Source organism: Pseudomonas sp. MDV22-iso1, assembly GCF_058145095.1.
Genome location: NZ_JBYVMF010000032.1, coordinates 1 through 56,485 on the forward strand (window position 1 = coordinate 1; position 56,485 = coordinate 56,485).

General features: G+C 58.8%; 51 protein-coding genes (1 of these 51 cut by a window edge). 19 read left to right on the forward strand and 32 right to left on the reverse strand.

What is annotated here, in order from left to right:
- Positions 1–70: 70 nt before the first annotated feature.
- Positions 71–295 (reverse strand): YgdI/YgdR family lipoprotein, encoded by a 225-nt coding sequence (locus AC3ZVB_RS25765; protein WP_490148086.1) that lies wholly within the window; start codon positions 293–295, stop codon positions 71–73.
- A 196-nt stretch (positions 296–491) separates the two neighbouring features.
- Between AC3ZVB_RS25765 and AC3ZVB_RS25770 the strand changes: the two genes are divergently transcribed.
- The 4 genes from AC3ZVB_RS25770 (at position 492) to AC3ZVB_RS25785 (ending at position 7,105) form a co-directional block, all read left to right on the forward strand.
- Positions 492–2,144, forward strand: a complete 1,653-nt coding sequence (locus AC3ZVB_RS25770; protein WP_490148087.1) for a VRR-NUC domain-containing protein — start codon at positions 492–494, stop codon at positions 2,142–2,144.
- On the forward strand, positions 2,141–4,414 hold the full coding sequence (locus AC3ZVB_RS25775; protein ID WP_490148088.1) for an ATP-dependent DNA helicase: 2,274 nt from the start codon (positions 2,141–2,143) through the stop codon (positions 4,412–4,414). Before AC3ZVB_RS25770 ends, AC3ZVB_RS25775 begins: the two co-directional genes overlap by 4 nt.
- A 169-nt stretch (positions 4,415–4,583) precedes the next feature.
- Positions 4,584–6,506 (forward strand): hybrid sensor histidine kinase/response regulator, encoded by a 1,923-nt coding sequence (locus tag AC3ZVB_RS25780; protein ID WP_490148089.1) that lies wholly within the window; start codon positions 4,584–4,586, stop codon positions 6,504–6,506.
- A 62-nt stretch (positions 6,507–6,568) separates the two neighbouring features.
- On the forward strand, positions 6,569–7,105 hold the full coding sequence (locus tag AC3ZVB_RS25785; protein WP_162440047.1) for a hypothetical protein: 537 nt from the start codon (positions 6,569–6,571) through the stop codon (positions 7,103–7,105).
- A 183-nt stretch (positions 7,106–7,288) separates the two neighbouring features.
- Here AC3ZVB_RS25785 and AC3ZVB_RS25790 read toward each other — a convergent pair whose 3' ends face one another.
- Positions 7,289–7,765 carry a PA2171 family ribosome-binding persister protein gene (locus tag AC3ZVB_RS25790; protein ID WP_162440048.1) on the reverse strand — a complete coding sequence of 159 codons (477 nt, stop codon included), beginning with the start codon at positions 7,763–7,765 and terminating at the stop codon, positions 7,289–7,291.
- Between the two features lie 344 nt (positions 7,766–8,109).
- On the opposite strand from AC3ZVB_RS25790, the gene AC3ZVB_RS25795 reads away from it, so the two are divergent.
- Positions 8,110–9,333: a zinc-dependent alcohol dehydrogenase gene (locus tag AC3ZVB_RS25795; RefSeq protein WP_490148090.1), complete on the forward strand. Its 1,224-nt coding sequence runs from the start codon at positions 8,110–8,112 to the stop codon at positions 9,331–9,333.
- A gap of 89 nt (positions 9,334–9,422) precedes the next feature.
- Here the strand turns inward: AC3ZVB_RS25795 and AC3ZVB_RS25800 are convergent, their stop codons facing one another.
- The 6 genes from AC3ZVB_RS25800 to AC3ZVB_RS25825 form a co-directional block, all read right to left on the reverse strand.
- A complete protein-coding gene (locus AC3ZVB_RS25800; RefSeq protein ID WP_162440050.1) occupies positions 9,423–9,725 on the reverse strand; it encodes a hypothetical protein in 303 nt (100 codons plus the stop codon).
- 116 nt (positions 9,726–9,841) lie between these two features.
- Positions 9,842–11,185, reverse strand: a complete 1,344-nt coding sequence (locus tag AC3ZVB_RS25805) for a cation:proton antiporter (protein WP_490148091.1) — start codon at positions 11,183–11,185, stop codon at positions 9,842–9,844.
- Positions 11,186–11,231: 46 nt separating this feature from the next.
- Positions 11,232–11,843 carry a Yip1 family protein gene (locus AC3ZVB_RS25810; protein ID WP_490148092.1) on the reverse strand — a complete coding sequence of 204 codons (612 nt, stop codon included), beginning with the start codon at positions 11,841–11,843 and terminating at the stop codon, positions 11,232–11,234.
- 112 nt (positions 11,844–11,955) lie between these two features.
- Positions 11,956–12,813: an SDR family oxidoreductase gene (locus tag AC3ZVB_RS25815; protein ID WP_162440053.1), complete on the reverse strand. Its 858-nt coding sequence runs from the start codon at positions 12,811–12,813 to the stop codon at positions 11,956–11,958.
- 210 nt (positions 12,814–13,023) lie between these two features.
- Positions 13,024–13,500 carry a nuclear transport factor 2 family protein gene (locus AC3ZVB_RS25820; protein WP_490148093.1) on the reverse strand — a complete coding sequence of 159 codons (477 nt, stop codon included), beginning with the start codon at positions 13,498–13,500 and terminating at the stop codon, positions 13,024–13,026.
- Positions 13,501–13,554: 54 nt separating this feature from the next.
- Positions 13,555–14,118, reverse strand: a complete 564-nt coding sequence (locus AC3ZVB_RS25825) for a TetR/AcrR family transcriptional regulator (protein ID WP_490148094.1) — start codon at positions 14,116–14,118, stop codon at positions 13,555–13,557.
- 203 nt (positions 14,119–14,321) lie between these two features.
- Between AC3ZVB_RS25825 and pssA the strand changes: the two genes are divergently transcribed.
- Entirely contained in the window at positions 14,322–15,665 is a 1,344-nt protein-coding gene (gene pssA / locus AC3ZVB_RS25830) for a CDP-diacylglycerol--serine O-phosphatidyltransferase (RefSeq protein WP_490148095.1), read from the forward strand.
- Between the two features lie 80 nt (positions 15,666–15,745).
- On the opposite strand, the gene efeO (AC3ZVB_RS25835) is transcribed toward pssA, so the two are convergent.
- The 4 genes from efeO (AC3ZVB_RS25835) to efeU are packed head-to-tail and all read right to left on the reverse strand — an operon-like array spanning position 15,746 to position 19,958.
- Entirely contained in the window at positions 15,746–16,570 is an 825-nt protein-coding gene (gene efeO / locus AC3ZVB_RS25835) for an iron uptake system protein EfeO (protein ID WP_490148096.1), read from the reverse strand.
- 24 nt (positions 16,571–16,594) lie between these two features.
- Entirely contained in the window at positions 16,595–17,893 is a 1,299-nt protein-coding gene (efeB, locus tag AC3ZVB_RS25840) for an iron uptake transporter deferrochelatase/peroxidase subunit (RefSeq protein WP_490148097.1), read from the reverse strand.
- A gap of 17 nt (positions 17,894–17,910) precedes the next feature.
- Positions 17,911–19,110: an iron uptake system protein EfeO gene (efeO, locus tag AC3ZVB_RS25845; protein WP_490148098.1), complete on the reverse strand. Its 1,200-nt coding sequence runs from the start codon at positions 19,108–19,110 to the stop codon at positions 17,911–17,913.
- An 8-nt stretch (positions 19,111–19,118) separates the two neighbouring features.
- A complete protein-coding gene (gene efeU / locus AC3ZVB_RS25850; protein WP_490148099.1) occupies positions 19,119–19,958 on the reverse strand; it encodes an iron uptake transporter permease EfeU in 840 nt (279 codons plus the stop codon).
- A gap of 618 nt (positions 19,959–20,576) precedes the next feature.
- Here efeU and AC3ZVB_RS25855 point away from each other — a divergent pair.
- The 6 genes from AC3ZVB_RS25855 to AC3ZVB_RS25880 all read left to right on the forward strand — a co-directional run bounded on the left by AC3ZVB_RS25855 (position 20,577) and on the right by AC3ZVB_RS25880 (position 27,511).
- A complete protein-coding gene (locus tag AC3ZVB_RS25855) occupies positions 20,577–21,593 on the forward strand; it encodes an AraC family transcriptional regulator (RefSeq protein WP_490148100.1) in 1,017 nt (338 codons plus the stop codon).
- Positions 21,594–21,763: 170 nt separating this feature from the next.
- Positions 21,764–23,428 (forward strand): AMP-binding protein, encoded by a 1,665-nt coding sequence (locus AC3ZVB_RS25860; RefSeq protein ID WP_490148101.1) that lies wholly within the window; start codon positions 21,764–21,766, stop codon positions 23,426–23,428.
- A gap of 16 nt (positions 23,429–23,444) precedes the next feature.
- Complete coding sequence (locus tag AC3ZVB_RS25865) at positions 23,445–24,206, forward strand: SDR family NAD(P)-dependent oxidoreductase (protein WP_162440441.1); 762 nt, start codon at positions 23,445–23,447, stop codon at positions 24,204–24,206.
- Between the two features lie 12 nt (positions 24,207–24,218).
- A complete protein-coding gene (locus AC3ZVB_RS25870) occupies positions 24,219–25,412 on the forward strand; it encodes an acetyl-CoA C-acyltransferase (RefSeq protein ID WP_490148102.1) in 1,194 nt (397 codons plus the stop codon).
- 149 nt (positions 25,413–25,561) lie between these two features.
- A complete protein-coding gene (locus AC3ZVB_RS25875; RefSeq protein WP_490148103.1) occupies positions 25,562–26,689 on the forward strand; it encodes an acyl-CoA dehydrogenase in 1,128 nt (375 codons plus the stop codon).
- Positions 26,690–26,737: 48 nt separating this feature from the next.
- Positions 26,738–27,511 carry an enoyl-CoA hydratase gene (locus AC3ZVB_RS25880; RefSeq protein WP_490148104.1) on the forward strand — a complete coding sequence of 258 codons (774 nt, stop codon included), beginning with the start codon at positions 26,738–26,740 and terminating at the stop codon, positions 27,509–27,511.
- A gap of 111 nt (positions 27,512–27,622) precedes the next feature.
- Here AC3ZVB_RS25880 and AC3ZVB_RS25885 read toward each other — a convergent pair whose 3' ends face one another.
- The 4 genes from AC3ZVB_RS25885 to AC3ZVB_RS25900 all read right to left on the reverse strand — a co-directional run bounded on the left by AC3ZVB_RS25885 (position 27,623) and on the right by AC3ZVB_RS25900 (position 31,248).
- Positions 27,623–28,774 carry an acyl-CoA dehydrogenase family protein gene (locus AC3ZVB_RS25885; RefSeq protein WP_490148105.1) on the reverse strand — a complete coding sequence of 384 codons (1,152 nt, stop codon included), beginning with the start codon at positions 28,772–28,774 and terminating at the stop codon, positions 27,623–27,625.
- 3 nt (positions 28,775–28,777) lie between these two features.
- Positions 28,778–29,884, reverse strand: coding sequence for an enoyl-CoA hydratase/isomerase family protein (locus tag AC3ZVB_RS25890; protein ID WP_490148106.1), 1,107 nt, complete (start codon positions 29,882–29,884; stop codon positions 28,778–28,780).
- Positions 29,885–30,101: 217 nt separating this feature from the next.
- A complete protein-coding gene (locus tag AC3ZVB_RS25895) occupies positions 30,102–30,809 on the reverse strand; it encodes an HPP family protein (protein WP_490148107.1) in 708 nt (235 codons plus the stop codon).
- A gap of 148 nt (positions 30,810–30,957) precedes the next feature.
- A complete protein-coding gene (locus AC3ZVB_RS25900) occupies positions 30,958–31,248 on the reverse strand; it encodes a hypothetical protein (protein WP_490148108.1) in 291 nt (96 codons plus the stop codon).
- Between AC3ZVB_RS25900 and AC3ZVB_RS25905 the strand changes: the two genes are divergently transcribed.
- Positions 31,247–32,092, forward strand: a complete 846-nt coding sequence (locus AC3ZVB_RS25905; RefSeq protein ID WP_235992883.1) for a site-specific integrase — start codon at positions 31,247–31,249, stop codon at positions 32,090–32,092. The two genes, AC3ZVB_RS25900 and AC3ZVB_RS25905, sit on opposite strands and share 2 nt — an antisense overlap.
- Before the next feature lie 322 nt (positions 32,093–32,414).
- Here AC3ZVB_RS25905 and AC3ZVB_RS25910 read toward each other — a convergent pair whose 3' ends face one another.
- The 7 genes from AC3ZVB_RS25910 to AC3ZVB_RS25940 all read right to left on the reverse strand — a co-directional run bounded on the left by AC3ZVB_RS25910 (position 32,415) and on the right by AC3ZVB_RS25940 (position 40,025).
- Positions 32,415–32,969, reverse strand: coding sequence for a PqiC family protein (locus AC3ZVB_RS25910; protein WP_490148109.1), 555 nt, complete (start codon positions 32,967–32,969; stop codon positions 32,415–32,417).
- A gap of 17 nt (positions 32,970–32,986) precedes the next feature.
- Complete coding sequence (locus AC3ZVB_RS25915) at positions 32,987–34,642, reverse strand: PqiB family protein (protein WP_490148110.1); 1,656 nt, start codon at positions 34,640–34,642, stop codon at positions 32,987–32,989.
- Complete coding sequence (locus tag AC3ZVB_RS25920; RefSeq protein WP_162440450.1) at positions 34,623–35,270, reverse strand: paraquat-inducible protein A; 648 nt, start codon at positions 35,268–35,270, stop codon at positions 34,623–34,625. Before AC3ZVB_RS25920 ends, AC3ZVB_RS25915 begins: the two co-directional genes overlap by 20 nt.
- Positions 35,267–35,863, reverse strand: coding sequence for a paraquat-inducible protein A (locus tag AC3ZVB_RS25925; RefSeq protein ID WP_162440451.1), 597 nt, complete (start codon positions 35,861–35,863; stop codon positions 35,267–35,269). The genes AC3ZVB_RS25920 and AC3ZVB_RS25925 overlap by 4 nt, the downstream gene beginning before the upstream one ends.
- A 266-nt stretch (positions 35,864–36,129) precedes the next feature.
- Positions 36,130–37,431, reverse strand: a complete 1,302-nt coding sequence (locus AC3ZVB_RS25930) for an NAD(P)/FAD-dependent oxidoreductase (RefSeq protein WP_490148111.1) — start codon at positions 37,429–37,431, stop codon at positions 36,130–36,132.
- The gene (locus AC3ZVB_RS25935; protein WP_162440453.1) at positions 37,428–38,516 is read right to left on the reverse strand and encodes a polyamine ABC transporter substrate-binding protein; all 1,089 of its coding nucleotides are present in this window, start codon (positions 38,514–38,516) and stop codon (positions 37,428–37,430) included. Before AC3ZVB_RS25935 ends, AC3ZVB_RS25930 begins: the two co-directional genes overlap by 4 nt.
- A 150-nt stretch (positions 38,517–38,666) precedes the next feature.
- Complete coding sequence (locus tag AC3ZVB_RS25940; RefSeq protein ID WP_162440454.1) at positions 38,667–40,025, reverse strand: glutamine synthetase family protein; 1,359 nt, start codon at positions 40,023–40,025, stop codon at positions 38,667–38,669.
- A gap of 162 nt (positions 40,026–40,187) precedes the next feature.
- Here AC3ZVB_RS25940 and AC3ZVB_RS25945 point away from each other — a divergent pair, with 162 nt between their 5' ends.
- Entirely contained in the window at positions 40,188–41,108 is a 921-nt protein-coding gene (locus AC3ZVB_RS25945; protein ID WP_490148112.1) for a helix-turn-helix domain-containing protein, read from the forward strand.
- Between the two features lie 152 nt (positions 41,109–41,260).
- Here AC3ZVB_RS25945 and AC3ZVB_RS25950 read toward each other — a convergent pair whose 3' ends face one another.
- Complete coding sequence (locus AC3ZVB_RS25950) at positions 41,261–43,645, reverse strand: DUF3772 domain-containing protein (protein ID WP_490148113.1); 2,385 nt, start codon at positions 43,643–43,645, stop codon at positions 41,261–41,263.
- 149 nt (positions 43,646–43,794) lie between these two features.
- Between AC3ZVB_RS25950 and AC3ZVB_RS25955 the strand changes: the two genes are divergently transcribed.
- Positions 43,795–44,250, forward strand: a complete 456-nt coding sequence (locus AC3ZVB_RS25955) for a hypothetical protein (protein ID WP_490148114.1) — start codon at positions 43,795–43,797, stop codon at positions 44,248–44,250.
- Here AC3ZVB_RS25955 and AC3ZVB_RS25960 read toward each other — a convergent pair.
- From AC3ZVB_RS25960 to AC3ZVB_RS25975, 4 genes are all read right to left on the reverse strand, one after another.
- A complete protein-coding gene (locus tag AC3ZVB_RS25960; RefSeq protein ID WP_490148115.1) occupies positions 44,235–45,260 on the reverse strand; it encodes a DUF2955 domain-containing protein in 1,026 nt (341 codons plus the stop codon). The genes AC3ZVB_RS25955 and AC3ZVB_RS25960 overlap by 16 nt on opposite strands.
- A complete protein-coding gene (locus AC3ZVB_RS25965) occupies positions 45,250–46,374 on the reverse strand; it encodes an HlyD family secretion protein (RefSeq protein WP_490148116.1) in 1,125 nt (374 codons plus the stop codon). Before AC3ZVB_RS25965 ends, AC3ZVB_RS25960 begins: the two co-directional genes overlap by 11 nt.
- Complete coding sequence (locus AC3ZVB_RS25970; protein WP_490148117.1) at positions 46,367–47,908, reverse strand: efflux transporter outer membrane subunit; 1,542 nt, start codon at positions 47,906–47,908, stop codon at positions 46,367–46,369. The genes AC3ZVB_RS25965 and AC3ZVB_RS25970 overlap by 8 nt, the downstream gene beginning before the upstream one ends.
- A 63-nt stretch (positions 47,909–47,971) precedes the next feature.
- A complete protein-coding gene (locus AC3ZVB_RS25975) occupies positions 47,972–48,625 on the reverse strand; it encodes an MliC family protein (protein WP_490148126.1) in 654 nt (217 codons plus the stop codon).
- 327 nt (positions 48,626–48,952) lie between these two features.
- Between AC3ZVB_RS25975 and AC3ZVB_RS25980 the strand changes: the two genes are divergently transcribed.
- Positions 48,953–49,297, forward strand: a complete 345-nt coding sequence (locus AC3ZVB_RS25980) for a helix-turn-helix domain-containing protein (protein ID WP_490148118.1) — start codon at positions 48,953–48,955, stop codon at positions 49,295–49,297.
- Entirely contained in the window at positions 49,297–50,508 is a 1,212-nt protein-coding gene (locus AC3ZVB_RS25985) for a type II toxin-antitoxin system HipA family toxin (protein WP_194692221.1), read from the forward strand. Before AC3ZVB_RS25980 ends, AC3ZVB_RS25985 begins: the two co-directional genes overlap by 1 nt.
- A gap of 100 nt (positions 50,509–50,608) precedes the next feature.
- Here the strand turns inward: AC3ZVB_RS25985 and AC3ZVB_RS25990 are convergent, their stop codons facing one another.
- From AC3ZVB_RS25990 to arcA, 4 genes are all read right to left on the reverse strand, one after another.
- Positions 50,609–50,971 (reverse strand): DUF5064 family protein, encoded by a 363-nt coding sequence (locus AC3ZVB_RS25990; RefSeq protein ID WP_194692222.1) that lies wholly within the window; start codon positions 50,969–50,971, stop codon positions 50,609–50,611.
- Positions 50,972–50,983: 12 nt separating this feature from the next.
- Positions 50,984–51,913, reverse strand: a complete 930-nt coding sequence (gene arcC, locus AC3ZVB_RS25995) for a carbamate kinase (RefSeq protein WP_162438013.1) — start codon at positions 51,911–51,913, stop codon at positions 50,984–50,986.
- A gap of 136 nt (positions 51,914–52,049) precedes the next feature.
- On the reverse strand, positions 52,050–53,060 hold the full coding sequence (locus AC3ZVB_RS26000; protein ID WP_162438014.1) for an ornithine carbamoyltransferase: 1,011 nt from the start codon (positions 53,058–53,060) through the stop codon (positions 52,050–52,052).
- Positions 53,061–53,128: 68 nt separating this feature from the next.
- A complete protein-coding gene (gene arcA / locus AC3ZVB_RS26005; protein ID WP_490148119.1) occupies positions 53,129–54,385 on the reverse strand; it encodes an arginine deiminase in 1,257 nt (418 codons plus the stop codon).
- Between the two features lie 399 nt (positions 54,386–54,784).
- Between arcA and arcD the strand changes: the two genes are divergently transcribed.
- Together arcD and AC3ZVB_RS26015 are read left to right on the forward strand one after the other, a co-directional pair.
- Positions 54,785–56,212, forward strand: coding sequence for an arginine-ornithine antiporter (gene arcD / locus AC3ZVB_RS26010; protein WP_490148120.1), 1,428 nt, complete (start codon positions 54,785–54,787; stop codon positions 56,210–56,212).
- Positions 56,213–56,303: 91 nt separating this feature from the next.
- A protein-coding gene (locus AC3ZVB_RS26015; protein WP_162438017.1) for a DUF3302 domain-containing protein crosses the window boundary here: on the forward strand, positions 56,304–56,485 show its 5' portion. It continues 190 nt past the right edge of the window; only the first 182 of its 372 coding nucleotides appear in the window; its start codon is at positions 56,304–56,306; its stop codon lies off the right edge, out of view.

Genomic DNA, 56,485 nt, shown 5'->3' on the forward strand with positions numbered 1-56,485 from the left:
CTGAATGCGACCGCTTCGCCGTCGAACGCAGCCTTCGGCAGCTGCTACACAGAGCCCGCGCAGAGACTTATTAATCCTCCTCGCGAACCGTGGCCACTTCATCGGCTCGAACCTTCACTTTCGACCCGGAAATGTCTTCGAATTCGTAGAAGCCATCCTTGGTCTTGGTATTCGGCATGTCCTTGGTCAAATACTGGGTGCCGTTCTGCAGGGTGACGACCGTTGCCGTCGAGCAACCGGCGAGGGCCAGGAAGGCAGCTACTGCTAATGGCAAACCCAGGGTCTTGATGTTCATAACCACCTCTCATAATCGAAAAAAAACAGCCGAAAGACTGTGCCTGTAACGCGGTTGGTGCGATGGAACGACGAAAAGTTCGGCGGGCGCCCGAAAAATCGCTGCCGCCGCTTATCTTTTTCTAATTGCGTCGGAAGGGACGGAACTGGTATCTGTACGCATAACCAGTACTCCCTCGCCTTGGCCCTTATTTCCCGTGACTGCAAATCCGCTCGACGACCCGTTCTATTACCTCAACAACTTCAAGCAAGTGCTTGATTGGCTTGAGCATCGTTACGCCGATGTGTTGAGTGTAGAGGAGCAGCGCTTTATCCATGAATTTAACCAGTTGCCCCGGGAGTCCAGGGCACTGCTGGTCCGATTGGTGATGCGCAAAGGGGTGCACTTCAGGGCGAGCAAACTGCATTACGTCGAAATCGGCGACATCGGTTGCGCCGTCGTTCCCTTGGTGGCATTGGGCTGGATTGATGAGCAGTGCCCGCTGTCCATCGACGCGTTGTTCAACGTGCTGCTCAAGTCAGAAGTGCTCCAGTGCTTTGGTGTCGCCATTGATCAGCCGAAAGGAAAAAAGAGCGATTGGCTAACGGCGCTGACCGAACAATTTCCCGAAGCCAAAAGCTTCAACCACTGGTGCGCTGCCCTCAATGAGCGATTGTTCAGCCTGACCATCATGGGCCTGTGCGACCGTTTGCGCCTGATGTTTTTCGGCAATCTTTATCAAGACTGGTCCGAGTTCGTATTGGCGGACCTGGGCATCTTCACGTATGAAAAAGTCGACATTGGCGCCGACTCTCGAGGTTTACGCAGCCGCGACGACGTGGACGCCTGTTTCTTCCTCCACGACTGCCAGGTTCGGTTTGAATCGGGCGAAGACATCGCCGACATCGTTGAGCAGATCAACAGCCTGACGCTGCCCAATCCCTGGTTGCAACGACGTCGCGGCAAATTGATGTTCCAGATCGGTCAACACTGCGAGCGTGTGGCGCACTTTTCTACCGCCATTTCGCTCTATCGCGACTGTGCCTACCCCGGTGCACGCGTTCGGTTGATTCGTGTACTCGAGCGCTGTGCTGAATATCAGCTGGCATTGGAGCTCGCCACCCACGCCGAACACGCCCCCGAGAGTGCCGCCGAACGCCAGCATTTGCTGCGCGTGCTCCCCAGGTTGCGCCGCAAACTGGGCGGTCCCGCGATGAAGCGTGCCCCCGCCCGGCAAATGCTGCGTCTGGATCTTCAATTGCCCAGGATCGACCCGTCACTGTCGGTGGAGAGCCATGTTCTGGCGCACTTGGCGCAAACGTGCGCACCGGTTCATTACGTCGAAAACAGCCTGATCAATTCGCTGTTCGGCTTGCTGTGCTGGCCCGCGATTTTTGCGCCTTTGCCGGGATCGTTTTTCCACCCATTCCAGCGCGGCCCCGTTGACCTGCATGCGGAAGATTTCCACGCACGCCGCGCCGATCTGTTTCAGGCCTGCCTGGCGGAACTCGACAATGGGCGCTACATCCAGACCATCCGCGACCGTTACACCGCCAAATGGGGGGTGCAATCACCTTTCGTGTTTTGGGGCGCGTTAAGCGAGGAGCTTCTCGATCAGGCACTCGATTGCCTGCCGGCGGAGCACCTCAAACACTGGTTCAATCGCTTGTTAATGGATATCAAGGCCAATCGTGCCGGCATGCCTGACCTGATCCAGTTCTGGCCGCAGGACAAAACCTACCGCATGATCGAAGTCAAAGGTCCGGGGGATCGTCTGCAAGACAATCAACTGCGCTGGCTGGAGTTCTGTCACGAGCATCAGATGCCGATTGCCGTCTGTTATGTGCAATGGGCGGAGCAGAGCGCTTGAGCTACCGTGTCGCCGTGCGGGCGCTATGTGAGTTCACCGCCAAAGTGGGCGACCTTGACCTGCGATTCACCCCGTCGCCCACCGCGCTCGAAGGCATTGTCGGCCATCGCACGGTGGCCTCGCGCCGTAGTGAGGGCTATCAGAGCGAAGTGGCGCTTGAGGGCCAGTATCAAGCGCTGAGCGTCAAGGGCAGGGCGGATGGTTATGATCCTGCGCAAAACTGCCTGGAGGAAGTCAAAACCTATCGCGGCGACCTGACCCGGCAACCCGCCAACCACCGGCTATTGCATTGGGCCCAGGCGAAGGTTTATGGCTGGTTGATGTGCCAGAAACTCGACCTGGCGCAGATCAATCTGGCGCTGGTGTATTTCGACATCGTCAGCGAGAAGGAAACCTGCCTGGTCGAGCGTTTCGACGCCGCGACACTGCAACAGTTTTTCGAACACCAATGCCGGCTGTTTCTACTGTGGGCCGAGCAGGAAATGGTTCATCGCGAAGCGCGCAATCGGGGTGCGCAGAACGTCGCGTTTCCCCACATCGATTTCCGTCCGGGCCAACGGCACCTTGCCGAATCAGTGTTCAAGGCCGTCAGCACCGGCCAGTGTCTGATGGCCCAGGCGCCGACGGGTATCGGCAAGACAGTAGGCACGCTGTTCCCCATGCTCAAGGCGTTGGCACCGCAGCAACTGGACAAGATCTTCTTTCTGACGGCGAAAACCCCGGGTCGCAAACTGGCCCTGGACGCGGCGCAGGTGATTCTGGGGCGCGTCGACGCACCGCCGCTGCGCGTACTGGAAATGATCGCTCGCGACAAGGCATGTGAACACCCGGACAAAGCCTGTCACGGAGATTCCTGCCCGCTGGCGAAAGGTTTTTATGATCGTCTGCCAGCCGCTCGCCAGGCGGCCAGCGAACTGACGTTGTTGAACCAGGGCGCATTGCGTGAAGTCGCGCTGAACCACGATGTCTGCCCTTATTACCTGAGCCAGGAAATGGCGCGCTGGGCCGACGTTGTGGTTGCCGACTACAACTATTACTTCGATTTCAGTGCGCTGTTGTTCGGTCTGGCCCAAGCCAACAACTGGCGGGTTGCCGTACTGGTGGATGAAGCTCACAACCTGGTGGAACGCGGACGCCAGATGTACAGCGCCACACTGGATCAATCGATCTTGAACGGTGTGCGAAAAACCGCGCCTGAGCCGTTGAAGAAGTCCTTGCAGCGCGTCAACCGCGAATGGAACGCCCTGCATGATCAGCAACTCGGTGCGTACCAGGCGTATGACAGGGCTCCGGAAAAGATGCTCCAGGCCCTGTTCTCCTGCAGCGCGAGCATCGGCGATTACCTGAACGATCATCCGCAGGGCCTGGACAGCGCCCTGCAGAACTTCTATTTCGATATGCTGCAGTTTTGCCGGGTGGCGGAACTGTTCGATGAACAGTTTTTGTTCGATATCACCAAGCGCGATCTTGATCGCAAGCGCAACCTGTCCCGGCTGTGCCTGCGCAATGTGGTGCCTGCCGGGTTCATTCGCCCGCGGTTGACGGCCGCGCGCAGTACCGTTTTGTTCTCCGCCACCTTGAGCCCTCGTCATTATTACGCTGACTTGCTGGGGATGCCGACGAATACCGTATGGATCGATGTGGAATCGCCGTTTCACGCCGATCAACTGCAGGTTCATATCGTCAACCAGATTTCCACGCGTTTCGTGCACCGCCAGGCGTCTCTGGCGCCGATCGTTGAGTTGATAGCCCGGCAGTTCAATGAAAGTCCCGGCAACTACCTGGCGTTTTTCAGCAGCTTTGATTACCTGCAGCAAGTCGCTCAATTGCTGGCTGAAACGCATCCTCATATCACTGTGTGGTCGCAGTCCCGAGGCATGGGAGAAGGGCAGCGTCAGGATTTTCTCGATCAGTTCACCACTCACAGTCAGGGCGTCGGCTTTGCGGTGTTGGGCGGGGCGTTTGGCGAAGGGATCGACCTGCCCGGAGCGCGGCTGATCGGCGCGTTCATTGCCACGCTCGGGCTGGCGCAACTGAACCCGGTGAATGAACAACTGAAACACCGCATGTCCGCCATTTTTGGTGCCGGTTATGACTACACCTACCTGTATCCCGGCGTGCAGAAAGTCGTCCAGGCCGCAGGGCGCGTGATTCGTACCCAACAGGATCAAGGGGTCGTCATGCTGATCGATGATCGATTCGGCGACAGCAAGGTCAAGCAATTGCTTCCGCGATGGTGGTCGATCAGGCCGGGGATTGCTCACTCTTGAAAACCGCCACCTATGACACGCTAACGCCTGACCCTGTCTACAACGACCTGTACGCCTGCATCATCAAATACATGTATCGATGAGCCATTACGTCCGATTGTGTTTTTGTGTCTTCCCAAATTCCCGGTTTGTCTCATACTCCTGAAAACAGAATTGACGTGAGGGTTGAATGAGCGAGGATCGGAGAAAAGCTGGCGCCATCGCGGAAAAGCGTTTTCGCCTGTTGATCGATGCCGTTATCGACTACGCGATCTACATGCTTGATCCCGAGGGCATCATTACCAGCTGGAACGCCGGTGCCAAGCGTTTCAAGGGCTATGAAGAAGCCGAGATTCTCGGTGAACACTTCTCGCGTTTCTACACCGACGATGATCGCCGTGCCGGTTTGCCTGAGAGGGCGTTGGACACGGCCATCCGCGAAGGGCGTTTCGAGGGAGAGGGGTGGCGTGTTCGCAAGGACGGCTCACGTTTCTGGTGCCACGTGGTGATCGATCCGATTATCGATCCTTCGGGTGTTCTGCTTGGGTTCGCCAAGATCACCCGTGATCTCACTGATCGAAAAATGGCCGAGGAAGTCCTCAAGCAAAGCGAGCAACAGTTCCGGCTGCTGGTCCAAAGCGTCACCGACTACGCGATCTACATGCTCGACGCCAACGGTCGCCTGACCAATTGGAACCCGGGCGCGCAACGTATCAAGGGTTACTCACCCGAAGAAGTCGTTGGTCAGCATTTTTCCCTGTTCTACACCCCCGAAGACCGTGCCGCCGGCGAGCCACAACGGGCGCTGGAAACAGCAGTGCGCGAGGGGCGGTTCGAAAACAAAGCCTGGCGAGTACGCAAAGACGGTACGCGGTTTATGGCGCACGTGGTGGTCGACCCCATTTGGGGAGATACCGGCACGTTGCTGGGCTTTGCCAAAATTACCCGGGACATCACGGAGGCGACCCTTGCACAGCAGACGCTCGAGCAAACACGCGAAGCCTTGTTCCAGGCGCAGAAAATGCAGGCCATCGGTCAACTCAGTGGCGGCATCGCCCACGACTTCAATAACCTGCTGACAGTGATCCTCGGCAACCTGGAGATCATCCGCAAACGCTCGGGTAACGAACCTAAAATCACTCGCCTGGTGGACAACGCCACTCAAGGTGCCTTGCGCGGTGTAACGCTGACCCAACGCATGCTGGCCTTTGCCAGGCGCCAGGAACTGAAGACCGAGCCGGTGCAGATTCCAGCGTTGGTGCAGGGAATTATGGGGCTGATGCGCAGTGCTCTGGGGCCTTCGGTGAAGCTGGATACGCGTTTCCCGGATGAGCTGGAACCGGCGCTGGTCGACGTCAATCAGCTTGAACTGGCACTGCTTAATCTCATCACCAATGCTCGGGATGCAATGCCTGCCGGGGGCCGAATCGTCATCAGCGCCGAGATGGAAGATGTACGTGCGCAGTCCAGCCTGGCACTGGCGGCTGGACGCTACGTCTGTCTGAGTGTCAGTGACACCGGTGAAGGCATGGATGAAACGACGCTCGCTTCAGCGATGGACCCATTCTTCACCACCAAAGGCTTGGGTAAAGGGACTGGCTTGGGACTGTCGATGATCCATGGCTTTATCGAGCAGCTAGGGGGGCGATTCATTCTCAAGAGCGAGAAGGGTAAAGGCACGAGCGCGCAACTGTGGCTACCCGTCGCGTCGAGTGGCGTTGCCACTCAACCTGCAGTTGATGCAGAGCCGCCGGCTCCGGTGGCACGTCTGCGCGTCCTGGTGGTGGACGATGACAGCCTGGTCCTGACCAGTACGTGCCTGCTGCTTGAAGACCTCGGCCATCAGGTTACCGGTGCCGCGTCGGGTGCGAGGGCACTGGAGTTGATCAGCAGTGAGCCGGATTTCGACCTGGTCATCACCGACATGGCCATGCCCCATATGAGCGGTACCCAGTTGGCGCACTTTATCCAGATGAAAAAACCCGGCATGCCGATCATCCTTGCCACGGGCTATGCCGAACGCCTGGAGGGGGGCGCTTCCAGCCTTCCGCGCTTGTCCAAACCCTTCAATCAACTCAATCTGGTGGACATTATCGCGGCGACACTCAAGTGATATTGGGCTGAACTTGTCTGGAGGCGTTTCTTCTAACTGTTTTCCCTCCTGATGTGACGCCCGTGCCAAGAATACTCACTGAAGCCACGCCTGAAGAAGCCCTGACCGAACACAACGCCAAGATGTTTGGTTCTCCCAAAGAGCGCCTTGATTTCTACCGCCGGGAGATCCAGTACGAAACCAGCATCCTGGCCAACCGCACCGATGCCTACCTGGCGGCTCAATCGTTCCTGGTGATCGCCTTTGCGTCTTGCATGGCCAATTTGAATCCGGAATGGGGGAAGCTGTTCACACTGGTCGTTCCCCCCTTCCTGGCGCTGTTGGGGCTACTGAGTTCACTGAACGCCTGGCCAGGCATTCGTGCGGCGTACGACATCATTGATCACTGGCATTTCAAACAGAGTGAGTTGCTGCGCAGTGAACCGTTGATGGGGTTGGCATACGATGAATCGCCGTTGTTCAGCGAAATGGAATCGTCACACAAGGGGTACCGAAAATCGTTGCTGTTTTCGGTGCGGACTCCCTGGATCTTCGCGACATTCTGGGTACTGCTGGGGGCCTATGCCGTTTTCATTCAGGTGACGAATCCGGGTGGGTGAATAACCCGGATTTTATCAGGATGGTTTTTCGATGCGGTGTCGGTGTTAAATCCCGGGGGGCTTCGCCCCCAACGCAGGCTGCGCCAGCTGCTACAGGGGGCGCGATTTCACACTGACCTTGTAGCAGCTGCCGAAGACTGCGTCCGACTGAGAAGCAGGCGCTGGCCTGATACCTCAGGTCAATCAAGCCGCCAGGTTCCCCGCACTCATTTCCTTCTTGTACTGTGCCTTCAGCGCTTCCATCTGTGCGCCCAACTCTTCCAGCTCAGCTTTACCCAGCAACTTTTTCGCCTGAGGAAACATCTCGGTTTCTTCCTCTTCGATGTGATGCTCCAGCAGCTCCTTTACCACTTTCACCCGACCGGCAAATTCCGGTGTGGAGGGGTCGGTGACCTTGAGATCCGGCAGCACAAGCGAGTCGACGGTGCGGTGTTCTTCCTTGGCTTCGTAGTACATAATTTCCTGCTCTTTACCGCCGGCCTTTTTATAGGCGGGATACAGCACTTCCTCTTCCAGTCGGGTATGGATGGTGATTTCCATTTCCAGCTTGGCAATCAGCTCGGTGCGTTTTTTAACCCCACGTTCGGTGGACTCACTCAGTTGGGTCAGGATGCCTTTCACGCGTTCATGGTCGGCTTTCAACAGGTCGATGGCGTTCATGGTCGGTTCTCTCAAATAGTCACGGATTAGGCGCTTGCGGTTTCGATGCCGAAGGTCGCTCGTAGTCCCGGAGCATTTGTCGTGCCGGTTTTGATGAGTGGATAGATATCAATTAAAACAACAGGTTAATCACGCCTCCAAAGACCTGGAGTCATGCAGCCTGCATGAGTGGCAAACATTCTTCATGCAGTTCGCAGTGCAGGCAGAATCCACACAGATCGCCGGAGATTTACAGGCTGACCGCCGATCAGAATGAACCGCCACCTGACTGAACTCACGGCTTGCCGTCGCTCCCTTAATACAGACACCCGATGTCTTTAATAATGACCAGCGAGGATGCAGCCATGCGAGCAATGACTTATCACGGTGCCCATGATGTCAGGGTTGAAACCGTCTCCGATCCCACTATCGAAGCCGCTGACGACATCATCTTGCGGGTCACGGCGACGGCTATTTGCGGGTCTGACCTGCACTTGTACCGAGGCAAGATTCCCACGGTCGAGCATGGCGATATCTTTGGTCATGAGTTCATGGGCATCGTTGAAGAAACCGGGTCCGCCGTGACTGCCGTCCAGCGCGGTGATCGTGTAGTGATTCCCTTTGTGATCGCCTGTGGTGACTGTTTCTTTTGTCAGCAAGAGTTATTCGCCTGCTGCGAAACCACCAATGAAGGGCCTGGCGGCAGCCTGAATAAAAAAGTCATCCCGCCACCGGCAGCCTTGTTCGGTTTCAGTCGGCTGTATGGCGGCATTCCGGGCGGACAGGCCGAGCTTGTCCGCGTCCCCAAAGCCAACACCGGGCCTTTCAAGGTCCCGGGGTTGCTGGCCGACGAGAAAGTGCTGTTCCTCTCGGACATCTTGCCGACCGCGTGGCAGGCGGTTATCAACGCCAATATCGTGCAGGGTTCCAGTGTCGCGATTTTTGGCGCCGGGCCGGTGGGGTTGTTGAGTGCCGCGTGCGCGAGAATGCTCGGCGCCGAGCAGATCTTCATGGTTGATCACCACAACTATCGGCTGGCTTATGCGCAAAGTGCTTACGGGGTGATTCCGATCAATTTCGATGACGACGATGACCCGGCCGACACGATCATTCGTCAGACCGCGGGCAGCCGTGGCGTTGACGCGGTCATCGATGCGGTTGGATTCGAAGCCAAGGGCAGCACCACTGAAACGGTGCTTGCGACCTTGAAAATGGAAGGCGGGAGCGGCAAGGCGTTACGTCAATGCATTGCGGCAGTGCGCCGGGGAGGGGTGGTCAGTGTGCCGGGTGTCTATACCGGTTTCATCCACGGCTTCCTGTTTGGGGACGCCTTTGACAAAGGCCTCACGTTCAAAATGGGCCAGACGCACGTCCAGCGGTATTTACCGGAGTTGCTTGGGTACATCGAAACGGGGCGTTTGCAACCGGAAGCCATCGTCACCCACAGAATGTCCCTGGAGCAGGCGGCTGAGGGGTACAAGATTTTCGATAAAAAACAGGAGGAGTGCCGCAAGGTCATTCTGACGCCAGGTTCCAGCGATGTGCCATTGGCTCAGACATTTGAAACTGAAGCGGTACCCGTGATGTAGCAACTCCCCTTGTACGAGCAAAGCTTGGTCTGGGCGGCGTTCCAACGATGCCGCCCAGACGAACATTTCCTTCAGGTGTATTTGCCGATTTACACGCCTGGTCTCATACCATCATCGCGAGCAAGCTTTGCTCCTACAGGTCCCGGCTGCGGCATCTGTGGAAAATCTTCATTGAGCACCCGCAGATGCTCGATAGCTTCCGCGAATTTGACATCAGCCTTCCTGCGCATCGCCTGATAGCGGTCAAACTGCTCCCCATCCAGCTCACTGCCTTCAAGCAATGCGAAGGCACACTGATTCAATGTTTCAGCTTCTTCAAACATCTGACGATTACGTTGCAGGGCGAATTCGCGACAGGCTTTGAGTTCATCGCGAGTGGAATAGTGAATCATGACCGGCACCTTAAAGTCGGAGGAGGTTGAGTAATAGGCACCGGCAATGCAAAAGGATTTCAAAATTATGATCGCCAAATTTCGATCATCAACCCCTTCAAAGCGCGTGCGAAAAATCAGTTTTTTCGTTGCTTGCGCCGTTCATAACGCGCCAGGATCGGTTGGGTGCTGATGCCATGCACCAGAATGCTCAACGCCACCACCGACAGGGTGAGGTTGGCACAAAGCGTCGCCACCGATTGATCCAGCCCGTGGTTCAACGCATAAAACAGGTAGTACAGACTGCCGATGCCGCGAATGCCGAACCAGCCGATCAACAGTCGTTGCCGTCCTTCAAGCAATCCACCCCAGGGCATGGCTGCCACACTCAGTGGCCGGATCAGAAAGAATAACGCTGCACCGACAGGCAGCGCCCGCCAGTCCCAATGGGCGATGAGTACTACACCCAGCAACGTCACCAGAAACACTTCCATCGCCCGTTCGACCAGACCGCCAAAAGCAAGCATATCGCCCATCATGATCCCGGCTGCCACCTGGGAATCTTCAAGCTTGTCGGTGTCGCCGTGAACGGCATGCTGCGGGTCGACGTTCTGATGGCCGACAACTGGCTGTACAAGATGCTCGGCGGGTACCGGGGCGTCGCCCGTGGATTTGACCTCTGCCTGGCGCAGACCGAGCCCGGCTGCAAACACGGACAAGAAGCCGTAAGCATGAACCGACTCGGCCCCGACATACGCCAGGGCGATCAACGCGAGGGCCAGGTAATCGTTGGGCGACAGGGTGCTGTCTTCATTTTTTATCCGCAGTGAAAGGGTCACCAGACCAATCCCGCGCCCCATCCAATAACCAATCAACAAACCCGCAGGGACAGCCCAAAGCAGTCGGTAAAGCGCCCAGTCGCCCAACCAACCCGGGTTGTCATCGTGCAACAACAAGACCAGCCCCAGGATCACGAAAGGAAACGCAATCCCGTCATTGAGCCCCGCTTCGCCGGAGAGCCCGAACCGGACACTGTCGTCATCACGGGCATCGTTGACCGACACCAGCGCGGCGAGCACGGGGTCGGTCGGCGCCAGGATCGAGCCAATCAACACCGATACGCCCCACGGCAGCTCGAACCCGAAATGCAAAAGCAGGCTGACCCCCGCGATAGTCAGCACCATGACGGGCCCCGCCAGCCCAAAAGCAATCCGCCATTTCTTCGCTTTAAGCGGGGCGCGCAGTTTCAAACCGCAGACAAACAGCGAAAACAGCACAGCGACTTCGGTCAGATGCTCCATCCAGACGGAGGCGTCATCCAGGTCGAGTTTCAATAGACCGAACCCCGCGGGTCCGATGGCGATGCCCAGCACCAGGCACACGGCTGAAGTGGTCACGGGCATCCATCGCAGGTACGACGATGTCAGTGCCAGTGTCAGCAGTACCGCTCCCAGCACTGCCACCCATATGATGAAACTCATGTCTTGGTACTCGCCAAATGGGTGGCAACGGGGCAGCGCTTGATAATCAACCGACGGTCGCGCGCAGGTATTCAGGGGTCAGGACGTTGAACCAGACCAGGATCATTTCCACCAGAATCGTGACCAGCACCAGCAGTCCTACGCCCCAGACGCAGGCCGAGTTCAGCAGACCTTGTTCCTTGCGCTCGTGCATGAACGTGGGCAAACCGACAAACAGCAAAAATGTCGAATAGACCGCGGCGGCCCCCAGGACAAGGACCGCCAGCCAGCGGCTCGGATAAAGCCCGGCGAATCCGGCGAGGAAGAATGGGGTCGCGGTGTACGCGGCGAAACCGATGCACTGATTGATGGTAGGCCGTGACTCGAAGGTGCGGGACATCCACCGGATGAACAGCCCCATCACAGCCACACCCGCGAGAATGGTCAGGTAGAGCAGCACACACAGCTGCAATGCGCTGCTGGTACTGAGCTTGACCGTTTCATTTTCAGCCAGGCTCCAGCCGACGTAGGTCGTCCCGATAAACAGGCACACGGCGGGAATCAGGGCGAGCAACAGTAAGTGAGCCAGATAATGACGAGGGTGTGCTTCCTCTTCCCTGCGAATATCCGTCCACGCGAAGTTGGGTTGGGTGAAGAGTTTGATGATAGGTGCGGACATGACGACCTCCAGATAACGGAAGGCCCGCCACTGGGGCCTATCGTTTTGGAGGTCGGTTTTTTGTGAGGGGTTCATTTTTTTGCATGGTTTTCGACATCACCCCTCGCTGTCCTTACAGCATTGGCTTGCCTCCCGTCACGCCATACCGTTGTCCGGTGATGTAACTGGCTTCGTCCGACGCGAGCAGCACATAGATCGGCGCGACTTCCACCGGCTGCCCCGGCCGTCCGAGGGGTGTTTGCGAGCCGAAATTCTGCACTTCCTCATCAGGCATCGTGGAGACGATCAGTGGAGTCCAGATCGGCCCGGGCGCCACGCAGTTCACCCGGATGTTTTTCGGTCCGAGCATCTGCGCCAGGCCACCGGTGAAGTTGGCAATGGCGCCTTTTGTGGTGGCGTAAGCGAGCAGGGTGGGTTTGGGCATGTCCGAGTTGACGGAGCTGGTGTTGATGATGGAGCTACCAGGTTTCATGTGTTTCAGGGCAGCCTGGCAAATCCGGAAAATGGCGGTGATGTTGACGTCGAAGGTCATTACCCATTCTTCATCCGGGATGTCTTCGAAGTTTTCATGGGTCATCTGGAAGGCCGCGTTGTTGACCAGCACGTCGATACGCCCAAAGCGTTCGACGGTTTTATCGACCAGGGCCTGGCACTGGGCTTTTTGCGCCAGATCACCGGGCAATAACAAGCATTGCCGGCCAGCCTGTTCAACCCAGCGAGCCGTTTCCCGCGCGTCTTCATGCTCGTTGAGATAAGCAACGACGACATCAGCGCCTTCACGGGCAAACGCAATCGCCACGGCCCGGCCGATTCCGCTGTCAGCGCCGGTGATGAGGGCAATTTTGCCGTCGAGTCGACCAGACCCTTTGTAGCTTTGCTCGCCACAGTCCGGGTAGGGCTCCATCTTTTTTTGTGAACCCGGTACCGGTTGGCTCTGTTTGGCGAACGGTGGTTTTGGATAGTCGATCATCATGAATCTCCAGTCTCAAGGCGAAAGAATCAAAGGGTTGACCTTGGCCTTTTGCCTGGAGTTCGGTTGGATGTTCGACGTCATCGGTAAACGCGATTCCGTAGGAGCTGCCGCAGGCTGCGATCTTTTGATCTTGTCATTAAGGTCAAAAGATCGCAGCCTGCGGCAGCTCCTACAGGGGAGGGCATTGCCGGAGGATCGGGTTAGAAATCACAGCCCCAGGTCGCTAAGCCCTGGATGATCATCCGGCCGTCGCCCCAGTGGCCAGCGGAACTTGCGCTCGCTTTCCTTGATCGGAAGGTCGTTGATGCAGGCAAACCGATTAGCCATCAGGCCGTTCTCGTCAAATTCCCAGTTTTCATTGCCGTAGGAGCGAAACCAGTTACCCGAATCATCGTGCCATTCATAGGCATAACGCACTGCGATCCGGTTACCGGTGAACGCCCAGAGTTCCTTGATCAGACGGTAATCCAGTTCCTTGGCCCATTTGCGCGTGAGGAATGCCTTGGCTTCTTCACGGTTATGAGCAAACTCCGCGCGGTTTCGCCATTGGGTGTCCAGGGTATAGGCCAGCGAGACGCGCGCCGGATCACGGGAGTTCCAGCCATCCTCGGCCAGGCGTACTTTCTCGATGGCCGATTCCCGGGTGAAGGGTGGCAATGGCGGACGAACTTCAGGGTTTGACATATAACGTCTCCTCTCGAATTAACGTACAGGCGGTTGTTGCATTTGAATTAAGGGTTACAGGTCCAATAACTTGCGCGCCACGCACTGCGCGTTATCGGCAGCACTGTGATCGCCCATGACCAGCGCGACGGTGATGGCACCGTCGATCAGGATCAGCAGTTGCCTGGCCAGCGTCTGCGGGTCGTCAGCGCCAAATTCGGTGCAGAGCTCGCACACGTAATCGAGCAGCTTCTGTTTGTGCTCCTTGGCCAGCAGGCGCACCGGATCCTGCGGGTCGCCCGTTTCGCCACTGGTGTTGATGAAGGCACAACCGCGAAAGCCTTCGCTGGCAAACCACGCGTTGAGCACAGTAAACAGGTTGAGCAGGCGATCGGCCGGGGTATCAGCCTTACCGACCTCGCTGGTGTACCAGCGCATCCAGCGCAGGTCACGCCGTCGTAAAGCCGCGATGGTCAGCTCCTCCTTGTTGGCGAAGTAGCGGTAGATACTTTTTCTGGAGACGCCGGCGGTTTTCACCAGAAGATCCATCCCGGTGGCAGCGATACCACTTTTGTAGATCAATTTCTCGGTGACATCCAGAATGATGTCGCGCGTAGTGTTGTTAGTGATTTCGTTCATGTGATTACAGTAGAACGATCGTTCTCCTTTATCAAGCGGGATATGTGGTGCAGCGCACACAGTCATCGCGAGCAGGCTCGCTCTCACAGGGGGCACGCATCTCGACTCTGCTCGCGAAGGGGTCTTTACAGACGCTGACAAGACCCCAACCGATCCATGGTGTAAGCTCTCGGGTTCTTCGGATTCGACCTTTTGCGAGCCCTATGCCGTCGCTTTTCAAACGCCCCCTGCTGCCTAAACTGCGCAGTTTTCCGCTGACCGCCGATGCCGTCACCATCCTTTCCGGTGCAGCCGAATTTCGTCGCTGCCTGCTGGAAAAAATCGCCAGTGCAACCCAGCGCATCTATATCGTTGCGCTGTACCTGCAACAGGATGAAGCCGGTCAGGAAATCCTCGATGCCTTGCACGCAGCCAAACTGGCACGTCCTGAACTGGACGTCGTGGTGGTAGTTGACTGGCTGCGCGCCCAACGCGGCTTGATCGGTGCCGGCAAGCAGCCGGGCAATTCGGCCTGGTATCAGGACATGACCCGGACTCACGCCAGTGAAGTCCCGGTGTATGGCGTTCCGGTGCAGAGTCGCGAACTGTTTGGCGTGCTGCACTTGAAAGGCTTTGTGATCGATGATTGCGTGATCTACAGCGGCGCGAGCCTGAACAACGTCTATCTGCACAAGTTCGACAAGTACCGCTACGACCGTTACCACCTGCTGCACAACCGCGCTCTGGCCGATTCCATGCAGCACCTGATTCAGCATGGTCTTATCGCGTCCAAAGCCGTCAACCGACTCGATTTGCCCAACCTGCCGACCACCCGCAGTCTGCGCAACGATATCGGTGACCTGCGCAGCCGCCTCAAGCATGCGGCCTACGACACCACGGCGGGAACGATCGAGAAGGGCGGATTGTCGGTCAGCCCGTTGCTTGGCGTCGGCAAAAACAACCCGCTCAGCCGGGTGATCTGCGAGTTGATCGCCAGCGCTCAACATCAACTGACGATTTGCACGCCTTACTTCAACCTGCCGCTGGCCGTGACGCGTGAAATCAACCGGGCACTGGGGCGGGGTGTGAAAATCGACATCGTCGTCGGGGACAAGACTGCCAACGATTTCTACATTCCGCCCAGCGAGCCGTTCAGAGTGATTGCGGCGCTGCCGTACCTGTACGAAATCAGCCTGCGCAGGTTCGCCAAACGTCATCAGCGCACGATCGATAGCGGACAGTTGAACCTGCATCTGTGGAAGGAAGGCGACAATACCTACCACCTGAAAGGCATGTGGATCGATCAGCGTTACACCCTGCTGACGGGCAATAACCTGAACCCACGGGCGTTCCGACTGGATCTGGAAAACGCTTTGTTGATTGATGATCCGAAAGGTGAGCTTTTAGAACCGCGCCGCGAAGAGCTGGGGCAGATCTTTCAGCACACTACGCGTATCGAGCGTTATCAGGATCTGGAAACGCTTCTGGAGTATCCGGCAGCGGTGGCCAAGTTTCTCAAGCGCGTCAGCCGTGTGCGAATCGAACGATTGTTGTATCGGATTCTTTAGCGCGTTCGACCTTTGCGGAATACGCGTGGGCACTGTCGCGATTCATCTCGCGACAGTGCCCACGCGGTCAATGCAACCGCTTAATTCAGACCCAGCTTCCCACGCAGCATCGACAGATCTTCAGCCAGTGTATTCACCGGCCCGACCAGCGCCTTGCGGTCGTTTTCTTTCACTTTGTCGTAGGTTTCAAAACCACCGTCCCTGGTTTTGTACTTGGCCAGGATCTTGTCCACGGTTGCGAAGTTTTTGTCGACCTTGGCGATGAATGCGGCGTCCTGTTTGGCGATTTGCGGACGGAACAGGTCAACGATTTTCTTCGCGCCGTCGACGTTGCCCTGGAAGTCATACAGGTCGGTGTGGCTGTAGCGATCCTCCTCTCCGGAAATCTTGGTCGCCGCAACTTCTTCCAGCAGCGCCGCCGCACCACCCACCACCTTCTCAGGCGGGAAGGTCAGGCCGGCGACGCGGGTTTGCAGGTCCTTGACGTCCTTGTTCAGGCCGTCAGCCAGTTCAGTCAGTCCTTGGGTGCTGTTCTGCGAAAACAAGGAGTATTCGATACGGTGGAAGCCGGTGAAATCTTCGGCTTTCACGCCTTTTTCGTGGTCGTCGACACGGGAGTCAATGGACGCGTCCAGGTCGCTGAACAGCTCGGCAATCGGTTCGATCGACTCATAGAAAACCCGGGTCGGCGCATAGAGTTTTTTCGCCGTGTCCAGATCACCTTTTTTCACCGCGTCAGTGAATTGCTGAGTGTGGCTGGCCAGTTCGTCCAGTTGCTCGGTGACGTAGATTTTGTAATCCGACACCGGCCCCACCAGGTCCATCGGCGCCGTCGCCGCGAATGCTGAAAGCGGAGTGTTGAGCAAGCCAAGTGTCAGCAGTAAAGCGAGGGGCGACTTTTTCATGGGACGGTTCCGTGTGGAGGGTTGTTAGGCCGTAGCGGTAGGTTGTGTGGCTTTTAGCAAGGTGCGACCGATGTAGTCCTGGTCACCCGTGACGCCGGGCAGGGTGAAGAAGTACCCACCACCGACCGGTTTCAGGTATTCCTCCAGCGGCTCGCCGTTGAGTCGGGTCTGGACGGTAATGAAGCCTTTTTCGAGATCGGCCTGGTAGCAGATGAACAGCAGCCCCATGTCGAGCTGGCCGTTCTTGTTCACGCCGTTCGAGTAGTTGAACGGTCGGCGCAGGATCAGGTTGCCCGCCGTGGCGGTGGTGCGCGGGTTGGCCAGGCGAATGTGCGCGTCGAGCCTGGTCAGTTTGCCTCCCGGATCTTTGCTGTAGTCCGGCACTTGGGTTTCATGCTCGCCGCCCATGGGGGCGCCAGTGCTTTTGATTCGGCCGAGGATGCTTTCCTGTTCCTGCAGCGGGGTGCGATCCCAGCGCTCGACGAAGTTGCGGATGATGCGCACGGCTTGATAGCTGCCGTTCGCCGCCCAGGCGGGCTCGTCGCTGCCTGGCTGCACCCACACGAGGGTGTCCATGGCCCTGGCGTCGTTGGAGTCAGGGTTGGCTGAACCGTCGCGAAAGCCCAGGAAATTGCGCGCGCTCTGCGCCGGCACACCCGGTTTCGCAGGGGCTTGGGGCGGCACGCTGCCTTCCTGTTTCCAGCGCACCAACAACAAGTCCGGCAAGTTTTTCACGATGTCGCGCAGGGCATGGATGTTGGTGTCGGTGGTGTTGGAACAGAACTGCAGACTCAGGTCGCCGTGGCAGCAATCTGCCTCCAGCGCATCATTGGGAAAGCCGACCATGCGGATCAGCCGCTTGGGCTTGGCGCCTGTGAGGCCGAAGCGTTCGTCGAACAGCGACTCGCCGACCGATACGGTGATGGTCAGGTTGTCCGGGGCCACCACCGGGCCAAGAATCCCGGAGTCCACGGGCGGAAGTTTCGGGTCGATCTGCTCGACCGGGCCACCCTTTGTCAGGAACGCGATCCGCTCATTGAGTGTGCGAAATAACCGTTCAAGGTCTTCACGATCGCTGGCCAGGACGTCGAACGACACCAGCATTCCGCTGGCCGGGCGCGGGGTAACGATGCCGCTCTGGTGCTTGCCGTGGAACGGGTGGCGGTCCTCGGTCTTCTCGCTGCTGGGGGCTTCAGTGACTTGGGCGGGGCTGGCGGCCATGGCCGGGCAGGTCAACGCCGAGCCGGCCAGTGCCACACCGGCGGCGCCCATGCCCATCAGCACCCGGCGGCGCTGAAGGTTGAATTGCTCTGAATCGTTCATCGGTTTGAGTCTTCTGCTTACAGGCCGGAGAGGCCAAGGGCGGGATCGATTCCGTCGAGTGCATCGGCCAGGACCTTGGCCTTGTCGGCGATTTGTTTGCGCTGCTCGGCGCTCACGCTGTCGTAGCTCGCGTAGCCATCCTTGGTCTTCCAGCCGCTCAGGTCTGCGTCGAGTGCAGCGAGGGCGCTGTCGATCTTGGGCAGCAGGTCGGCGGCGGACTTGGTGAGTAGCGGTCGCAGCAGGTCGACGACCTTGTGCGTCACTTCCAGGTTGGCGGCAAAACCGTTCAGGTCAGTGTGGCTGTAGCGTTCTTCTTCACCGCTGCTGGCACGCACGTCGGCGAGGCTGTTGAGGGTGCGGATGACGATGCTCACCAGTTGTTCCGGCGGCAGTGATTGCGCAAGCAGCTGTTGTTTGAGCGTGGTCACGTCGGCGATCAAACGCTGAGCGACAGGCGCCAGGCCGTCGAGGTTGCGTTGTTGGAACAGCGCGTACTCGATGCGGTGGAAACCCGTGAACCCTGGATCCTGTTCGCGTTTTTCGAAGTAATCGGCACGGGCATTGATCGCGTTGTCCAGTTCTGCCAGTCGCTGGGATGCCGGTGCAAGGCGTTGATACGCGGCGCGGGCCGGCGCATACAAGGCTTGCGCCTGAGCCAGATCGCCGGTTTCGATGGCCTGTTCCAGCGCGGTGACGGCTTTGATCAGCGCCGTGCCCTGACTGCTCAGGTAAACCCGAAACTCCGACAATGGCCCGACGAAGGCGACCAGCGACGGTTTTGCCTTGGACGCGGCGTCGGAAGCCGCGGTGGGGGTGACGTGCAACGTGCCGCGAGGGTTGCTCAACAAACCGCAGGTGATCGCGTAATCGCCGGGCATGAGGTTGGCGTTGATCACCTGGCTCAGGCCCGGTGCGATGTTTTCCCGTTCTTCGACCACCAGCACACCGTCGAGGATTTCCCATTCCACCGCTCTATCCGAACGATTGACGATGCGGAAACTTGCGCGGCCGGCCGGAACCGTCAGGGCGTTCGGCTCGCAGCTGTGCGGGTGAATGGTGATCAGCACTTCGTTATGGTTGGTCTGGCGCTTGGCCGCCGCCATCTGCGAGGCGTAATAGAACAGACCACCGGCGGCGATCATCACCACGACGGAACCGGCCACCGCCCAGCGCAGCGCGCGGGGAGCAGAAACCGGGGGAGGGGCTTGGTTTGGCATGTGTGCCCTTACTGGCTGGAAACTGAATGGGGTTGCTTTGCAGGGGGCGATGCCGGCAGGAAAAACATCACCAGCGCCACCACCAGATACATCAGATAAGCCCCGAGGGTGCTGACGGTGGGTGCGTCCTGATAGCCGAACATGCCGGCCAGCACCGAGCCCAAGGGGCCGTCCATGGGCAGCGTGGCGCTGAAGTCGAACAGGATGGTTTGCAGGTGGTTCCACACGCCGGCCTCATGAAGCGCCTGTACCGAGTTGGCGAGAATGCCGGCAGCCACCACCAGGATGAACAGCCCGGTCCAGCGGAAAAATGCGCCGAGGTTCAGGCGCATGCTGCCGGTGTAGATCAGGAAGCCAACGATGATCGCCAGGATCAGGCCGAGCAGGGCACCGATCGGTGCTGCAGGGCCTTCGCTTTGCTGGAAGACGGCGAGCAGGAAGAACACGGTCTCGAGGCCTTCGCGGGCCACGGCGAAAAACACCATGGCGATCAGGGCGGTGACCTGATGTTTGGAACCGGTCAGTACCTGATCGAGGGAAGCATGCAGCGAATGCTTGATCGACCGTGCGACTTTGCGCATCCAGAACACCATGGAACTGAGGATGCCGACCGCGACCAGCCCGACCACGCCTTCGAACAGTTCCTGTTGTTTTTGCGGGAATTCGGCGCTGACCAGTTCCAGGCCGCCACCCACCAGCAGGGCCAGCGCGGCAGCCAGGAAGACGCCGATCCAGACGGCGGGCATCCATTGACCTCGTCCGGTCTGTTTGAGGTAGCTGGCGATGATGCCAACGATCAGTGCAGCTTCAATGCCTTCGCGCAGCATGATCAAAAATGGAACAAGCATTCAGCACCGGATCGAATTAGATAGGGTGCTAAGTTGTAACATAATGACACTCATTCGCATATGGTAAGCGTTGACATTAACCTGAACGCAGCCTGAACGACCTCGAGATAACGCCTCCTGCCTGTAGGAGCAAAGCTTGCTCGCGATGGCGGCTTCATAACCGATGAGTATTTCCCTGATGTACCCGATCAAACTGTGGGAGCTGGCCTGCCGGCGATGGCGACCTGGTCGGCGGTGAGATTTTTGCTGGTGTACATATCCATTCCTGCGGTCACGGCTTCTATTGGTTTCGCTTTTACAGCGAGTCACTTGGAAGAGCGCCAAGTAACCAAACGCTCTTGCCCCTTTCGTACGGTGCCTCGCCTGGGCTCGGCATACCCTCGCTCCGGTCCTGCTCCGTGGGCCCGCCGCGATCGGCCATCCATGGCCGTGCGCGGCTAACCCGGCATCCATGCCGGGTTGCCCACTGCGCAGAACCTGCGCTCGGCCTTCCCATGGGGCAAGAAGATCAAAATCAAAAGCAGATCAACAGCAGATCAAAAGCAGATCAACGGCGTTTCTCAGGCAGCTGCGCTAAGATGCGGCGACTCAAACCCACAATACGGTTCGCCTCACTCCATGTCGGAAAAAGACACCATTTCCATTCAACTGGTGCGCGAAGCGCTGTTGCAAAGTTGCGCCTCAGGCGCCGCGACCGATGAGGTGTTGAATAAGGTCGGTATCGATCCGGCGTTGCTGGAGACCACCAGCGCCCGGGTCCCGGCCACGTCTTATGCGCGGTTGTGGCGTTTGCTGGCCCGGCGTGGTGATGACGAGTTTTTCGGCATGGACCCGCGCAAGCTCAAATCCGGCAGTCTGGAGTTTTTGTGTCGCTGCGCCATGGTCCAGCCGAGTCTGGCGGCGGGGCTGACCTCCGGGCTGGGTTTCCTGTCGTTAATGCTGGAGCACTTGCCGGCGCAGTTGGTGCGTCAGCAAAGTCTGGCGGAAATTGTCTTGGTCGAGGACGAACAGGACCCGCGCCGAGCCTTCACTTATTTCACCTACTGGATGATCGTTCATGGGGTCGCCTGCTGGCTGGCCGGGCGACGCATTCCGATTCTGGCCATCGAGCTGCGTTGCCCTGAGCCGGACTTTTGCGATGACTATCAGGTGATGTTCTCCGAGAATCTGCGGTTCAACCGAGCACGCACCCGCATGATTTTCTCCGCCGAATGCCTGGATTTGCCGATCAAGCGCAGTCCTGAAGAACTCAAGCGTTTCCTTGCCCATGCGCCGGCCAATATCCTGGTGAAGTACCGTGATCCGCAAAGCCTGGCGAGCCGGATCAAGCATGATTTACGGCAATTGCCGGCGCAACACTGGCCAGAGACCGACCTGCTGGCGCAGCAGCTGTGCATGTCGGCGTCGACGTTGCGGCGGCGACTGGCAGAGGAAGGGCAGTCCTATCAAGGGCTCAAGGACAGTGTGCGAAAAGAATTGGCCATCGTCTGGCTGGCAGAGCCGAGCATCAGCTTCGCCGAGATCGCCGCGCGGCTGGGGTTTGCCGATGCCAGCTCGTTCTACAAGGCATTTCGCAAGTGGTCGGGGTCCAATCCCGGGCATTATCGGAGTTTGATTCTTAACGAGGCTGACTGATCCCGAAGTGATACGAAGGTCAGCCCCGAGACACCAGCCCTTGAGTCTTGGCCAAACCAGTCACGCAACTTGATAACTTTGACCATTGTCCCGCGCACCGCGCAGAGCGAAGATTTCCCTGTTGATTACGGTTCCCCCCCAACCTAATAACAATACGAGGGATTCTGGCAATGCGCGATTACTTGTCTGCCACTTCACAGTTCAATTATCAGGACATCGTTGACGCTGCACTCGCAGGCGACCTGACGGCCGTTAATGCCTGCGTCGAATGCTGCGACCGGCATGCGTTGCCGGGGCGCATTGCATTGTTCTGGGAGGGACGCGATGGGGCCAGCGCCACCTACACTTTCAGCGACCTGCAGGACAAAGCCGCGCGGTTCGCCAATTTCCTGCTGGCCCAAGGGGTGCAGAAGGGCGACAAGGTCGCCGGTCTGTTGCCGCGCAACATCGAATTGTTGATCACTGTGTTCGCCACCTGGCGCATCGGTGCAGTCTATCAGCCACTCTTCACCGCCTTCGGCCCCAAAGCCATCGAGCACCGGCTCGGCAGCTCTGGCGCAAAAGTCGTCGTCACCGACGCCATCAATCGCCCCAAACTCACTGAAGTCATCGACTGCCCGACAACCGTTACCGTCGGCGGCCCGAAAGGCCAGGGCATCGTGCGGGGCGATTTCAGTTTCTGGGCCGAACTGGCTAACTACTCCAACGACTGCGAACCGGTCATGCTGACTGGCGAAGACCCGTTCCTGCTGATGTTCACCTCGGGCACCACCGGTCCCTCGAAAGCGCTGTCCGTGCCGCTCAAGGCCATCGTTGCCTTCCAGAGTTACACCCGCGACGCGGTGGACCTGCGTCCCGAGGACGCGTTCTGGAACGTTGCCGATCCGGGTTGGGCCTATGGCATCTATTTCGGTGTCACCGGACCGATGTCGATGGGGCACCCGATCACCTTTTACGATGGCCCCTTCACCCTCGAAAGTACCTGCCGGGTGATCAATAAATACGGCATCACCAACCTCACCGGTTCTCCAACTGCCTACCGTTTGCTGATCGCAGGCGGCGACGAGTTCGCCCGTTCGATCAAGGGCAAGCTGCGCATCGTCAGCAGTGCCGGTGAGCCGCTGAATCCAGAAGTGATCCGCTGGTTTGCCGACAACCTCGGCGTGGTCATCCACGACCATTATGGCCAGACCGAACTGGGTATGGTTTTGTGCAATCACCATGGCCTGGAGCACCCGATCCACATGGGTGCGGCGGGTTTCACCTCTCCTGGTCACCGTATCGTGGTGCTGGACGAGGAGTACCAGGAACTGGACGTGGGGCAGCCGGGCATCCTGGCCATCGACCGCACCCAATCGCCGATGTGCTGGTTCGCCGGCTACGAAGGTGCACCCACCAAAGCCTTCGTCGGCAACTACTACCTGAGCGGCGATACCGTGGAGTGGAACCCGGACGGCAGCATCAGTTTTGTCGGGCGCAGTGACGATGTGATCACAACTTCTGGCTACCGGGTCGGTCCGTTCGACGTCGAAAGTGCGCTGATCGAGCACCCGGCGGTGGTCGAGGCGGCAGTGGTTGGCAAACCCGACCCTGAGCGCACCGAACTGGTCAAAGCCTTCGTTGTGTTGAGCTCGCAGTACCGCGCCGAACCTGCCCTCGCCGAAGAACTGCGCCAGCACGTGCGCAAGCGATTGGCAGCGCATTCCTATCCCCGGGAAATCGAATTTGTCAGCGAATTGCCGAAAACCCCTAGCGGCAAATTGCAGCGCTTTATCTTGCGCAACCAGGAAATCGCCAAGGCTCAAGAGGCCGCCGCGAAGAACGTTCAAGCTTGAATTCAAGGAAACAATGATGCAGATCGAAAACAAGGCTTTTCTCGTCACCGGCGGCGCCTCCGGACTGGGTGCGGCCACCGCTGAGATGCTGGTTGCGGCCGGCGCCAAAGTGATGCTGGTGGACATGAACGCCGAGGCTGTTGCAGCTCAGGCTCAACGACTGGGCGCGCAAAGCGTCGTCGCGGACATCAGCAACGAAGCCGCCGCCGAAGCTGCCGTGCAGGCGACCGTCAAGGCCTTTGGTGGCCTGAACGGTCTGGTTAACTGCGCCGGCATCGTGCGAGGCGAGAAAATCCTCGGCAAAACCGGCCCTCACGCGTTGGCCAGTTTCAGCCAGGTCATCAATGTGAACCTGATCGGCAGCTTCAACATGCTGCGTCTGGCGGCAGCTGCGATTGCCGAAACCGAGGCCAATGAAGACGGCGAGCGCGGGGTAATCATCAATACCGCCTCCGCTGCTGCTTACGACGGCCAGATCGGTCAGGCGGCGTACGCCGCGTCCAAAGGCGCCATCGTCAGTCTGACGTTGCCTGCGGCCCGCGAGCTGGCGCGTTTCGGCATTCGCGTGATGACCATCGCCCCCGGCATTTTCGAAACGCCGATGATGGCCGGTATGACCCCGGAAGTCCGGGCTTCTCTGGCGGCTGGCGTGCCCTTTCCGCCACGTTTGGGCAAACCGGACGAGTATGCTGCGCTGGTCAGGCATATCATTGAAAACAGCATGCTCAATGGCGAGGTGATCCGTCTCGACGGTGCCTTGCGCATGGCCGCCAAGTAAGGAGAATTTGTCATGACACTTGCCAACGATCCGATTGTTATTGTCAGCGCCGTTCGCACCCCGATGGGTGCTTTCCAGGGCGAACTGAAAAGCATGACGGCGCCGCAACTGGGTGCTGCTGCCATTCGCGCTGCCGTAGAGCGCGCGGGTATCAAGCCTGAATCCGTCGAAGAAGTGCTGTTCGGCTGCGTACTGTCCGCAGGCCTGGGCCAGGCACCTGCACGCCAGGCTGCGCTGGGCGCCGGGCTGGATAAGTCGACCCGCTGCACCACGCTGAACAAAATGTGTGGTTCGGGCATGGAAGCGACGATGCTGGCCCATGACATGCTCGTCGCCGGCAGCGTCGACGTGGTGGTCGCCGGTGGCATGGAAAGCATGTCCAACGCGCCGTACCTGCTGGACCGCGCACGTGCCGGCTACCGCATGGGCCACGGTCGTGTGCTCGATCATATGTTCCTTGACGGCCTCGAAGACGCCTATGACAAAGGCCGCTTGATGGGCACCTTCGCCGAGGATTGCGCCGAATCCAATGGTTTCACCCGTGAAGTCCAGGACGAATTCGCCATTGCCTCGACAACCCGCGCACAGCAGGCCATCAAGGATGGCACCTTCAAGGACGAGATCGTGCCGCTGACGGTGACCATCGGCAAAGAGCAGGTGCTGATCAGCAACGACGAACAACCCCCGAAAGCCAAACTGGACAAGGTCGCTTCGTTGAAGCCGGCATTCCGCGAAGGCGGGACCGTGACGGCGGCGAACTCCAGCTCGATTTCCGACGGTGCCGCAGCGCTCGTGCTGATGCGCCGTTCCGATGCCGAGAAACAAGGCTTGAAGCCTCTGGCAGTGATTCATGGTCACGCCGCGTTCGCCGACGCTCCGGGACTGTTTCCGGTGGCACCGGTGGGTGCGATCAAAAAGCTGATGAAGAAAACCGGCTGGTCCCTGGATGAAGTCGACCTTGTTGAGGTCAACGAGGCGTTCGCGGTGGTGAGTCTGGTGACCATGGCCCAACTGGAGATCCCTCACGAGAAGGTCAATGTGCACGGAGGCGCGTGTGCCTTGGGGCATCCGATTGGTGCGTCTGGCGCGCGGATCCTCGTGACCTTGCTCTCCGCCTTGCGCCAGAAGGGCCTGAAACGCGGTGTTGCAGCCATCTGCATCGGCGGCGGCGAGGCAACGGCTATTGCAGTTGAGTGCCTGTACTAAGGCTTGCTGATCACTCTGCGCGGTTTCTGTAGGCGCTGCTGCAAGCTGCGAACGTTTGATGTGGTGATGATGATTGCCAAAGATCAAGATCAAAAGATCGCAGGCTGCGCCAGCTCCTACAGGGGCGATTGCATTTTTAAGGATTCCGCATGATTCCCAATGACGAACAAACACAGATCAGCGACGCGGCCCGGCAGTTTGCCCAGGAGCGGCTGAAGCCGTTCTCCGCGGAGTGGGATCGCTTGCATCGCTTCCCGACGGAGGCCATCGGCGAGATGTCCGAGCTGGGCTTTTTCGGCATGTTGGTCCCGGAACAATGGGGCGGTTGTGACACCGGTTACCTGGCTTACGCCATGGCGCTGGAAGAAATTGCCGCCGGTGATGGCGCGTGCTCGACCATCATGAGCGTGCACAACTCGGTGGGTTGCGTGCCGATCCTCAATTACGGCACCGATGACCAGAAAGAGCGTTTCCTCAAGCCGCTGGCCAGCGGCGCAATGCTCGGTGCCTTTGCCCTGACCGAGCCCCAGGCCGGTTCCGACGCCAGCGGCCTGAAAACCCGCGCACGCCTGGAAGGTGACCACTACGTGCTCAACGGCTGCAAACAGTTCATCACGTCCGGGCAGAACGCCGGTGTGGTGATCGTGTTCGCCGTCACCGATCCGAGTGCCGGTAAGCGCGGCATCACGGCGCTGATCGTGCCGACCGACTCGCCGGGTTACAAAGTCGCACGCGTGGAAGACAAGCTCGGCCAGCATGCCTCCGATACCTGCCAGATTCTGTTCGAAGACGTGAAAGTGCCCGTGGCCAATCGGTTGGGCGAGGAGGGTGAGGGCTATCGAATTGCCCTCGCCAACCTTGAGGGCGGTCGTGTAGGCATCGCTTCGCAATCGGTGGGCATGGCCCGCGCTGCGTTTGAAGCGGCCCGCGACTATGCACGCGAGCGTGAAAGCTTTGGCAAGCCAATCATCGAACATCAGGCGGTAGCGTTCCGTCTCGCGGACATGGCGACGCAGATTGCCGTGGCCCGGCAGATGGTCCATTACGCCGCCGCGTTGCGCGATAGTGGCAAGCCTGCGTTGGTCGAAGCCTCAATGGCCAAGTTGTTCGCTTCGGAGATGGCCGAAAAAGTCTGTTCCGCGGCGTTGCAAACCCTGGGTGGCTACGGTTACCTGAACGACTTCCCGGTGGAGCGGATCTACCGTGACGTGCGGGTTTGCCAGATCTACGAAGGCACCAGCGATATTCAGCGCATGGTCATCTCGCGCAGTCTTTAACAAGGAACCCTACGGGGATTCGGCGTAAACAATACTTAGGAGTCCTGTATGAGTTACGAAACGATTTTGCTGGAAATCCACGGTCGAGTGGGCCTGATTACCCTTAACCGTCCACAATCGCTAAACGCGTTGAACGCGCAGATTGTCAGCGAGCTCAACCACGCTCTCGATGGCCTGGAAGCAGATTCGAACATCGGCTGCATCGTGCTGACCGGCTCGAAAAAAGCCTTTGCTGCCGGCGCCGACATCAAGGAAATGGCGGAGCTGACGTACCCGCAGATCTACCTTGATGACCTGTTCAGCGACAGTGATCGCGTGGCCAATCGCCGCAAGCCGATCATCGCTGCGGTTAACGGTTTTGCGCTGGGCGGCGGTTGTGAGCTGGCGCTGATGTGCGATTTCATCCTGGCCGGCGACAACGCTCGATTCGGCCAGCCGGAAATCAACCTTGGCGTGCTGCCAGGCATGGGCGGCACTCAGCGCCTGACCCGCGCCGTGGGCAAGGCCAAGGCCATGGAAATGTGCCTGAGCGGGCGGTTGATTGATGCAGTTGAAGCGGAACGCTGCGGGATCGTGGCGCGGATCGTGCCGGCTGATGAGCTGCTGGAAGAGGCGTTGAAGGTTGCCGAGAAGATCGCCCAGAAGTCGTTGCCGATTGCGATGATGGTCAAGGAAAGCGTCAACCGTGCGTTTGAAGTGAGCCTGTCCGAAGGTGTGCGCTTTGAGCGCCGAGTGTTCCATGCGGCGTTTGCGACGCAGGATCAGAAGGAAGGGATGGCGGCATTTATTGCCAAGCGTGACGCGCAGTTCCAAGGGAAGTGATGTAGCGTTTGCAACGACGTCATCGCGAGCAAGCTATGCCCCCACAGGGTTTCTCATCAGCACTGGAGATCTACTGTGAGAGCAAAGCTTGCTCGCGATGCTTTTAAGGGGTCAAACCAGGTAATGCTTGAGTTCTCGAGCAATCACCATCCGCTGTATCTCGCTCGACCCTTCATAAATTTGCGTGATCCGCGCATCCCGGTAGTAACGCTCCACCGGGTAATCCTCCAGATACCCATACCCGCCATGAATCTGCATCGCTGACGAGCAGACCTTTTCGGCCATTTCCGACGCAAACAGCTTGGCTTGTGAAGCCTCCGACAGACACGGCTTGCCGGCACTGCGCAGGCGTGCGGCATGCAGGATCAGCAAGCGCGCGGCGTTCAGGCGGGTATGCATGTCGGCCAGCAGGTTGGCAATGCTCTGGTGCTCAATGATCGGCTTGTCAAACTGCACGCGATCACGCGAGTAGGCCAATGCCGCTTCAAACGCCGCCCGTGCAATGCCCAGGGCCTGCGCCGCGATGCCAATGCGTCCGCCTTCGAGGTTGGACAGGGCAATCGCCAGCCCTTTACCACGTTCACCCAGCAGGTTGGCTTCGGGAATCGTGCAATTGCTCAAGGTCACCGCGCAGGTATCGGACGCACGAATGCCCATCTTGTGTTCGGTGCGATCGACGATGAAGCCAGCGGTGTCGGTGGGTACCAGGAACGCCGATATGCCGCGTTTGCCCAAGTCCGGGTCGGTGACCGCAAACACGATCGCCAGCTTGGCGCGTTTGCCGTTGCTGACAAATTGCTTGGCGCCATTGATGACCCACTGGCCATCGCGCAGTTCGGCGCGGGTGCGCAGGTTGTGGGCTTCGGAACCGGCCTGGGGTTCCGTCAGGCAGAAACAGCCGATGGCCTGACCGCTGGCGAGGTCCGGTAACCAGGTTTTTTTCTGCTCTTCGGTGCCGTAGTTCAGGACCGGCCCGCAACCTACGGAGTTGTGGATGCTCATCAATGCACCCGTGGCGCCGTCACCGGCGGAAATTTCCTCCACTGCCAGGGCATAGGCAACGTAGTCCACGTAAGTGCCGCCCCATTCTTCGGGCACCACCATGCCCAGCAGGCCCAGCTCACCCATCTTCGCCACCAGACCGTCATCGATCCAGCCGGCCTTTTCCCAGGCTTGTGCATGGGGCGCGATTTCGCCGCGGGCAAAATCCCGGGCCATGTCGCGGATCATTACTTGTTCTTCGCTCAATTCGATATCGTGCATGACTCAGCTCCCGCTCTGGTCGAAGCCTGTGAAGAAACTCGCGATATGCTCGGCGTCCAGCGCCTGCAAGGTCGGCGGATTCCAGCGTGGCATTTTGTCTTTGTCGATCAGCAACGCGCGTACGCCTTCGATCAGGTCACCGCGCTCGAACCACTGACGGTCCAGATGCAACTCAAGGGCAAAGCAGTCTTCCAGGCTCTGGTGCCGACCGCGTCGCAGCATCTCCAGCGTGACGCCCATTGCCAATGGCGAGCGGCTTTCCAGCAGATCTGCAGTGGCGAGTGCCCATTCATGACTGTCCGCAACCGTTACTTCACGCAGTTGCTCCACCATACTCGGCACATCGGGCAGGGCGAAGAAGTGGTCGATGGCCGGGCGCAACGTCGCCAGAGGCGCATCGGACAGCTGTTGTATCGCAAGTTGGGCGAGGACGCCCTGCAGGTCCTTGAGCGGCGAGTCTTGCCAATCCAGTTGATCGAGTTTTTCGTCGAGCAATTCCAGTTTGGCGCTTTCCAGGTACCAGTCCGCCAGCCCGCAGTAGAGCGCGTCGGCCGCGCGAATCTGCACGCCACTGACCCCTAGATAGATTCCCAGTTCACCGGGAATGCGCGGCAGGAAATAGCTGCCGCCTACGTCCGGGAAATAACCGATGCCCACTTCCGGCATTGCCAGGCGGCTTTTCTCGGTGACGACGCGTAAATCGGCGCCTTGTACCAGACCCATGCCGCCACCCAGGACAAAACCGTCCATCAAGGCCAGGATCGGTTTACGGTAGTGGTGGATCGCGAGATCGAGGGCATATTCCTCGACGAAGAAATCCTGATGCAGCGTGCCGCCGCTTTTGAAACTGTCGTACAGCGAGCGGATGTCGCCACCGGCACAGAAAGCCTTCTCGCCAGCACCGCGCAGCACCACGGCGTGCACGTTCTCATCGATCGCCCAGGCGTCGAGCTGGCGCTGAAGGTTGCGGACCATGTCGAGGGTCAAGGCGTTAAGCCCGGCGGGGCGATTGAGGGTCAGGTGACCGATGTGGTTGCGGACCTCGGCCAGCACCTCGTTTTGCGTGGCATCCATCGACTGAGTCGCTGGAGAAGAAACCTGAGCAGTCATCACTAACTCCCTGCTTTTATTGTTCTTTATCAAGAAGCTCGCACGCGAGCGATCCCGGATCGTACCAGTGCAAATTTGTGATGTACAACCGGGATATGTGCAGGCTCTGTTTGCATATTTACCTTAGGACGCAATGAGAAGATCGCAGCCTCCGGCAGCTCCTACTGTGGATCGCGTACACCTGTAGGAGCTGCCGAAGGCTGCGATCTTTTGATCGTCAATCCTGCCGAGAAAAAACGTCTCCAATACTGCGGCGCCTGGCGTGCAGTTCACTGGCATGGACTAGTTGCTCAAGGTCTTCGGGGGTGACGTCATAGAAGGCTTCCATGTCGGCCAGGGCCAGTTTCAGGTCCTCGGCGGTGATGGCCTGACTGTCGACGGGCAGGTGATCGGCCGGCAGCACGACGACCGGTTCTGCGGCCCGTTTGGGGTATCGAATCCGCGTCAGGTTGTTATAGGCCAATGCCCACAACAGCAGAATGGAGGCACCGAGCATTACCGGCGCCAGTGCTTTCCAATCCAGGGCAATGGTCGCCGGATCGGCCAGTACCAGTATCAGCGCCAAGGCACCGGCCGGTGGGTGCAAGCAACGCAGCCAGCACATCAGAATCAGTGCCAGACCGGCCGCCAGGCAAGCACTGGTCAGCGTCCGGCCCATAACGTGGGCCACCAGCAGGGCAACCACGGCTGCACTCAGGTAGCCGCCCAGAATTGACCATGGTTGCGCGAGGGCGCCGGAGGACACGGCGAACAATAGCACCGCCGACGCACCCAGCGGGCCGATCAGGTGTTGCGCCACTTCTATACCGAACACCTGGCTACACAACCAGACGCTAAACAATGTGCCTGATGCCATGCCAATCGCGGCTCGGCTCCATTCGGTAGGGCGGGTATTGATGGCGGCGGGTAACCAGCGAGCAAGCATCAGGCAAAAGGTCCGTTCAAAATCAGGGCAAAAAAAAGGCTCGGCTGGGAGACCCAGAAAGCCCTTGAAGGTGTTCCAACTGTTGGGGGAGGAACGCGCACAGTGTGCCGCGTCCGATGATCGCTGACAAATTCATATTAATGCTGTTTCAATGCATTTTATTTGATGTTATAGGGTGCGAAAAATCCTTTGGCCCATTGTGTGAGCTGCCGCAGATTGCGGTCTCCTGATCTTCATGAAGATCGCTGCCTGCGGCAGTTCCTACAGAGAGCGCAGGTTGTTCAAATTGCTCTAAAGTATGAACAAGTTGTTTAATGAACTGATTTCTCTTAGGGCCGTTTCGTTTGATTGACTTACCCGCTACCGATTCCAATTTTTCAAAACCCAATCCTCTGACCCTGTACCTGGCTCGATTGGCCCCCTCCAGCCAATTGACCATGCGCTACGTTCTGCAGGACGCGGCCGACCGCCTGGGCTTCGAGGACGTGAACATCGAGGAGATTCCCTGGCATCAGTTGCAGCCGGAGAATGTCGTTGCGCTCGTCGCCGCCCTGCGCGAGGACGGCTATGCGCCGAATACCTCTTCGCTGTACGTCAACGCCGTACGGGGCGTGATGAACGAAGCGTGGCGCATGAGCCTTATCAGTCAGGACCACTTGCTGAAGATGCGCTCGGTAAAGGGTATGGCCGGGACGCGACTTTCCCAGGGCCGTAACCTCAGGCGTTCGCTGATTCAGGAATTGATGGCCGTGTGCGCGGCTGATCCACGTCCCCAAGGTCTTCGGGATGCGGCAATCATCGCGATTCTGTATGGGTCCGGGATGCGCAAGTCGGAGTCAGTCAATCTGGACCTTGGCCAGGTTGATTTCAACGAGCGCAGCCTGCGGGTCACCGGCAAAGGCAACAAGCAATTGATCAAGTATGCGCCGGCCTGGGCGTTCGCCAAACTCGATGCCTGGCTTGAACTGCGTCGTTCGCACCTCAAGGAAGGTGAAGAGGACGACCCATTCCTGTTCAACCGCATTCGCCGTGGCAGCCATATCACCCGCGAGCGCATTACCAAACATGCGATCTATTACATTGCCCGGCAGCGGGGCGCTCAGGTCGGGGTTAACATCATGCCCCATGACTTTCGGCGCTCGTTCATCACCCGGGTCATCGAAGAGCATGACCTGTCGATTGCGCAGAAACTGGCGCATCACAGCAACATTCAGACCACTGCGAACTATGACGTGCGCGATGACAATGAGCGTCGGCGCGCGGTGGACCGTTTTGATCTGTGACGGGCAGGTCATTTGATCGATAGCGCTCAGGGTCGGCAGGACCAGTGCACTCCACAGGGGATCTGTGCTCGACGCGGATTTTGTGTTGCCCGCTGATCAAAGGTAGGAGCGAGCCTGCTCGCGATAGCGGTGTGTCAGGCAGCATTGATTTCGTTTGATACTCCGCCATCGCCGGCAAGCCAGCTCCCACAGGGGGTGTGAGTTTGCCGCAGATTTTGTGTTGCCCGCTGATCAAAGGTAGGAGCGAGCCTGCTCGCGATAGCAATGTGTCAGGCAGCGTTGATTTCGGCTGACCCGACGCCACCGCGAGCAAGCTTTGCTCCTACGACGCGGGGCATCCTCTTTGTGTGCCATTGGCTGCCTGGCTGATCAGCGCGGCCAGGCGTTTGATGTTGTTTTGCTGGGCCGCCACCAGGTCATCAATCGTCGGTCCGGACGGTGTCTGCAGGGAACTACGGCACGTCACCATCGAGTTTTCGCTTTGACCCAGCTCGCGCAGTCGCCACTTGACGTCGATCAACCCGTATTGCCCCGGAATCGAGTCAAATCGTTGTATATCCAGGCGCACCGACATCTTGCGTTGCGGATTGCTGTTGACCATCTGATCGACCAGTGCGCTGCGCAACTCGTCTGCCAGACTTGCCCCCCACCAGTCGGTCTCGAGAATCGCCATGCCGGTGTTGCCCTGGCGTACAACGATCTGCGGACGATCGACCTGTGGCGGGACACTCAGGCTCTCAATCCTGATGTCCGCGTTGGTCCTTGAATTCACGTTCGGCTGGGCCGGCGTCAAGGTATGGAATTGAATAGGGTCGCTGCGACAGGCGGCGAGCAACGCCAATGCGGCGATCAACGTCATCTTCAGCGGAAAAGCCATGGGTGATGCTCCTGTGGTCATTTGCTCGGCGGCCCTTGCAGATCAATAGGTGCGGCATTTTCCGGGCGGCCGCGGATCAGCGATTCCGGATGCCGTCCCAGGTAGTCCGCAAGGTCGCGCAAGGAGCGCGATGTGCGGCCGAGATCGTCCAGGGTCTCGGACAGTTTTTCCCGTTGCGGTGAGTCTTCAGCCAGGGTCGAGTTGGCTGATTGCAGGGTCTTGCTGACATCCGCGAGGGTGTTCTGCACGCCAGGCAACGTCTTGGCATTAAATTGCGTCAGGCCTTTGCGCAGCTCGACGAGGTTGCTGTCCAGGTTGTTGGCGATGCGCTCGATAGGCAGTTTGTTGATCTTGTCGACCATGGCCTCCAGTTTGCCCTGCAACTCTTCGAGACTGCCCGGCACGGTCGGAATGCTGACAGGGCGGGCCGTCGCGTCGAAGGCGACTTTTTCAGCTTTGGGGTAGAAATCCAGTGCGATGTACAGTTGCCCCGTCAACAGGTTGCCGCTACGCGCCTGGGCGCGCAGACCGTTTTCGACAAACGTGCCCATCAACCGAATGCTGCCGGCCTCGTCGTTGGGATCATGATTCAACGCCTTGATCATTTTGGTGTGCGCCGTGCCGAGTCGCTGCGGGTAGATCACAATGCCGACATTGACCGGAAAGCTGCGTTTTTTTGCGTCGTAATCGAGGTTGATCGAGACGACCCGACCAAACTCCATGCCGAGGAATTCCACGGGTGCACCGACTTTCAGCCCGCGCAACGCCTGGTCGAAGCGCAGTGTCAGGTACTGCGCCTTGCCATTGGGAGGGGCGAGGGCGGTTTGCTGATCTTCAAACAGGTCATAGGCATACTCCTCCGGGGCCGGTTTATCGTCGGGGCTGTATTGCGGCGCACGAAAGGCAATGCCGCCAACCAGCATCGAGGACAACGATTCGGTTTTCAACGCAAAACCGTTGGCGCCCACACTCACGTCGATGCCACTGGCGTTCCAGAAGCGGGTGTCTTGCGTGACATAAGCGTCATTGGGCGAGTGAATGAACACTTCGATATTCACGCCCTTGCCATCGGCATCCAGGGCATAAGCCACCACCTGACCGACCTGTATCTTGCGGTAGTAAATCGGGGAACCGATGTCCAGCGACCCCAGGTCGGCGGAGTGCAGGGTGAAGCGCTTGCCCGGCTCACCGTAGGTAATCGGCGGCGGGTTCTCAAGCCCCTGGAAATTCTTAGCGCGGCCGTTGGCCTGGCCGATGTCGGCACCGATGTAATCACCGGACAGCAGGGTGTCGATACCCGATACGCCGCCAGCGCCGATACGTGGACGCACGACCCAGTACTGCGAGTCCTCACGGGTAAAGCTTTCAGCCTGCTTGGCCAGTTTGATCGTGGCGTTGACGCTCTTCTGGTCATCGCTTAATTCGACGTCCGAAACATGCCCGATGACCACGTTGCGGTATTTGACTTCGGTCTTGTTGGCGACCAGGCCGCTGCCGGTCTTGAAGTTGATGGTGATCGTGGGCCCTTCCTGCATGAGGCTGTGAACCACCAGTGAAATGCCCACCAACACGGCAACGATGGGCACGATCCATACCAGTGAAACACTGAAACGACGCGTCTTTATCGGGGCCTGGCCAGGGGGCTGGGCCCCATCAGTGACTTGCGACTTCATCCATGACCTCCTCGTTAATGTTCTTTTCGGTCCAAATCAGCCGCGGATCGAAACTCATTGCCGACAGCATGGTGAAGATCACCACCAGCCCGAAAAACAGAATGCCCGGGCGCGGCTCGATATCGGCCAATGCTTGAAACTTCACCAGCGCGGCCACCAAGGCGACCACGATCACGTCGAGCATCGACCAGTAACCGATGACTTCGACAAAACGGTACAACTGCGAACGCTCTTTGCGTGCCCACTGGCTGTCACGCTGAACCGTCACCAGCAGCAGCGTCAGGGCGACAAACTTGATGCCTGGCACCGCGATGCTGGCGATGAAAATAATCAGGGCGATGTCCCAGGCACCGGCCTCCCAGAACTCGATGACGCCGGTCATGATCGTACTGTCGGCGCCGTTGCCGACCATCTTGGTGTTCATCACCGGCAGCAGATTGGCCGGTACGTAAAACGCCAGCGCGGTGAACATGTAGGCCCAGGTACGTGTCAGTGAGTTCGGTTTATACCGATGCAACGGCGCGCCGCAGCGTTCGCATTCATCCGGCTCGTGGGTCATGTCACAGGCCAGTCCGCAGGTGTGACACAGGCACAGGTTGAGTTCGCTCGCCACTGGAGGTCGGTTCATAAGGTATCCCACAGATCACGGACGTCGCGCCCGGCGATGCGGATCATCATCAAACTCAGCACGGCCAGCGCAAACAGGCCGATGCCGGGCAATACGTCGAGCAGTCCCGCGAGTTTGATCACGGCGACCATGGCGCCCAGCAGGCAGACTTCGAGCATGCTCCAGGGCCTGAGGGTTTCCAGCCAGCGCATGCAGAATTTGAAACCGGGCGCTCGCTGGTGGGCCAGGCCGAAACTCAGCACCCAGATCAACAGCAACAGCTGGAAAATCGGCGCGATGATCATGGCGATCGCCGCCACCATCGCGATAAAGGTGATCGGTCCCTGGCTGAGCGCCAGGACTGAATCCCAAAGCGTCGCGCTGTTTTTCAGGCCCTTGAGGCTGATGCTCATCACCGGATAGAAGTTGGTAAAGATCCACACCACCAGCGCGGTCAGGCTCAATGCCAGGCGCTGTTCGATCGTCAGGCCGTTATAACGCTGAAGCACCCCGCCGCAGCGTGTGCACAGGGTTTTCTGGTGCTTGGCGAGCGTCACTTTTTCATACACGCAGTCACAATGCTCGCAGATGATCAAATGGTCAGTGGTGGCCATGGGTCGCGCTCAATAGGAGGCAGGAAAGGCAGAGCACCTCATCAATATAGAAGTGAGTGGCGATTGAGCAAATCGAAAGGTGAGTAAAAGGCAGGAACGCAAGCGTATTGGTAACGAATTTCCCCCTGTAGGAGCTGTCGAGTGAAACGAGGCTGCGATCTTTTGATCTTGTTTTTAAAGTGCAAGATCAAAAGATCGCAGCCTCGTTTCACTCGGCAGCTCCTACACAGCTCCTACGGGAAGGGTGGTGTTTCAGACACAGCGGCTCAGCCCAACACCTCTCGCAAGCGATACCAGAGCATCCCCATCGCCAGCAATGGCGAGCGCAGCAGCGGGCCTCCGGGGAAGGTCATGTGCGGCACGGCGCTGAACACATCAAAGCCCTGGCTATGCCCGGCATGAATCGCTTCGCCCAACAGCCTGGCGCACCAGTGGGTCACGTTCAGGCCATGGCCGGAGTAACCCTGGGCGTAGAACACGTTCGGGTGCTGGCTCAAGCGGCCGACCTGCGGGAAGCGATTGGCCGAGATGCCGATCTTGCCGCCCCATTGATAATCAATGCGCACATCCGCCAGTTGCGGGAACACCTTGAGCATGTGCGGACGCATGTAGGCGGTGATGTCTGCCGGGTCCCGTCCGGAGTAATGACAGGCGCCGCCGAACAGCAAACGCCGATCCGCCGAAAGCCGGTAGTAATCCAGCCCCACCTTTTGATCGCACAACGCAAGGTTGTGCGGGATCAATTGCGCAGCCACTTCAGGCGCCAACGGCTCGGTGGCGATGATGTAGCTGCCGGCCGGTAGCACCTTACCGCTGAGTTTGGGTTCGAGTTCGTCCAGATACGCATTGCACGCGAGCACCAACTGGCCGGCGCGGACTGTGCCGCCGGCGCAGCGAACCTGCACCGTGTCGCCATGGATCAGCTCCAGCACCGGGCTCTGCTCGAAGATCTGCACACCGAGGGCGTGAGCCACCCGTGCTTCACCCAGGATCAGGTTGAGCGGGTGCAGATGCCCCGAGCCCATGTCGACCAGACCACCGGCATATACCCCGGCATTCACCACTTGCTCGCGAATCTGTTCAGGCCCGACGAGGCGGGTCTCATGGGCATAACCGGATTGCGCGAGTGCCTGCTGCTCGACGTTGAACGCCGCAAATTGCGCCGGGGTATTGGCCAGTTCGCAAAAGCCCCAGCGCAGGTCGCAATCGATCGCGTGTTCGCGGATCCGAGCGCCGACCAGTTCCACCGATTCCGTGCCGGCACGCTCCAGATAGCGCACACCTTCCTGCCCGACGTAGCGGGCGAACCCACTGACGTCATGCCCGATACCGCGAATCAGTTGCCCGCCGTTGCGCCCACTGGCGCCCCAGCCGATTCGATGCGCCTCCAGAAGGATCACCGAGAGCCCGCGTTGCGCGAGTTCAATGGCGGTGTTGACCCCAGTGAAGCCGCCGCCGATCACACAGACATCAGCCACCAGGTCCGTTGCCAGGGTCGGGTAGGGCGCCATGCCCTTGGCTGTGGCAGCGTAATAAGAATGCGCGTGTTCCTGGGTGTACTGATTCATTTGTTGGACTTCACTTTGCTCCAGGAGCGGGTCATCAGTCGCATGATCGACTGGGGCGGGGTGGTCGAGATGTAAAGTTTATCGAGCACTTCCTGAGGCGGGTACACCTCTGGATTGTTCACCAGTTCCGGGTCCATGTACTGCTTGGCGGCCGGGTTGGGGTTGGCGTAACCGACCGACGCACTGACCTTGGCAATCACTTGTGGGTCGAGCAGGTAGTTGATGAAGGCATGGGCTTCTTTCGGGTTGCTGGCGTCGGCCGGAATCGCCAACAGGTCGAACCACAGGTTGCTGCCTTCCTTGGGAATGGCATACGCGATGTTCACGCCGTTCTTCGCTTCCTTGGCACGGTTCGCGGCCTGGAACACGTCACCCGAGTAACCGAACGCTACGCAGATGTCGCCGTTGGCCAGGTCCGATACGTACTTGGAGGAGTGGAAGTAGGTGATGTACGGCCGGATGCTGAGTAATTTGGCTTCGGCTTTTTTGAAGTCCTCGGGGTTCTCGCTGCGCGGGTCCATGCCCATGTAATTGAGGACGGCCGGGAACACTTCGTCCGCCGAGTCCATCATCGATACGCCGCACTGGCTGAGTTTTTTCAGGTTTTCCGGTTCGAACAACACCGCCCAGGAATCGATGTGATCGACGCCCAGCACTTGCTTGACCTTGTCGACGTTGTAGCCGATGCCGTTGGTGCCCCACAGGTACGGGACCGAATGCTCGTTGTTCGGGTCGTTCTTCTCCAGCAGCGCCAGGAGTTTGGGGTCGAGGTTCTTGAAGTTCGGCAGCTGTGAGCGATCCAGTTTAAGGAACGCGCCAGCCTTTACCTGGCGAGCCAGAAAGTGGTTGGACGGGACAACCACGTCGTAACCGGTGCGGCCGGCGAGCAACTTGCCTTCCAGTGTTTCATTGGAATCGAACACGTCGTAGATGACTTTGATCCCGGTTTTTGCCTGGAAGTCGGCGAGGGTGGTTTCGCCAATGTAATCGGTCCAGTTGTAGACACTGACGGTGGGCTGAGCCTGGGCAATAGCGCTGAAGAGCAAAGCCAGTGTGGCCGGAACCACGGATTTCAATAGACGCATTCGACACCTCTTGGATTTATTGGATTTTTTCAGGTGGTTCTCTGGTGTTTGGGTGGCCGCTATCGCCAGCAGGCTAGCTCCTACATTTGGAATGCATTCCCCTGTGGGAGCTAGCCTGCTGGCGATAGCGGTGGTACTGGCAACGAAGGACTAGACGCTGAACAACAGAAACTCCCGCTCCCACGAGCTGATCACGCGTTTGAAGTTCTCGTGTTCTGCACGCTTGACCGCGACATAGCCGCGAACGAATTTGCTGCCCAGCACCTTCTCGATGGTTTCGCATTCTTCCATCTGCGTCAGAGCGTCCTCGATGGTGATCGGCAGGCGCAGGTTGCGCCGCTCATAGGCCCGACCTTCGACCGCTGCGCTCGGCTCGACGCGCTCAACCATGCCGAGGTAGCCGCACAACAGGCTGGCCGCAATGGCCAGGTAAGGGTTGGCGTCAGCGCCTGGCAGACGGTTTTCCACGCGCATCGATTCAGGGCTCGAGGTCGGCACACGCAAGCCGACGGTGCGGTTTTCTTCGCCCCATTCGACGTTCACCGGTGCCGAGGTGTCCGGCAGGAAGCGGCGGAAGGAGTTCACGTTGGGGGCGAACATCGGCAGTACTTTTGGAATGTACTTTTGCAGGCCGCCGATATGGTGCAGGAACAGCTCGCTCATCGTCCCGTCAGCGTTGACGAAAATCGGCTGACCGGTGGCGATGTCCACCACACTCTGGTGGATGTGCATGGCGCTGCCCGGCTCGTCACCGATCGGCTTGGCCATGAACGTGGCTGCCACGTTGTGCTTGAGCGCAGCTTCGCGCATCGTGCGTTTGAACACGGTGATCTGATCGGCCAGGTCCAGCGCGTTGCCGTGTCGGAAGTTGATCTCCATCTGCGCCGGGCCGTCCTCGTGGATCAGCGTGTCGAGGTCCAGGCCTTGCAATTCGCACCAGTCGTAGACGTCTTCGAACAGCGGATCGAATTCGTTGGCAGCGTCGATGGAGAACGACTGGCGGCCACTTTCCGCGCGGCCCGAACGGCCCAAGGGTGCTTTGAGCGGCAGGTCCGGGTCTTCGCAACGTTGCGTGAGGTAGAACTCCATTTCCGGCGCAACAATCGGCCGCCAGCCTTTGTCGGTATACAGCTGCAGGACTTTTTTCAACACGTTGCGCGGCGAGAGTTCGATCGGGTTGCCGAACTTGTCGAAGGTGTCGTGGATCACGATGGCGGTCGGTTCGATGGCCCATGGCACCACGTAAACCGCGTCTGCATCGGGCTTGCAAACCATGTCGATGTCAGCCGGGTCAAGCAGGTCGTAGTAGATGTCGTCGTCGACGAAGTCCCCGGTTACCGTTTGCAACAGCACACTTTCCGGCAGGCGCATGCCTCGCTCATGCAGGAACTTGTTGGTGGGTGCAATTTTGCCGCGTGCAATGCCGGTCAGGTCGCTGACGACGCATTCGACTTCGGTAATCTTGTGATCTTTCAGCCACGTGAACAGCTGATCGAAGGGGACATTCATAAAGACCTCGTTATTGGTTTTATTAACGCCGGGGGTGGGTGGTTTCATCCACCACACACTTCCCCTGAGACGCGTTGACGACTATCTTGGGCGAGCCTTGCAGATCCATCTATCCACTTTCAGCAGCACCAAAACGCACCAAAAGAGTGCGCAAGGTCACCCATGACAACGTTCAGTCCGTTACACGTCCAAGCGTTCAACACCGAAGATGTCGCCGAGCAAATCCGCGCCACGCCGGGTTGGGTGCAGCAGTACCAGCAGATGTCACCGGGGCATTTCGCCGGGCGGGTGCGCTATCTGGACCTGCAGGGCGTGGAAATCTACGAAGAGCAGATGAACACCCGTGTCGAGCAGAATTTCAGCGCGCCCGAAGGCTCGTTGGCGTTCTGTTTCGATCGCAGTGACAACGCGCTGTATGTGCTCAATGGCGAGAGCCGCAACATCTGGATCACCCCGGAGAACTACCAGGAAATCGCCGTGGTGTTCGGTCCGGAGTTCGTTCAACGTCATGGGCTGGATGTCGCCAGGCTGGAAGGGTTGTTCCTGGCGCCGCTGAATTCGGGGCAGAACGCATTGTTCAGTCGCTGGCTCAGCAGCACCTTGACCCAGCTCGCGCAGACACTCGACCCCCCGAGCAAGGAAGCCTTGACCCAGCAGTTGCTGGAAGACTGCCTGTACCTGCTCGACAACGCCTGCGTGTGCCTTGATCGTGGGGCGTTGCAACGTCGCACCGAGGAGCGTTCGGTGATGAAGCGCATCGGTGAATGGGCGGCGGATTCGCCTGAAGAAACGCTGAACCTGCTGGAGCTTTCGCAGATTGCCGGGGTGTCACTGCGTCAGGTGCAGCACGCGTTCAAGGCCTATACCGGCATGACCCCGACTCATTGGCTGCGCCTGCGCCGCCTCAACAGCGCACACCGCGAACTGCTCAGTCGCACGCCGATGGAAACCACCGTGGCCGAAGTGGCCATGAACTGGTCCTTCTGGCATCTGGGGCGGTTTTCCAGCAGTTATCGCGCGTTGTTCAAAGAGCTCCCGAGCGAAACCTTGAAGCGTGCCTCGCAGAGGCGAATTCCAGAGTAAAGCTCCCTGTGGCGAGGGAGTTTACTCCCGCTCGGCTGCGCAGCAGTCGCACTCGCAGACGATTCGGTGTGACTGAAGCATTCAGGGGGCTGCTTCGCACCCCAGCGGGAGTAAACTCCCTCGCCACAGGTGGTCGACGCTCAACTTAGTGATCACACCGCCGCCGGCTTGGCCAGTTCAATGCCTGCCGCTCCCAAGCGTTTCAAAACCTCGAACAGCAAATCACTTTTGGTCGTACCGACAATGCGCGGACTGCTGACGTAGCCAGTGATGGTCAGGGTGATGCCTTCCGGGCTCAGTTTGCTGAAGCGCACGGTCGGCGCCGGTTTGTCGAGGATGCTTTCGTTTTCGCAATAGGTGTCGTACAGCAGGTTCCTGACTTGTTCGGGGTCGATGTCCAGCGGGAAGGTCAGCTCCAGCGACGCCACCCCTTGAGCGCTGCCACCCAGGGTGACGTTGCGCAGGTTTTGCGAGATCAATTGCGAGTTGGGGACGATGACGATGGAGCGATCGCTGAGTTGTATTTCGGTGGCCCGTACGTTGATACGCCGGATATCGCCTTCCACGCCACTGATGCTGATCAGGTCGCCGACTTTCACCGGGCGTTCAGTCAGCAGGATCAGGCCGGACACGAAGTTTTTGACGATTTCCTGCAAGCCAAAGCCGATACCCACGGACAAGGCGCTGACGATCCACGCCAGGTTCGTCCACTGGATGCCCAATGACGACAACGTCAGCAAGATCACCAGGGCGTAGCCGATGTTGGCGAACAGTGTGCTGAGCGACGCACACATGCCGGGATCCATGTCGGTTTTCGGCAGGAATTCGTTATCCAGCCAGCGGCGCAGGGATCGAATCAGGTAGACACCCACTAACAGCGCCAACACGGCATTGAGCAGGTGGCCGGGGATGATGTTGAGTTTGCGCAGGCCATCGCCACCGAGGATGGCGACGGCCTGGTCAAACAACTGCCCAAGGGTGGTGCCAACGCCGCCGACAATCATGCAGATCAGGGCGAGCAACAGCAGCGCGGCGCGCCCGACGCCAGACAAGACGATTGAAACCTGTTCCAGGCGTGTATCGCCGATCCCGAGCAATTGCTTAATGGCTTTGCCGCTGGGGCTCCTGGCTGAAAACAAGTACTCGCAACTGTCCTTGAACAATTGGATGAGCAGGTAAAACCCGGACAGGATGATGAATCCCCACACCAGTTCATACGTGATGAACCTCGCCAGTGAAACGTAGCCGATCAGCAGCGCAATCAACGAGATGAATATGGCGATGCTGACGACGGTATAGATCAGGCCGGCCAGCGTGGTGCTTGCTTCTGAAGGTTCACCGGTCGCGGCCAATGCTCGGCGGGCTTTGCTGGCCTGATGGAACAACGCTACAAAGACCAGCGTAACGGCCAGTGAAATCACACCACGTCCCTGTAATACCGCCGCGTTGCTCATGCCGGTGACATAGATGACTTGCGAAAGACCGACCAGCAGTAAAAGCACACAGGCCAGGAGGCGGGGATAGCGTTTGAGCGTCAGTGCCACGGAATCGGCCATCACGGGCAGGCGCCACGACGGGTGCTCTGTCGACAGCAATGCCCGGCTCAAACCGGTCACCAGAACGCAGGTGTAAATCAGTTTTTCGAACTCGTCAGCGAAGTTCTGCACGATGGGGGTTAGCGGCAGTTGCCGGTTCAGCGCGTAGAACAGCAGTTGCATCGCGCAGGCGGTGGTCAGCACCGTGGCCACCACCGAGGCGAAGGCGAGCGAACTTCGACGCAGACGCCCCTCAGGCATTCGGTGAATGCAGATCCACGTCAGTGCGCGATCGGCCACTCTACGGCCCCAGATCCAGACGACCAGCGCCAGCAGAATGATCGCAGCAGCCAACAGGCGTTCGCCCGGTTGCCAGGCAAGCGCCAGGGAGATTCGGACATCGCGGATAAAGTCCTGCAGTCGCTGGCGATCTTCAGGCGTCAGATTAAACAGAGGCGACCAGAAACGAGGTGACAAGATGCTGGCGTTGCGCTGGGTGACTTCGCTTTCCAGAAGGCTGCGTCGAATACCGGCGATCTGAGCAATGAGCCCGGCGGCGCTGTCCCTGAGCGCTGTCAGTGTTTTGAGTGTGGCATCGACCTTTCTCTTCTGTTCGGACAGAACGGCCCGTTGGGTGGCGATATCCGAAAGGTCTCCACCGATCTCGACGGATGATATCGGGCCCAGTACGTCCAGTTGGGCCTGCAACTGTTTCTGTTCGGGCAGCAACGCGGACTCGAGGGTATCCACGTCACTGATATACCGCTGAACCGTATCCTGCAGACCGACCATCTGGCTCAGGTTATTGGCCAGCGATATCTGTTGTTTGATGCGATCCAGCCTTAGCTGCAGGCCTGACAGATCGCTTTCGGAAACCGCATGCGACGACGTCCCGGCAGACCCGGCAATCGACACTGGCGCCTCAGCGGCTCCCAGCGCTGCACCGCTGGACGCCAGCAGCGTGAGTGCGGTCAAGATCATCCACTTCAGTGCATGACGCATAGGCGAGTTCGGCTCTGTTGTTGAGTCTCAGCCTATGAGGTTAGGCCATCACGCAGAAAAGCGAGCGGTGTCATTCATCGCTCTGCACGCGGTCGCCCGGGGGGTGACCTAAACTGGTTTTGGCTCATTCAGTCAACGAGGTGTGCAACATGAACAGTTTGTCGTCCCTTGGCTTATGCCTGGCGGTATCGGTGTGCGTTGCCCCGGCATGGGCCCAATCGGTAGTGCCTCTTAAAGGACAGACCTCACAGCAAATCCAGCTGGACACCACCGACTGCCAGAACGTGGCCGCCAGCCAGAGTGCCGCCGCTGCGCCATCGCCTTCCGGCGGAAGATTGAAAGGTGCTGCCGTGGGCGCTGCGGCGGGTGCGGCAGGGGCCCAGGTTCGCGGGAACCGCCATGACGAGGTGTATGACCGTGTCGACGATGACACCAAGCAGGATTATCGCCAGAACCAGGCCAAAGGCACCGCTGCAGCCGGTGCGGTGGTTGGCGGCTCACGGCAGCGTCAGGATCGCCGGGAACAGGAAAAAACCAGCGCCGCCAACAGTTCAGCCGCCTACGTGGGTTGCTTGCAAGGCCGGGGCTATCAGGTTAATCCCTGAGCGGGTGCCTTGCGCTGCTCCAGTAGGTGAACCATCAGCACCGCGTACAGCGTCACGACGATGAACAAGCTCATGCGGACAGCGAACGCCGTATAGACGTCTTTGCCCGCAGCACTGTCCTGCACTGACTGGCCGAGCAGGATGATCAGCGTGATCAGCGTGTTGACCCAGAAGCCCGGACTGAAACGCGTCCGGCTCAGGGCGTATAACTTGCGCGCCAACACCAGGCCGAAGAGCAGCATCCACAGAAAGAACATCCACACATGCACGAACAGACTCAGGGCGCACCAGAACAGCACCGCAAGCAATCCACCGAGCAAGGTGGAGCCGACGAGTTCGCGGCCGGCATGGCGGGCATTCGTGGTGGAGCTTTGCTGTCCCAAGCCAACCGCCTTGAGGATGATCGGCAGGTAGCTGGCCGGATCGATCAGTGCCAGCAGGAATGTCGGCAAGACGATCAGGGTTGCCCGTAGCGCCACCCTTGCAGACTCTTCAGGGGAGGGAACGGGGGCAACCGGTGGCGAAGGAAGATTCGCCGGCTCGGGAAACAACGCGTGACTCACCGCGACCACTGCGATGGCGAGAAGCAGCCCTTTGACCAGCGCACCGATGACCGTCGCCGCCATATCGAACTCGGCGACGCCCGCCGCGGAAATCATCGTCAAACCGATCACCAGAAACGTCACAATCAGGACGTTGCCACCCTGCAAGCCAAACCGGAACGCCAGGAACAGGCAGGTACCCACTATCAATACACCGGGGAACGGGTAGTAACGCAGAACCGGGATCAACACCAGCCCGACGCCAGTCGTGAGCATCGCTACCAGTGCCAACACCAATCCCGCCTTCAACGTCAGCGCCCGGTTGAGCGCCGTTAACAACAGCACCGCCAATACCGGCGAAATAAACGGAATCGGCAGTCCCGCCGCGAAGCTGATTGCCAGGCACAACGCCGTGCCGGTAGCCAGGCGCAACGCGCGCTGATCCCGAACGGTGCGCTCAATAGGCATACGACATCCAGCTCATCGACCACAGAAACAGGCGGCCCAGCGGGTTCAGCGGATTACCCTGGGAGGGGAAGGCCATGATTTCTGCCTGCCCACCGGCACGGATGGCGCGGCTGTCGCGCAGCACTTTTCGAGCGTCCTCGGAAAATTCGACAATCACCGGAAAACGCTGCGCCGGTCGCAACCAGTCGCGGCTGTTCTGCACGGTGGGCAAGGTGCCGGGCGCCGCTGTTTGGCCGACGCTGACGCCGGAGCCGACACTGCGCACCCGACCCTCGAAGACCTCGCCCGGCAAGGCATCCAGCACGATCGAAACCGGCGTATCGGGTTTGAGCAGGCCGAGGTTGTTCTCGGTCATGTCCGCGCTGATCCACACGTCGTGGATGGCGATCAGGGTCATCACTGGCGCGCCGGCCGCCGCGAACTGCCCGACGTCGGTGCGCAAATCGGTGACCAGTCCATTGGAGCGTGCGCGAATTTGCGTGTTGGCCTGGTCGAGCTCGGCCTTGGCCAGCGCTGTGGCGGCGCTGCGCAGCAAGGCGTTGTCTTGTTCATTGCCACCTTCCTGTTCGCGCGCCCGTTGAACTTCGGCCCGTGCGGCGGCCACCTGGCTGACGGCTTTTTCACGATCGGCCCTTGAGACCTCGAGCAGGCGTACCGAGATGGTGCCAGGGTCATCGCGATACAAGCCTTCAAGACGCTGATTCTCCTGACGAGCCTTGAGCTCATTGGCCTGGGCGGCACGCAGGTTGGCTTGCGCGGCGGCAATCCCGGCGGTGCTGGCGCCGACTTGGCGGCGGGTCGATTCAAGGTCCGCACGGGCGCGGTCGGCAGCGATCTGATAGGGCTGCGGGTCGACTTCGAACAGCACATCACCGGCCTTGACGTCCTGATTGTTGCGCACGTTGACCCGAATCACCCGGCCCGCCACTTCGGAAGCCACCGGAATCACAAAGGCGCCCACGCGTGCTTGTTGGGTATAGGGCGTGAAGCGATCCGCCAACAGGTACCAGGCGAGGCTCAGGATGATCAGCAGCAGGACCCACTTGATGCCTTTTTTTGCCGGATCGGCAGGCGGTTTGGCAATCTCGGGGGAGGGCGCGGGCGCTTCACTCATGGTCGTTCACCTTTTCCGGTTGCGCAGGCGCGGGCTCATCGAGCAAGTCGCCCCAGTCCGTGCGTTGTTCCATCTGTTGACGGGTGGCGTCGTCGACCCTTGGGAGAGCGCTGTACCAGCCACCGCCCAGGGCCTTGTAGAGGGCAATCACGTTGCTCACGGCATTGCTGCGGCTGACCAGGTAATTGTCCTGTTGTTCGAGCAATGCACGTTGCGCATCCAGCACGCGCTGGAAGTCGGAATACCCTTCGCGGTATTGCGAGCTGGCCAGCACCAGTGACCGCTTGGCAGCGGTTTCTGCCTGGCTCAGGATCTGTTCGCGTTCCAGGGATTTGATCAGGCCGACGGCAGCATCATCAGCCTCTCGGGCGGCCTGACGGACCTTGTCGCGGTAAGCCTCGATCAGTTCCTGCAATCGCGCATCCTGGAGCCGTACGTTGTTGCTGATCTGGCCATGGTCGAACAGGTTCCAGCGCAGGCTGGGCCCCCCCACCAGGTCCAGGCTTCGCGACGTCCCGCTCAAGGTGTCAGCCGACCAGACGATACTGCCGAGCAAGGTCAGCGAAGGGTAGAAGTCAGTTTCAGCCACGCCGATCAGGGCTGACTGCGCGGCCACATTAAGCTCGGCTGCACGTACATCGGGCCGGCGCAGCAACAGGCTGGCCGGGACATCCTGGAGCACCGCACGGTCGACCAGGGGGATCAGGCCTTCATGGTTCGCCAGTGGCGGCAGCGCGCCGGGAGGACGCCCGATCAGGACGGCCAGGGCATTGCGGGTTCGCGCGAGCTGGTCTTCGAAACCGGGAATGGTGCTCAGCGTGCCAAGGTACTGGGACTTGGCTTGTTGCAGGTCGAGTTCGGCGTTCTGCCCGCTCTTGAACAGTTTTTCAGTGATTTCAAAATTGCGCTTTTGCTGGCTCGCGTTGGCTTGGGCGACGCGCAGACGGGCTTCGGTGGTACGCAGCGAATAGTAGGTGTCGGCCACTTGTGCCCGCAGCAATACGAGCACGTCTTCATAGTTGGCTTGTGCGGCGAAGTAGCTGGCGTCGGAAGATTCGATGGCACGACTGAAGCGCCCCCAAAAATCCAGTTCCCAACCGACATCGAAGCCGGCGCTGTGCTGCCAGAAATGGTTGTCCTGCGGATTATTGCCACCCGATTGCCGGCGATTGACGTATAGGCTGTCGGCGCTGGCCTGCTGCAGTTGCGGATAGCGCCCGCTCTGGGCAATGCCCAACTGGGCGCGGGCTTGCATCACCCGCAATCCGGCGATTTTCAGGTCTGAGTTGTGCGCATCGGATTCGGCAATCAACTGGTCGAGCAGCGGATCATTGAACACGTGCCACCACTGACGGATATCCGGGTTCGGTCCCCGCTGGCTGGATTGCTCGATAGCCGCAGAGCTCCAGTGATCGACCCACGGCTCAGCCGGCGACTGGAAATTGGGGCCCAACTGCACGCAGCCACCCAGCGCTAAAACACCGACCCACAGGACATGTTCCGGACGAATCAGCAGGGGGCTTTTTGCTTGCATCGAATGTTTTCCAGCGGCCGGATTCCAAGGGAGCATAGACGTCCATTCGCGCCTCGTCCGGTGTTACCCAATCGGCTCCGCTTTACAGCTCATTTGCCCGGCTCCCGGCTTTTGGAATAGCACGTCATCGGCGCTTTGCCAGAAACTGTAAAAACCCGTGCCGTCCTTGCCGCTGTATCGAATCCCCGAGCCACCGGGTTCCTGGCTCAGGGTCATCGAGGTGTTCGCCCAACGGAGGTAGACAACGCCGGGATCGGCATTGAAGAAAGTGGCGGAGATCAGCGCATTCAACCCGGCACATTTGAACGCGAAGGGGCCCTCGGTGAGCCTGTCGGGGTCGCGGGTTCTGACAATGGCCGAGCCCTGGCGCAACTGGTAGGCGCGTTCGGCATAACGACCCACGGTGCAGGCTTTGGGATTCGCCTCGCTCGCACACTGATTGCGTGCCAGGGTCCAGAATTGCTGATCGGTGATGACCTTTTCGGGAGGCGGAACCGAACGCTCGTCCGTCAGCGCCAGGCGATACAGACGATTCAATTCCAGGTCCATCCGCGCCAGCTGAGCATCGCGGCAGATCAACTTTTCAACCGGCGCTGTTGCTGTGGCGCAATCGAAACTGGTCTTGAACATCGGCGCAGAAGTCGCCGCACTCGAACCGGTGACCATCGCCGCACAGATGACGAAATAACCTGTGCACTTGCCCGTGAGCATTTTCATGATCGATCCAGGTTGATTGGAAATCAGTACCACCAGGGTGAGCCACGTATTCCAGCCGTCCCTCATCGAGGTTGCTCTTTGCATGACAGAAAGGTTGCTGGCGCAGAATTGTATAGTAGCCACAGATGTGAAAAGCCAACGTGCAGGTGCTGGACGGCTTGCAGAATGGCCACCACTTTAGTCGTCTGTTTAAGCTGATAACACCAACGACGGTGAGTCTTATTCTATTTAATGGCTACGACCGTTAATATTAAGCGCACGTGTTCAGTCTGGTAATGCGTGGTATGGTTAGCCTTAAGATAGATAACGCTCATCGTGGTGTGCTTTATGAAAGAATTTTTTCCGGTGTCCTGCGCCGATACGCTCAGCAAAATAGGCCTATTGGTCAAATCGAGACGTCTGGCATTGGGCCTGCGCCAAGCTGACTTCAAGGCGAGCCTGGGCATTTCCGAACACACGCTGCGCAAAATCGAGAACGGATCGGCGCTGGTCGACCTGCGATCGTTCATGCTCGTCCTGTGGCGCCTGGGCATCAACGAGACCGTATTCCACTCGCTGGAAGGCATCGAAACCACTTCGCAGGTCGCCCGTTACGTGACGGATGAGGACGCCTACCAGAGCATCGCCTCCAAGCGCGTGCGGTTGCCGAAACCCAAAGCGGAGGACTTCTGATGTCCCGTGCCTACATCTACATGGAGCACCCGGACACCGCAGAGATGCTGACCCTTGGCAGGCTGACGCTGCAGGGGAAGTCTGGCGAATTCATTTATGCCCCTGACTATGTAGAGCGAGGTGGCTGGGTCCCGGATCCGGTCAACTATCCGTTGCGCGCCGAAGCCTACAAGGGCATCACCAAGAACCGCGGCATACCCGGGTTTATCAACGATGCCATGCCGGACGGATGGGGCGAGCGCTTGCTCCAGCGCGCGTTCGGTCAAGTGCTGGCGCCGATCGAGTTTCTGCTCAAGTCCCCCAACAACGACCGCGTCGGCAATCTGCTGGCCGGGACAGCGACGGTTCCCGCACCCGGTCTGGGCGACGGTCCGGTACCCACGCTGAAAGGGTTGGCGAAATTCATTGAAGCGTGCGAAGCGGTGTATGACGGCCAACTGGACGATCAATCGGTCGCGATGCTCAACATCCGCCACCAGCGTTCTGCGCTGGGCGGTGCGCGACCCAAGCGCACGTTGCAGGATAACGGGATGTTGATTCTGGCCAAGCCGCGAGACCGGTTCGATCAGTACGATTTCCCCTCGATCGAATACGCCTGCATGACGTTTGCCGCCTCGAAGGGAATGAACGTCGCCAAGACTGCGCTGCACGCCGAAACGCCCTCGACCCTATTGATCGAGCGTTTCGACCGTACACCGTTGGCCGATGGCGCCAGGCGCATCCCGATGCTCAGTGCGCTCACCTTGCTCGATTCGGAGTGGAACGAGCAGTACCACCGCGACTGGCGTTATGCGGCAGTGGCCGATGAAATGCGCCGGCGCGGTGTCCCGGATGTCGATCTGCACGAGCTGTTCAAACGCATGTGCTACAACGCCTTGGTGGGTAACAGCGACGACCATCCGCGTAACCACTCGATCATCTGGCTTGCCGGACAATGGCGGCTCTCGCCGATGTACGACGTGTTGCCGATTGTCGATGAGGGGCCTGCGCAGACCCTTTCGATGGCCGTTGGCCGCGACGGTAATCAGATCAGTCGCGCCAACCTGCTCAGCCATCACACACACTTTGCGCTGACCCGCGACCACGCGGAACAGGTGCTGGACGAGGTCATCGGCTGGGAAGAGGAGCTGCAAGACTATTACTCGCGGTGGGTGCGCGGCGAGGAGCTGGAGAGGGTTCGGGATACGGTGAGCGCAGCGCGAATGCGGTAACTTGCTCCCCCCGAGTCAGCCGTCATTGATCATTGAGGGGGAAGGGCGCACGCGGTCTTCCCCGTGCGCTCTCGATAAATGGCCTCGATTCAGTACGGGCTTACTCCAGGCGCTCAATGTCGACGGAGTCACCCGATTTCATATCCAACTGAGAACGCACGTCTTCGAACATTTCGTCGTAGGGCTTGTGGATCGAAGCAATGCTGCTTTTGTCCTTCGGAATACCGTACTTCTCCGCAATTTTCGTGACGTTGCTGGCGAAGTTGTAGGCCTGATCCTTGGGCAGAAAAAACGTCTCAGTCATTTCCTTGCCCTGAATGGTACCGTGCATAGTGAACTGCATGCCCTTGCCGTCCTTGGGATCCGTTGCGAGTTCATAGTCGATGCACAGGTTGTAACTGACATCCTCCTTGTTCAGCGCGTGTCGCTCGATGTGCAAGTGACCTTGCTCAAACGTTGCCATGGACGTCTCTCCTTATAAGTAGGTAATGCCCGGTGTCGCCGTGCTTATACGCGTGCCGGCTGTGCCCTGGACGATCGCTTCAATGTCCGACAGTGAGCCGATCACCGCGACTTTTCCAGTATGGCGCGCGAATTCGCAGGCTGCCTGCACTTTCGGTCCCATGGAGCCGGCAGCGAAGCCGAGTTTCTCTATGTCGTCCGGGTGCGCCTGGGCGATGCTTTTCTGCGTCGGTTTGCCGAAGTCGATAAATGCAGCGCTGACGTCAGTGGCGATCACCAGCAGATCGGCATCAAGCTGCTCGGCCAGCAGCGCCGAACACAGGTCTTTATCGATCACCGCTTCGACGCCTTCCAGTTTGCCGGGTGAGGTGTACATCGTCGGAATGCCGCCACCCCCGGCGCAGATCACGATGCTGCTTTTTTCCAGCAGCCATTTGATCGGGCGGATTTCGAAGATGCGTTTGGGTTTGGGACTGGCGACCACTCGCCGGTATTTATCGCCGTCAGGGGCAATGGCCCAGCCTTTCTCGGCAGCGAGTTTTTCCGCCTCGTCCTTGGTGTAGACCGGGCCGATGGGTTTGGTGGGGTTCTTGAAAGCCGGGTCGTTGGCGTCCACTTCGACCTGGGTCAGCAACGTGGCAAACGGCACTTCGAAATCCAGCAGGTTGCCCAGTTCCTGCTCGATGATGTAGCCGATCATGCCTTCGGTTTCAGCGCCGAGCACGTCCAGCGGGTAAGGCGACACCGAGGTGTAGGCGGCTGCCTGCAATGACAGCAGGCCGACTTGGGGGCCGTTGCCGTGGGCAATGACCAGTTGATTGCCGGGATGGATCTTGGCGATCTGCTCGGTGGCGATCCGGATGTTGGCGCGCTGGTTGTCAGCGGTCATGGGCTCGCCCCGACGGAGCAGGGCGTTACCGCCCAGGGCAACGACGATAAGCATGGTGAATGTCCTTCTAGAAGAGAAAGCGGGCCTGTGGGAGCTGGCTTGCCAGCGATGGCATCAGCGCGGTGTCTCTGAAACACCGAGGTGCGGCCATCGCTGGCAAGCCAGCTCCCACAAGGAGCCGAGCCGGCCGTTAGAGATCCGCGAGGGTCGACACCAGAATCGCCTTGATCGTGTGCATGCGATTCTCCGCTTGCTCGAAGGCGATGCAGGCCGGGGACTCGAACACGTCGTCGGTGACTTCGATGCCGTTGCTCAGGTGCGGATACTGCTCGGCAATCTGTTTGCCAACCTTGGTGTCGCAGTTGTGGAAGGCCGGCAGGCAGTGCATGAATTTCGTGCGCGGGTTGCCGGTGGCTTTCATCAGTTCGGCGTTGACTTGATACGGCAGCAATTGCTGGATGCGCTCGGCCCAGGCTTCGACCGGTTCGCCCATCGACACCCAAACGTCGGTGTGGATGAAATCGACGTCCTTGACTGCCGCTTTCGGGTCTTCGGTGAGGGTGATACGCGCACCGCTTTCTTCACCGTATTGTTTGCAGCGAGCCACCAGATCGTCTGCCGGCCACAGCGCTTTCGGCGCGCAGATCCGCACGTCCATGCCCAGTTTGGCGCCGATCAGCAGCAACGAGTTACCCATGTTGTTGCGGGCATCGCCCAGGTAGGCGTAGCTGATCTCGTGGATCGGTTTGTCGGCGTGTTCGCGCATGGTCAGCACATCGGCGATCATCTGCGTCGGGTGGTATTCATCGGTCAGGCCGTTGAACACGGGCACGCCGGCAAACTTGGCCAGTTCCTCGACAATCTCCTGTTTGAAACCACGGTACTCGATAGCGTCGTACATGCGTCCGAGCACCCGGGCGGTATCCTTCATGCTTTCCTTGTGGCCGATTTGCGAGGAGTTCGGATCGATGTAGGTGACGTTGGCGCCCTGGTCATAGGCGGCAACTTCGAAGGCGCAACGGGTGCGGGTCGAGGTCTTTTCAAAGATCAGCGCGATGTTGTTGCCCTTGAGATGCTGCTGCTCGGTCCCGGTGTACTTGGCACGCTTGAGGTCGCGGGACAGGTCGAGCAGGTAGCGCAATTCTCTGGGCGTGTGGTGTTCCAGGCTCAGCAGGTTGCGGTTGTGAATGTTGAAAGCCATTTTGGATCTCCTCGAGTTGGGTAATCCCCTTGGCGACGCCCGACAAGCTCGCACCAAGGTTTATCAGGTTAGTAGTCGATCGGGTCGCGGATAATCGGGCAGGTCATGCAATGGCCGCCGCCACGTCCGCGTCCGAGTTCTCCGGCGCTGATGGTGATGACTTCCACACCGGCCTTGCGCAGCAGGGTGTTGGTGTAGGTATTGCGGTCGTAGCCAATGACCACGCCCGGCTCCACGGCAACCACGTTATTGCCGTCGTCCCATTGCTCGCGTTCGGCGGCAAAGCTGTTGCCGCCGGTTTCAACCACGCGCAGGGACTTGAGATTCAGCGCGGCGGCGACGGTGTCGAGAAAGCTGGCTTCTTCCAGATGAATATCGATGCCGCCGGGTTTGCCCTCGTCGGGGCGCAGGGTAAAGGCGACAATCTGGTTCACCACTTCGGGGAAGATGGTCACTACATCGCGGTCGCAGAAACTGAATACGGTATCCAGGTGCATCGCGGCGCGGGACTTTGGCAAGCCAGCGACGATCACTTTTTCAACGGCTTTGTGCTTGAACAGGTTCACCGCCAGTTGGCCGATGGCCTGACGGGACGTGCGTTCGCCCATGCCGATAAGCACCACGCCGTTACCGATCGGCATCACATCACCGCCCTCGAGGGTGGAGTTGCCGTGCTCCTGGTCCGGATCGCCGTACCAGATCTGGAAGTCGGCCTTAGTGAATTCGGGGTGGAACTTGTAGATGGCCGTGGTCAGAAGGGTTTCCTGGCGGCGTGCCGGCCAGTACATCGGGTTCAATGTCACTCCACCGTAGATCCAGCAGGTGGTATCGCGGGTGAACTGAGTGTTGGGCAGGGGCGGCAGTATGAAGCTGGAGCGGCCGAGGAACTCGCGGAACATCTCGATGGTTTTGCCGCCGAACGTGGTCGGCAGGTCATCCGCCGACACACCGCCGATCAGGAACTCGGCGGTCTTGCGCGGCTCCAGGCTGCGCAACCAGGAGCCCACTTCATTGATCAGACCCACGCCCACCGAGTTGGCGGTAATCTTGCGCTGCAGAATCCAGTCGAGGGCTTCGGGGATGGCAACGGTGTCGGTCAGCAGGTTGTGCATTTCCAGCACATCGATATTGCGTTCGCGCATTTTGGTGACGAAATCAAAGTGATCACGCTTGGCCTGCGCCACCCACAGCACATCATCGAACAGCAATTCGTCGCAGTTGTTAGGGGTCAACCGCTGGTGCGCAAGGCCAGGGGAACACACCATAACTTTTCTCAGTTTTCCCGCTTCAGAATGGACGCCGTATTTCGTTTTTTCCGCGGTCATTTCCGTGATCCTCCGGATAACAAAAAAACACCTGTCGTGGTCAATGCTCAGCCAGATTTCATTGCTGTTCTAAAGACTTTTATGTTGCCGGTTGGCAAAACGTCATTGCAGTGCAGTGCCGTACTCACCCATGGGTTAAAGCAAAATTCAAGCGTAGCCGACGAAGCTTAGTCGCTGGTTTGTTTTTTGTGCTTTGTAAGTCACCAGTACTTTCAACATGCCGCTCGACGGCGTATTACAGGCATAAACGCTATTTCTGAGTTGTCGCACTAGAGTGGATGGTTATAAAAGAAAAGTAATTACGTTGATCGGACAAGCAGGTTTTGACTTTATGCATTAACTTAATTAAGTCGCGTAATGGTCACGCTCGGTAGTTGCGCTGGGCAGGGAGGAACAGCAATGCCACAACCGGTGCAAAAACTGCGACTTAGTGCATTGATTGCCTTGGTAGTGGGGTCGATGATCGGCGGTGGGATATTTTCCTTGCCACAGAACATGGCAGAGCGCGCTGAAGTGGGGGCTGTGATCATCGGCTGGGCGATCACGGCGGTGGGCATGCTGACGCTGGCTTTCGTTTTCCAGACCCTGGCCAATCGCAAACCGGAACTGAATGCCGGAGTGTATGCCTACGCCAAGGCAGGGTTCGGCGACTACATGGGTTTCTCGTCCGCCTGGGGTTACTGGATGAGTGCCTGGCTGGGCAATGTCGGCTATTTCATTCTGCTGTTCAGCACCCTGGGTTTTCTATTTCCCGTCTTTGGCCAGGGCAACACACCCACGGCCATCGCCAGCGCATCGGTGCTGTTGTGGACCGTGCATTTTCTGGTGATGCGCGGGATCAAAGAGGCGGCGTTCATCAACCTGGTGACCACCGTGGCCAAGATTGTGCCGCTGATCATGTTCGTCGTGATTGCCGCCGTAGCTTTCAAGGCCGATATCTTTACCCGTGACATCTGGGGGCGGAGCAACCCGAGTTTTGGCAGCGTGATGGATCAGGTGCGCCACATGATGCTGGTCACGGTGTTCGTGTTTATCGGCATCGAAGGCGCCAGCGTCTATTCGGCCCGGGCGGAAAAACGGGAGGACGTGGGCCGGGCGACAGTCATTGGTTTTCTCGGGGTGTTGGCGTTGTTGGTGCTGGTCAACCTGCTGTCGCTCGGGATCATGGCCCAGCCGGAACTGGCCACCTTGCAGAACCCGTCGCTGGCTGCGGTCCTGGAACATATTGTTGGTCCGTGGGGGGCGGTGCTGATCAGCGTTGGCCTGGTGATTTCACTGTTGGGCGCCTTGTTGTCGTGGGCATTGCTGTGTGCCGAAATCCTCTTTTCCACGGCGAAAGACAAGACCATGCCGGCGTTCCTGACCAAGGAAAATGCCAACCACGTGCCGGTCAACGCGTTGTGGATGACCAACGTGATGATTCAACTATTCCTGCTGATCACGCTGATTTCCGCCGGCACCTATACCAAGCTGATCTACCTGGCTTCATCAATGATTCTAGTGCCGTACCTGTGGTCGGCGGCTTATGCCGTGTTGTTGAGCAGCCGAGGTGAAACCTACGAAAACGCACCGGCAGAACGAATCAAGGACTTGTTGATCGCTGGCATCGCCTTGGGGTATGCGGTGTGGTTGCTGTACGCCGGCGGGTTGAAGTATTTGCTGCTCTCGGCGTTGCTTTATGCACCGGGGGTGATTCTGTTTGCCTTGGCCAGACATGAGCAAAAACAGCCGTTGTTCACCCCGATCGAGAAGGCAGTATTTACCCTCGTGATCATCGGTGCCGGGGTGGCGGCCTATGGTCTTTACAGTCGTCTACTGACGCTGTGACGGGGCGCTTACACGCCATTTTTGGTGCGGCGTTGTTGTCTGCAAGCCTGGTCTACACTCTGTCGACTGACACATCGCAAGGGAGGCAACCATGCTCGATTACTTTGCTCTCGGCATTTTGATATTCGTGGGGCTTGTGTTGTTCTACGGGATCATCGTGCTGCATGACATCCCTTACGATATTGCTAAACACCGTAATCATCCTCATCAGGACGCGATCCATGCCACAGGCTGGGTCAGTCTGTTTACCTTGCACGCCTTGTGGCCATTTCT

Bases quoted from the DNA above. Each gene is read 5' to 3' on its own strand.
- AC3ZVB_RS25765 (WP_490148086.1), bottom strand. From the start codon at position 295: ATGAACATCAAGACCCTGGGTTTGCCATTAGCAGTAGCTGCCTTCCTG.
- AC3ZVB_RS25780 (WP_490148089.1), top strand. From the start codon at position 4,584: ATGAGCGAGGATCGGAGAAAAGCTGGCGCCATCGCGGAAAAGCGTTTT.
- AC3ZVB_RS25790 (WP_162440048.1), bottom strand. From the start codon at position 7,765: ATGAACGCCATCGACCTGTTGAAAGCCGACCATGAACGCGTGAAAGGC.
- AC3ZVB_RS25795 (WP_490148090.1), top strand. From the start codon at position 8,110: ATGCGAGCAATGACTTATCACGGTGCCCATGATGTCAGGGTTGAAACC.
- AC3ZVB_RS25800 (WP_162440050.1), bottom strand. From the start codon at position 9,725: ATGATTCACTATTCCACTCGCGATGAACTCAAAGCCTGTCGCGAATTC.
- AC3ZVB_RS25805 (WP_490148091.1), bottom strand. From the start codon at position 11,185: ATGAGTTTCATCATATGGGTGGCAGTGCTGGGAGCGGTACTGCTGACA.
- AC3ZVB_RS25810 (WP_490148092.1), bottom strand. From the start codon at position 11,843: ATGTCCGCACCTATCATCAAACTCTTCACCCAACCCAACTTCGCGTGG.
- AC3ZVB_RS25815 (WP_162440053.1), bottom strand. From the start codon at position 12,813: ATGATCGACTATCCAAAACCACCGTTCGCCAAACAGAGCCAACCGGTA.
- AC3ZVB_RS25820 (WP_490148093.1), bottom strand. From the start codon at position 13,500: ATGTCAAACCCTGAAGTTCGTCCGCCATTGCCACCCTTCACCCGGGAA.
- AC3ZVB_RS25825 (WP_490148094.1), bottom strand. From the start codon at position 14,118: ATGAACGAAATCACTAACAACACTACGCGCGACATCATTCTGGATGTC.
- pssA (WP_490148095.1), top strand. From the start codon at position 14,322: ATGCCGTCGCTTTTCAAACGCCCCCTGCTGCCTAAACTGCGCAGTTTT.
- efeO (WP_490148096.1), bottom strand. From the start codon at position 16,570: ATGAAAAAGTCGCCCCTCGCTTTACTGCTGACACTTGGCTTGCTCAAC.
- efeB (WP_490148097.1), bottom strand. From the start codon at position 17,893: ATGAACGATTCAGAGCAATTCAACCTTCAGCGCCGCCGGGTGCTGATG.
- efeO (WP_490148098.1), bottom strand. From the start codon at position 19,110: ATGCCAAACCAAGCCCCTCCCCCGGTTTCTGCTCCCCGCGCGCTGCGC.
- efeU (WP_490148099.1), bottom strand. From the start codon at position 19,958: ATGCTTGTTCCATTTTTGATCATGCTGCGCGAAGGCATTGAAGCTGCA.
- AC3ZVB_RS25855 (WP_490148100.1), top strand. From the start codon at position 20,577: ATGTCGGAAAAAGACACCATTTCCATTCAACTGGTGCGCGAAGCGCTG.
- AC3ZVB_RS25860 (WP_490148101.1), top strand. From the start codon at position 21,764: ATGCGCGATTACTTGTCTGCCACTTCACAGTTCAATTATCAGGACATC.
- AC3ZVB_RS25865 (WP_162440441.1), top strand. From the start codon at position 23,445: ATGCAGATCGAAAACAAGGCTTTTCTCGTCACCGGCGGCGCCTCCGGA.
- AC3ZVB_RS25870 (WP_490148102.1), top strand. From the start codon at position 24,219: ATGACACTTGCCAACGATCCGATTGTTATTGTCAGCGCCGTTCGCACC.
- AC3ZVB_RS25875 (WP_490148103.1), top strand. From the start codon at position 25,562: ATGATTCCCAATGACGAACAAACACAGATCAGCGACGCGGCCCGGCAG.
- AC3ZVB_RS25880 (WP_490148104.1), top strand. From the start codon at position 26,738: ATGAGTTACGAAACGATTTTGCTGGAAATCCACGGTCGAGTGGGCCTG.
- AC3ZVB_RS25885 (WP_490148105.1), bottom strand. From the start codon at position 28,774: ATGCACGATATCGAATTGAGCGAAGAACAAGTAATGATCCGCGACATG.
- AC3ZVB_RS25890 (WP_490148106.1), bottom strand. From the start codon at position 29,884: ATGACTGCTCAGGTTTCTTCTCCAGCGACTCAGTCGATGGATGCCACG.
- AC3ZVB_RS25895 (WP_490148107.1), bottom strand. From the start codon at position 30,809: ATGCTTGCTCGCTGGTTACCCGCCGCCATCAATACCCGCCCTACCGAA.
- AC3ZVB_RS25905 (WP_235992883.1), top strand. From the start codon at position 31,247: ATGCGCTACGTTCTGCAGGACGCGGCCGACCGCCTGGGCTTCGAGGAC.
- AC3ZVB_RS25900 (WP_490148108.1), bottom strand. From the start codon at position 31,248: ATGGTCAATTGGCTGGAGGGGGCCAATCGAGCCAGGTACAGGGTCAGA.
- AC3ZVB_RS25910 (WP_490148109.1), bottom strand. From the start codon at position 32,969: ATGGCTTTTCCGCTGAAGATGACGTTGATCGCCGCATTGGCGTTGCTC.
- AC3ZVB_RS25915 (WP_490148110.1), bottom strand. From the start codon at position 34,642: ATGAAGTCGCAAGTCACTGATGGGGCCCAGCCCCCTGGCCAGGCCCCG.
- AC3ZVB_RS25920 (WP_162440450.1), bottom strand. From the start codon at position 35,270: ATGAACCGACCTCCAGTGGCGAGCGAACTCAACCTGTGCCTGTGTCAC.
- AC3ZVB_RS25925 (WP_162440451.1), bottom strand. From the start codon at position 35,863: ATGGCCACCACTGACCATTTGATCATCTGCGAGCATTGTGACTGCGTG.
- AC3ZVB_RS25930 (WP_490148111.1), bottom strand. From the start codon at position 37,431: ATGAATCAGTACACCCAGGAACACGCGCATTCTTATTACGCTGCCACA.
- AC3ZVB_RS25935 (WP_162440453.1), bottom strand. From the start codon at position 38,516: ATGCGTCTATTGAAATCCGTGGTTCCGGCCACACTGGCTTTGCTCTTC.
- AC3ZVB_RS25940 (WP_162440454.1), bottom strand. From the start codon at position 40,025: ATGAATGTCCCCTTCGATCAGCTGTTCACGTGGCTGAAAGATCACAAG.
- AC3ZVB_RS25945 (WP_490148112.1), top strand. From the start codon at position 40,188: ATGACAACGTTCAGTCCGTTACACGTCCAAGCGTTCAACACCGAAGAT.
- AC3ZVB_RS25950 (WP_490148113.1), bottom strand. From the start codon at position 43,645: ATGCGTCATGCACTGAAGTGGATGATCTTGACCGCACTCACGCTGCTG.
- AC3ZVB_RS25955 (WP_490148114.1), top strand. From the start codon at position 43,795: ATGAACAGTTTGTCGTCCCTTGGCTTATGCCTGGCGGTATCGGTGTGC.
- AC3ZVB_RS25960 (WP_490148115.1), bottom strand. From the start codon at position 45,260: ATGCCTATTGAGCGCACCGTTCGGGATCAGCGCGCGTTGCGCCTGGCT.
- AC3ZVB_RS25965 (WP_490148116.1), bottom strand. From the start codon at position 46,374: ATGAGTGAAGCGCCCGCGCCCTCCCCCGAGATTGCCAAACCGCCTGCC.
- AC3ZVB_RS25970 (WP_490148117.1), bottom strand. From the start codon at position 47,908: ATGCAAGCAAAAAGCCCCCTGCTGATTCGTCCGGAACATGTCCTGTGG.
- AC3ZVB_RS25975 (WP_490148126.1), bottom strand. From the start codon at position 48,625: ATGAAAATGCTCACGGGCAAGTGCACAGGTTATTTCGTCATCTGTGCG.
- AC3ZVB_RS25980 (WP_490148118.1), top strand. From the start codon at position 48,953: ATGAAAGAATTTTTTCCGGTGTCCTGCGCCGATACGCTCAGCAAAATA.
- AC3ZVB_RS25985 (WP_194692221.1), top strand. From the start codon at position 49,297: ATGTCCCGTGCCTACATCTACATGGAGCACCCGGACACCGCAGAGATG.
- AC3ZVB_RS25990 (WP_194692222.1), bottom strand. From the start codon at position 50,971: ATGGCAACGTTTGAGCAAGGTCACTTGCACATCGAGCGACACGCGCTG.
- arcC (WP_162438013.1), bottom strand. From the start codon at position 51,913: ATGCTTATCGTCGTTGCCCTGGGCGGTAACGCCCTGCTCCGTCGGGGC.
- AC3ZVB_RS26000 (WP_162438014.1), bottom strand. From the start codon at position 53,060: ATGGCTTTCAACATTCACAACCGCAACCTGCTGAGCCTGGAACACCAC.
- arcA (WP_490148119.1), bottom strand. From the start codon at position 54,385: ATGACCGCGGAAAAAACGAAATACGGCGTCCATTCTGAAGCGGGAAAA.
- arcD (WP_490148120.1), top strand. From the start codon at position 54,785: ATGCCACAACCGGTGCAAAAACTGCGACTTAGTGCATTGATTGCCTTG.